The organism is Sphingobacterium sp. UBA3549 (assembly GCF_002376635.1).
GTDB lineage: Bacteria > Bacteroidota > Bacteroidia > Sphingobacteriales > Sphingobacteriaceae > Sphingobacterium.
Genome location: NZ_DFOE01000032.1, coordinates 57,672 through 115,342, shown reverse-complemented (window position 1 = coordinate 115,342; position 57,671 = coordinate 57,672). Strand labels below are relative to the sequence as shown.

The following is a 57,671-nucleotide window of genomic DNA, read 5'->3' as shown; positions in this document are numbered from 1 at the left end:
TTTAATATTCGTTGCTTGTTTTAAAATTGCCATATTACCTCCTCTCCTGGATTTCAAAAAATGATATAACGTTTCTATTTTAACTCCACCCGTTGCCAGTTGTTATTTGGATCCATTCCGATACCTTCTCTACGCGCCGATCGATGGAAATAACCATAACGTAGCGCTTTTAGTTCATTCAAATTAGCACTTGTTAACTGTTTGCCACCGTACGGATAAGCTGCGCCGTTAAAGACATAAGCACTCAATTTGGACTTTGTGCTCTGCAGTACCGCATGTCCGCTGATTGAATATTTAGCCTCCATTTTGCCACGGTCCAACGCGGCATTGTTGTCTTTACCAAACTGTCCCATAAAATGTAGCGGTATAAAGCTATATTCTTTGTGAACCATACGTTTCTCACCCCGCAATGCCCAGTACCAGCCATCGGTAATAGTCAATTCACCGGGCTTATACCAACCGTCGGCAATCAATCTATCGCGCAGTCGCTCCAATGTACCTCTTAACATGGCCGTCTCAATCTCCTGTTTGATTTCTGGCCCACTGAGGTAGCTTCCACCGATATCGGAGTGCACTCCTGGCAGATCCTTTTCAATTCCTTTCGGCGTACGCGTAAGCGAGAAGTTCTCCCGCATCTCATCGCGGGCCGTAAAATGCACCACATGTTGTGCCTTTCCGAGCGTATTGAGATTGAGTTCTGCGATATCGTTAGAAAAGCGCGGTATCGGAAGTTCAGAATAGGAAGCAACCGTATCAAAAATACCGAGGAAATTAACAATCACATGAGCAGGGTTTAAATTAATCCCTTTAAGCTTCAAGGCATAGCCAAGGTGCCCTCCTGCAGGCATTTCCTCGCGGGCAGGCATATTATCACCGTCGTAATAAGCCGTTATTCCCTCGGCCTCTACCTTTCGGCCCTTATAGGCTGCCTTGCCGATCTCGTAGACAAAATTGCGGGCTGCCGCCGCACCGCGGCTAAAGCCGTACACATTAAAAATAATCTGCCGAAGCACTTTACCCGCATTTTCTTCGAACACTCTTTTGATGATATCAGCGGACTGTTCACAACCTTTACGCACCTTAAAACGGATACCCGTAAAACCCGAACCAAACGCATAGCCCATAGTCGAATCCTTTTGGCGGTCGGTGGTTCCTATTCCCTCAATGTAGAGCCGGTTGGCATTGGTACAATTCTCCCAAAGCCGCGCTACATTAGACCAGTCATTCTGGTAGCTGGACTCATCGTCTGACTTTCCATATTTGGCGAAGGAACTATGCCCCGTCCGGCGCGCATCTGTATTGTTTTTGTTATTTTTTGTGCCGTCAAAAAATATATCAATCGTCACGCTGTATTGCTTAGGCGTATTCCTTGGCGGTGGATTATATTCCTTAAATTCAACGTTTGCCATACGATCTAATTATCGACCCGGACCAATGCCGGTTCGTAGCCTACAATTTTTATCTTTTTAGAAGATGAGCGCAAATAGGTATTCAATACATTAGCCGAAGGATCTATCTCAAACAGCAAGTCGATCTTTTCCGTTGGCTCAAATTCCTCAAATGCTTTTTTGAGGATCTCATACTTAAATTTTACGTCAGCCACTCCATACTGCTTATCCCCATCTGCCCATTTCACATACACATGCTCCGGAATGGCTTTCGGCAGATTCGTATTCGCACTGTCGGTGTTCAAAGGCATATCCCTTTCTCCATTGAAGCACTGATAAAAAAAATAATCTTTAGGGCCTAATTTAATGCCCTCTACAGCAAATTTCCATGCATATTTTTTATTATATTCCATATACAGCTGTGGCTTTGGCCAACCCTGGCCTTCCAAAGTGGCATACAGTTCATCACCATATAATTTTTGAGGTTTATAGGCTGCGTCGCGATATTCCTTCCGAAAGAAGTGTTCGAAATCCTCGTGTACAGTTTCTGGCGTTATGGTGGTGTCATGCGCCTGAAAGGTAGCTAACAGTACCTGCCGCTGCCCGTCCGCCCAAAGAGCCAGTCTCCCTTCTGGAGCAAGGCCAACAATCAAAGTCTTAAAATCATCTTTTTTTTGTGTGCGGACGTCTATCGCTCCTTCTTCCCAGATGGTGGTAAGCTGCTGTTTATCCAGCTTCCATTTTCCAGTATAGAATTTTTCCTCCTGAATAGCATACCAGGTCATCTGCAGTTCGTCCGGAAGCGCTACGGGCTCATCCGGTGATCCCATTCCCTTAGACTGTACGCTCCAGCCTTGCTGTATAATTCCATAGATCGGACCAAAACGGTAGGTATAATCTTCACTAATCAAAGCCCCATCATATATTTCCACCGGGTATTCTCTGGGCGCGACAAGAGCCCCACTCCATATGTATTTTTTTTCGCTCATTTTTGATTCCTGACAACTCGAAATAATACTCATCAGCATGAACAGAAGTAAAAAGATCTTATCTATGTCGTTCCTTTTACGCATGTGCTAAAAGAGTTTAGATTTCTCGACACTGTTTATTTCAATTGTTTTTCCGCTCTGCAAGGTCATGTTTTCCTTATTGCTAAAGATCGTCATTTCCGATGCCAGCTCGTTTGATGTTTCGGATTGTCGATTAAAATCTTTGCTGGCAATTTCTGTGCGATTGTCCGAATCTTCACTAATATCTCCGGTAGCGGTGAGCGAATAGTTATTGCCTGCAGTAGTTGCGATATCTTTAGACACAGATACGGTCTGATTGTTGCCAACAGACGTACTTTGATCTTTACCTACCTGTACATCCATATTTTCGGTGACATTAATCTGCATATTTTTACAGTTTAACGTCATATTTTCCAGTGCGGTAATGGTCACATTGCTGCCCTGGCTATCGATATGAACAATATTTCCTTTGATATCCGTTATTTTTATACCCTGTGTAGACTGACTATCGTCAAACTCAATCAGATGACCCGACCGCGTGGTAATGCTCTTAAGGTGGTTCTGAATCTGCGGGGTACTATCTGCCGTACTTTGGTTGTATAAGCTCCCCATTACAACAGGTCGCGCTACGCTGCCCTCTTCAAAAGCCACAATGACGTGATCACCAATTTCGGGGATCGAAAGGAAACCCCGATTGACACCCCGGTCGCCCGTACCTGCATTTGGGGTGATGATGCGCAACCATTCGGTTTCGTCATTATTAGCACACTGCCACTTGAAACGCACCCGTATCCTTCCCTGACCACTGGGGTCGTTGTTGTCCACGACATCTGCCATCTGCATATCTGCCTGTGGCCGGATATACTCACGCACCGGTATACGTTCTGTACTCGCTAAAATACCATTAAACCGATTGGTATAGCGGCCCACATCATCAAAGTGGTGTTCCACTTCGGTAATCAGGAATTTACCGAGGGTATCGGTTACAAAACTCAGATCCTGACGCAGGCTTGTCTCAATCTCTATCTGCGCACCAAGCCGGATAGCCGGTGAATCACTGTCGCACGACACCTGAAGCAACTGACCTACATTGGCCTCTTCCTGCTGCTGCACGATGCGCTGCAGCTCACCCTGTGTATCCACACGGATATCCAAGGGTTGACTAAACACTTTACTAAAGGTTTCGGAAGCCCGCTGCATGGCAAAAACCTGATCCGGATGACCATCCGATTTCACGTTGCTGGTACTTTCCAGCAACTGATCATGTTGAGGCAAGTAGCTAAAGCGGCGGTGGTTGACCGGACGGATCTGGATACCGTAATCGAGCCGGCTCACTTCGCGTCCATAGGTCACCTTTCCAGTGGGTAAGTCCGATGGTTTGCCAAAATGAAGGCGCTCACCATCGTAATAAAACCATTCGAGGTACTCGGCAGATAGGCGGTTGAGAAATTCAAAATCGCTTTCCCGGTATTGGATCAGGTAATCAATCGGTTCAGATCTACTGGGGTTTACATGCATATGTAGATCGTTCTGTACAACATCCTGGGTAGCCAACTTGACAATATCGCCGAGTGATTTTCCATAATAAGACCCCAGGTCTTTGCCACGATCGATCAATATGGTCGGGCTGTAGCCTTTAATTTGCAACACCCCTTGGTAACCATGGTTTTGCGTCAAGGAGACTTCGGTAATGATGCCCGAAAAATTTTGCATGTTTCCCTGCGCGTAGCCAAAAGAAATCGCCAGTGTACGCCCTACATAAGCGCGGCTATCCTGTAAATTAATCAACCCTGGAATACCGAGTTTACCGTGCTCTATTCGGAGTTCAAACTCGTGGTGGGCATTAAAACGCTGACGAATATTGAACGAAAGGAAATGCGACACTTCCTTTCCGTCAATATGCATCTCAATCAATAATTTTGGCTTATCAAAATACATAAATTAGCTGTTCATAGAGTTTACAAAAAAGACGGTCTTTCCTGCGATAGACCGTCTTTCCAAATTTCATGGTCTATTGCAGCTTTTAAGCCTTAGGCCAATCATTTTCCAGTGATGCATTTTGCATTTCCAGTACCCGTGATGACAGTACCAGGGATAGTGTCATGGGTTTATCGTTGGTGACCGAAATTCCTTCGTTGTATTGGATGATATAGGCGTCCTGAAATTTGAGTTCTTTCATAGTCGCATCTTCCTCACTCTTTTTAAACGTGATCTTGCCGTTTACAGTTTTATACTGATTGTTTACCATCGCTTCAATGACTGAGGTATCTTCGGTCGATTCGACCTCAACCGTAATTGTACCGCCATATACAGACGATGACGGACGTCCTTTAGAGTCCACATCACGGTGCAGGGAAAACCTGCACTGGATCACATCGTATTCTTTACTTCCTAATGTTAATCTTGTTTTAAATGACATAATCGTAATTTTTAATGGTTTAAAATTTAATTTTACTTACCTAAGCGTGCCTTATCAATCCACCTACGGATGTTTGTAAGGGTTACGCTTTTGGCCAGTCTTGTTCGCTTGTCGCTTCACCAATGCTGATGGAGCGCGCAGAAATCACAAATTTGTAGGTCATTGCATGCGATCCTACTATGTTGATTCCTTCCTCGTAGCGAATAATGTAACCATCTTCAAATCTGATTTCTTTCATTTTGGCATCTTCGTCCGGTTTTTTGATCAGCAATGTACCTGCAATAGGCTTGTATTGGTTGTTGACCATAGCTTCGATGACGGAAGTATCTTCTGTAGATTCTACTTCGACATTGATTGTACCACCATAAACTGAAGATGAAGGACGTCCCTTTGAATCGACGTCGCGGGTGAAGGAGTAGTCAGCATTCAGCACGTCATATTCGTTGCCTGAAAACTGAAGTCTTGCTTTGAAAGCCATAACTTTTGGTTTTAAGTTTAAAATAAATGTTGCGGTCTCTCCATGACCGTATGTCTCTAATTTACATCAAACTAAATACCAATTGAAAAAGTTTCGAATTAATAAATTGTTAAATACCGCAAAACAATCCCGTCAACAGTGTTTTAAAAGCAAAAAAAACGTATAAATACTGAAATTATTTTTTACACACAAAACAAACAAAGTGTAACAAAAGCAATACACAGTAGATAATGTACTTTGAAAACTGACACCCAAATAGATCGCTAAAAAAAAACCGCCAAAAGTTGCTATCTTTCTGGCGGCTTCTACATTCCGTGCAGCGTGGTCTTAATGCATTGAAAAGTTCTGCGTACAGCCTAATAATTCGGTTGATTGGCTTATTCTATTTATCCTCCAATTCTTTGAGGTATTCGATCATGGCATCCAAGCTCTGCAGTAGCTTTTCACCTTCAAATCCCACTTTCCGAAAGCGGATGTTCCCCTTTTTGTCCAGGATCAATGTTGTCGGAATCGATGTGATATCCAGCTTGCTACTGAGCTTTTTATCCTGATTGTAATAAAATGTAAAGTCAAATTCGGGATTGGCCTTTGCCCATTTGTACGCATCGTCCCAGCTGTTTCCACTGCCCGAATTGAGGACAACGAACTTCACCTGCGGATCATCCGCATATTTTTTGTATACCTGATGCAAATAGGGAAATGAGGCGATGCAGGGCTTGCACCAGGTTGCCCAAAAATCAATGATGACAATCTTGCCCTTCAGTTCCGTTTTGAGCAACGGTTTCTTTTCCATATCGACAATGCTGATATCCTCTGGAAATGGCGTACTGCCGATGATTTTCTGAAACTCCTTGTAATATGCTTGTTTCCATTGCTTGTCAAGCTTGCTAAAATAAGCCTGCCGTTCGGCAGCATTGTCCGTTCCGTTTTTAATGATCACTTTGTCGAGAAGCTGACGCGTCGCCGCATCAAAAGGAGCATAACGATAGGCTGCCTCCAATGCGGGTATTGCACTGTTTGGATCATTCCACTGCTGATACTGCATGGCCACTGCGCGGAGCAATGCCGCCGATTTGAGTGTAGGGATACTTTTAGTAAACCAGTCACGGGCCGCTTCGGGCTGGTTTAACTGCGCAAGGATAAGTCCCTGATTGGCCATAATTTCTGCTTTTACGGCATCAATCTTATCCGCCCTGGCCGGATCATGGGCCACCAGATAGCCCGTTTCGGGGAAATAGCGTATTAAACTTACCGGATAGGCCGCAACACTGTCGAGTAGATACAAATTGAGTTTGGCGGCATCTTGGAGCATCAGCTTATGATCCAATAGCAGTTGTACGTACTGGTTGTAAGCGCGCCATTTGTAGGGATCTTGTTCCCATCGGGTGATCAGGGGCAGGTATTTCTTGGCTTGTACGCTGTCGGCATGCTGTACATAGTAGCTAAAAAGATACTCGTACGCGCTACCATAAGCCGCCTCGTTTTCGGCCGTCTTGCGGGAAAGAAGCTGCCCGATCTTGGCAACCACTGCCGTGGAATCCTGCTCGCGAAACAATTTATTGAGCCGATAGGCTATGCCGATCTTCTTGTTGGGAAACTCGTCGATCACCACCTGGCGGATCGAATCTACTTTTTGATTTTGGCCGAGTATCAGATAACCCATGGTCACCTTGTTGAGGTTCCCTTCAAAGAGCGGATTGCTTCTAAATTTTTGTTCCACCACTGCCAAGCCTTTTTTTAACAGCTGCGCCTGTTGGTCGGCACTAGCGTTTTTCATATGTAGCACAATCAGGCGGAGCTTTGCCTCATAATTGTCGGGATATAAGCTCAGCTCCTTATTGAGGTAATATTCCTGTGTAGCAAGAATATGATCCGACGTCTTATCTTGGACCGGTACGCTATACGATTTACCCAGGTAATTACCGGAAATCAACCGACCATCCTTGTAAATATAGATCTCATATTGACTGCTATCGCTTGGCCGCTGTACAAATTTCTTTTCTTTGTCGGCGATGGTAAAACAGGAAAAGTTGGCGTAGGGCGGCAGTTTAAAGCGTACCCGCCACTTACCGCTTTCCCTTTGCATCGGCAAACGGCTCGGAAATTCATAAAAATTGGAATAGTTGAAGTCCACGAAAAATGGTCCGGCATTCTTAATTGCTGCAGATTGACTGGGGTCAAAGCTTATCGTCACCGTATCTCCAGCTGCTGCTTGCTGCGGAAGAACCGTCACCTGTGCCTGCGCGACGATGGTTGCCTGCAGTAAAATAAGCCACAAAGCATGTTTATATAGTCTAATCATTCTGTTGGAGGTTAGCATTTGTGATTAGGATAGCACTAGAGATGGGTATTTTGGTATCGCTTTCACTAAAGTCTGTTTTAATTTTTGAGAGTACAGGCAGCGCCCTGTTTGTTCGCACCAGGTCAAACCAACGGTGTCCCCATTCGCCGAGCAGTTCCAGCTGGCGCTCTTTTTCAAGTGCCAGGGCGATGCTCTCCTTGTCCATCGTTTGTGGCAATGCAGCAAGGCCGGCACGTTCGCGGATCTGGTTAAGGTCTTGCAGTGCCGCCGGCAACTTATTCTGGTTTAGCCGCGCTTCGGCACGGATCAGATACTGCTCGGCAAGGCGCAGCACGGTATTGTATTCGGTCACAGGTGCGCCTGTGCGCACCTTATACTTATACGGCATATAAAGCGTCTTATTATTGACCACATAAGGCTTTAACCACATCGCTTTACGTAAATCGTTCTCCTCATAGGCCGCTACCGTGGCATCATACACCTGATAGTAACTCCTTGCTGTAGCTACTGCCGGAACGATGCTGAAGCCTTCCCAGGTGTTGACCCCGGCAGTGGAAAGATTTACCGTCTGCAGTTGCCAGATCGCTTCTTTGCTGGTTTTCAAAAAAACGGTATTGAGATCGCGCGACAGTTCATATCGGTTATCCGCGATGACTTGGTCGGCCATCGCTTCGGCATTCGGCCAGTCTGCCTGGTAAAGGTATACCCGGGCCAACAGTGCATCCACCGCTTTTCTATTCGGTCGCGTACGCTCATTGCCCTGATAGTTATCCGAAATATCCACAGCAGCTTTCTTTAGATCGTCTACCATAAAGGCGTAAAGCGCTTCCCTGGAAGCCGGCCCCTTTTGATTGTTGGCTTCCAAATCTTTGGTATCCGTGATCAAAGGCACTTTATTGAAGAGGTTGCTCAGGTAAAAGTAATTGAACACGCGCGTAAAACGGGCCTCTGCCGATAACTGCGCTTTCACGGAGCTGCTGAGTGCCGACGCTTCGACACCTTCTATAATCTTATTGCTGTGATTGATATAGCTATAAGGTTGCGACCAAAGTCGGTCGAGATAAGACGTGGCCGGACTTAGTTTATTGTATTTGTATTCATCGTAGCTTGTAAAGGCTGAGTTATAATCGTCGGCCAGGCTGGACAGTACCATGGTCATCAGTCCACTGGCAAACTGGTTATTGTAGTTGTTCATACTGGTATAGAGTCCGCCCACGGTTGCTGTGGCCGTCTTTTCGTCACTGAAAGCCGACGCTGCCGCCACTTCCGTCTTGGGTGGGTCCACGGCCAAAAATTTATTGCAGGAGATGTTAAGCAGTGGTGTCGCAAAAAGGCTGTAGATGATATATTTGTTCATAGGATAAGTCTTTAGTTTTATGATCATTAAAAAGTGAGCTGAACCGCAAATGTATACGTGCGCATGGATGGCGTGGCGCTGTTCCGTACCGAACCAAAGGGATTGACATCCGAAACATAAGTGCGGTCAAATCCAGGTATCTCGGGATCCATACCCCTAAAGTTTGTCCAGGTAATGAGGTTCTGCGCATTAAATTGGATCAATGCCCGACTGATATGGATTCGCTGCGTCCATTTAGAAATGTCGTAACTGAGCGATACATTTTTTAAGCGGATGAAAGACGCATCGTCCCAAACCGCGGACGAATACCGGTAGTAATTGCGATAAGCGACATTGGCTTCGTTGGCACTATTTGCCGTAGCACGTGGTACATCTGTCAGGTCTCCGGGCTGCTGCCAGCGATCTAACACATATTCATCCAGATTGGCCAATCCACCAATAGTCGTGGCCTGAGGCCCATACCCAATGGACGGCCCCTCCTGTTTGACAAACTGAAAGAGGAATCCAAGGCTCACATCGCCATAAGTCAGATTATTGCCCATACCACCATAGTACCTTGGCAGAAGTGAACCCAGCGTCACATAGTCATTGAAATCGCTGATTTTGCCATCACCATCCACATCCCGAAATTGGGCGATCCCAGTTTGCGGATCGACCCCTGTAAACTCAAATCCACGGACGATACGCGTAGACTCGCCTATGACGTATCGTCGTGCATCGCTGCTGCTCTCCAAGCCGGGATATTTTAGCAGGGTATTGGAAGGGAAAGTGATATTGAAATTGGTTTTCCAGCTGAACTTTTCCTTCTGGATATTCACGCTGCTCAGCTCTAACTCAAAGCCCTTATTTTCAATCAGTGCGGGTGTATTACCAAAATAAGAATTATAGCCGGTCTGCGGTGCGAGCACGATATTGATCAGCTGATTATCCGATCTATTGTTGTAATAATTGGCCGTAAGGAATATACGATCTCTGATGAAACCCAAGTCGAGACCCAGTTCTTTCTTTTTAATTTCTTCCCATCCAAAATTGGGATTAAACACCCGGGTTGGATAAAGCCCCGTGATGCCCTGGTAGGCAAAGCCCGTTCCCCAGGTATCCAGGTACTGGTAATCGCCGATCTGGTCATTGCCCGTCACTCCCCAGCTGGCACGTAACTTTCCGAAGCTCAAGATAGACTGATCCTGGAGAAATTCTTCGCTGCTGAACACCCAGGCTGCCCCGATCGACCCAAAATTACCGTACTTATTGTTGGGCCCAAAGCGGGAAGAGCCATCCCTTCGGTAGTTGAAATTCAACAGATATTTGTCGGCATAGGCATAATTGATCCGGCCAAATGCAGACTGGTAGCGGTAATCAGCATACTGGTTGTTACGCAAGACGAGAATTCCTGCGGCAGCCCTATTGGCTAACTGAGAATCACTTGGATAACTACTACCATCTAAATAGTTACCTTCGCTGACCCGCTGCTGCCAGGTACCGCCCAACAGGAGCTTCAAATCGTGCTTACCGAAAGCTTTGCTGTAATTTAACTGTGGCTCTACGATATAGGACTGGTAATCCGAATTTCCGTAAGAAGCCATTGAACCCGTACTTGTCAGTGGATTAAATCCCGCATTGGGCAGCAGGCGTGTCTGGTCCATGCTTTTGAGGTTGTAGCCCACATTGACTTTTGCGACCAGTTCGGGTAAGATCGCATATTCGGCAGAAAAGTTGGCCAAAAGGGATTTTGATTTCGAAACACTCGAGCGTTCCATATAGGCGGCGGGATTCTGTAAACTCTGTTGGAACCAATAATAGCCGCCCTTTTCATCATATAAAGGATAGTTGGGCGCCAGGTTATAAAACTGCGCAATATCGGTCGGTACGGTATTATTACGGTCCAGGTTAAGGTTGAAACTGCTGTTGAGCTTAAATCGCTGATCTTTGGACTGCGTAGACAAGTTCAACAGCGCACCACCGCGCTGATAATTCTTATTGCCCGGCAAGGGATCCCCCTGACGATTGAAATTGGCACTGGCCAGGTATTGGGTATTTTCGTTACCTCCGGAAAATGACAGCTGATAGGTCGAGAAAGGAGAAGATGCACCATAAAACTCCTTTTGCCAGTCGCTGTAGGCGGATTGATCCCAAGTGAGCAGATCCGGTGCATTATCTGCTGTCGCTTTCCAGTTATCGTTTTTAAAGCCTTCTTTCCGGATTTCCAAATATTGCTCGGTATTGAGCATCTTCAGGTTTCGAATGGCTTTACCGGAGCCCACATTGGCATTAAAGTCTATTTTAAGACCGCTCTTATTTCCCTTTTTCGTTGTGATCAGGATCACTCCATTACCACCGCGGGAGCCATAAATGGCTGTTGCATCGGCATCCTTCAGCACATCGATGCGTTCAATATCCCTTGGATTGATCAGGCTGAGCGGACTTTGGTTGCCATTGGCCGAGGTAAACTGGTTCATGCTTTCGTCCGAAAATGGAATACCGTCGATGATGTAAAGGGGGCTACTGCCATTGCTTAAAGAATTGACACCCCGGAGTTGCACCTGAAAGGAGCTGCCCGGCAAGCCCGAATTGGAAGCGATATTGAGTCCGGAAACACGCCCCTGCAAGGCCGCCAAGGGGTCTAGTACCGGTTGTGTTTCGATCTCCCTGCTCGTGACGCTAGATACCGAACCCGTATTTTTGCGTATCGAAGACGTCCCGTAACCGATTACCACTACCTCATCCAGGTTACCGGGATCTACTTCGAGACTGATGTCGATGATACCCTTAGCCTGAACCGTGACTTCCTTGCTGCGGTAGCCCACATAACTCAAAAGTAGTATATCATCCTGCTGCAGGCCATTTAAACTAAAACGACCGTTAGCATCGGTCATCGTACTAGCTACCTTATTTTTAACGCGTACACTAACCCCTTCAAGCGCTGCACCGGATCCATTGCTGACCCGACCGGAAATGGTCATCTGGACCGCCTTTGCAGCCCCCTTCCCCTGGAGCACGATGGTATTTTTGACAATTTGGTAGCGTATGCCTTTAGCTGAGAACGCCTGCCTGAGGAGTTCAGGAATATTGGCGTTGTTTAAATTGACATCTACTGGTAGATCCGGATTGATCTCATTGGGATCATACACAAAGCGATAATCGCTGTGTTGCTCAATGGATTTGACGAGCTGTTTAAATCGGACATGGTCAATCGACTTGTCTGCCTGCTGGCTCAAGGCATAGCCATTCACATGCATCAGCATCAATAGCAGGGTTTTTACGGACTTTTTCATAAGGTATTTAGATTGAAAATTCGTTTGTTACGTTTTTGGTTAGGGAATAAGCAAGAGTTCGTTTTTTTCGATGGTATAATTTATACCGGCGAAGCGTAAAATCTTCAACACTTCTTCAAAGGATTCTTTTTTGCTGATTTTTCCACTTAGGACTTTATTTTTGTAGGCAGGCGACAGGCTATAGGTGAAATTGTACCAACGGGCGAGATCCGCTAAAATCTCAGGCAACGGTGTCTGGTCAAATTCAAAGTACCCGTCTTTCCAGTTGGCTATATCGGGCTGGCTGTTTTCCGCCAGCCGCTGGAAGGCTCCATTCAGCACATTCAGCTGGATCCGCTGTCCGGGCAGCAGAATCTCGTCCAGGCCAGCATTGCTGACCCGTATTTTCCCTTCGTCAAGCTGGGTCGTTAAAAGCGCGTTGTCCTTTGGATACAACTTCACGTTGAAAGCTGTCCCCAGTGCTTCGATACGGGTGTTCCCCACGTGCACAATAAAAGGTTTCGCTTTATTTTTGGCCACCTTAAAATAAGCCTCACCTTCCAGAAATACCGAACGTTTATGTTCATTATACCCCGGTTCAATTTTGAGCTTGCTGTCGGCATTTAACCACACCAGCGTACCATCCGGAAGTTCCATTTTAAATTCCTGTCCCTTTTTGGTTTGCAGGGCCACGTTGCTATCTTTATGCCGATCGAGCCATTCGGGGCTAAACGGCGTTTCCTTACTCAGGCTCACCACCTCATTTCCGATCAACAGATCGGCCTGAAATTGACCAATACTAAATGGCAATGGCTGCGGAGTTTGCTGCCGCGGGGAAAAGAAGTATATCGCCGCACCGGCCATCAAAAAAAACACCATACTGGCCGCTACCTTCAGATAGGCTTTTTTATGGCGTTTAGCCCGCCATTCAGGACCAAAAATATGCTGTTGGAAAAACCGGTCTTCGGCAGCCAGATCCAGTTCGGGAATGTCTTTTGCATTATTTTGCCGGCTGAGCTGATTGTACCAACTTTCGACAAGTGCAATTTCCTCAGCGCTGCACGTGCCCTGCTGGTACTTTTGCAGTACTTGTTTTGATATGCGTTGTTTCATAGGTGCTATCCTGTTTACCGTTTAGAAGACAGGATAGTGCGCGTTTAGTGGTAGAAAAAAATGAAAATAGTTCGTATTTTTTTTCTCAAAACCGTCAACGCATTGTAAATCTGCTTTTTGACTGTCTGCTCAGAGATCTCAAGTTCTGCGGCGATCTCCCGATAACTCCGCTGCTCGAATCGACTTTTTTTGAAGATCAAAGCCATTTTGCGGGGCAGCTTTTCAATCGCTTGATCAATTTGCTCCGCTAATTCTTTTTCCCGCAACAGATCGTCGGGCATCACTTCAAATGTTGGGGCTGCGTGCTCGAGGTAAGTCTCATATTTCCGACCCACATCCTGGCTGGCAATGCGGTTAATGACCAGATTACGGGCGGAGCGATAAAGATAAGCCTGATACGAGTGTACGATTTCCAGATGCGCCATGCGATCCCAGAGATTCGTAAAAATTTCCTGCACAATATCACGTGCCTCGTCCTGGTCATCCAACATTCGGAAAACATGCACATACAGCTTGCCCCAATTTTCCTCATAAAGTTGGGTAAACAATTGTCTGACATGCGTTACGTTCATCCTGATGGTTTAGCTATAGTTGATAAGTCAAAATTAGGCTTTATTTTTAGCAAAGTCAATTGATGATGGATTTCTAATAAAACCTGTAAAATAATGCAATTTCAACATTGCTTTATTGGAGCGGTGCCCGCTGCACCACCATTTATCCGTACAATCGGTCATTAAATGGGTTAGCATCTCTTGTTAATAGGCAGAGATGTTCTAAATACGTTGTCTACGTATAAGTCCCCTATCGGTAAAATAGGCAAACGAATGGATCACCACATTCCTTCCTAAGTAAGTGTCATCGAACGGACGCTGGCTTTTTTGACAGTTTAAAAATTTAGGAATTATGCTTGCAATGAATTACCGGGGGCCCTATCGCGTACGTGCCGATAAAAATGCCCCCATGCCAGAGATACTCCATCCGCAGGATGCCATCGTGCGGGTATTGCGCTCCTGTATCTGCGGGTCTGACTTGCATCTTTACCATGGTCTAGTACCAGACACCCGGGTGGGTTCTACCTTTGGACACGAGTTTATCGGTGAAGTGGTTGAGGTAGGCGCTGGAATAGAAAATTTAAAAGTTGGCGACCGGGTGATGGTGCCTTTCAATATTGCCTGTGGTAAATGTGCCTTCTGTCGGCAGGAGCTGTATGGCAACTGCCATGAATCCAATCCTGAAGCGACTGCGGTAGGCGGTATCTTTGGCTATTCCCATACTGCGGGTGGTTATGCAGGTGGGCAAGCCGAATATGTTCGGGTGCCCTACGCAGATGTTGGTCCGGTCGTCATTCCCGACTGGATGGATCCCGACGATGCGGTTTTGCTGACCGATGTTGTACCTACAGGTTATCAGGCGGCCGAAATGGCGGGAATTCAACCCGGAGATACGGTGGTGGTCTTTGGTGCCGGTCCAATTGGTATTATGGCTGCCAAGTGCTCCTGGCTGTTCGGGGCTGCCCGCGTGATTATAATCGACCATGTCGACTATCGGCTCGAATTTGCCGAACGCTACGCCCAGTGTGAGGCAGTCAATTTCCGCTCCATAGGCGATCCCGTCGTTTTTATCAAAACGGTCACCGATTCACTCGGCGCTGATGTATGCATCGATGCGGTGGGCTGTGAGGCGGCAGGTAACACCATGAATAGTCTTCTGGGAAGATACCTGATGCTACAGGGCGGATCGACCACGGCATTGCATTGGGCGATTAATAGCGTAAAAAAAGGGGGTATCGTGTCTATTGTGGGCGTCTATGGCCCTACAAATAGTTTGGTTCCTATTGGTAATGTGTTAAATAAAGGAATCACCATACGGGCTAATCAAGCTTCGGTGAAGCGGCTGCTGCCCAAACTGATCCAACATGTAAAGGATGGCGTTATCAATCCCAAAGAGCTGATTACACATCGGGTTCCGCTCGAAGAAGTCGGTGATGCATATCACCTCTTCTCTTCCAAATTGGACGATTGTATCAAAACTGTGTTAATTCCACCATCGGCTTCGATTTAAGATATTTTACTATGATAACAGATCAAACTACACCCGAAGATTTTATCAACGATAGACAATCGGAATATGGGCATATCAAGGGCTGGGCAATCGATTTTGACCCCAAAAACGACCCCACCTATCCCATCAAAAAACGAAACAACCAAGAACATCAGGGCTATTCGTGGCAGCGCCCCCCATTGCAGGAAGAAACGGTTGAGATACTGCATTCTGTTGAACGCCCCAACCTAACAGCAGTTTATGGAACGGGCAATCCACCCAAAGGACTGAGTGGCGCCATTCGACGGATTGCCTTTACGTATAGCGAATCCAGCTACGGCCGCTGGCTCCCGCTGGTACTGGCAGACCGTGTCGATATGCTGGAAGGTGTTGTTGAAGACATCGCGAAAGGCCATCTTCCCAATATCGCCAAAGAACTTGGACTAGGTGCCGAATGGAAGTATAATAAAAAAGCTTTCATAGGGAAAACTATTGTCGCTGGGCTATTGATTGGATTAGTAGCTTTTCAGCTTTGTTCGAAAAGGGAAAATAAAAGATAAACTAATTATACCAAATCCATTCTGTTGCTATTGATAAGCAACAGAATGGATCTTGGGTATCTCGAGGTCGTCTCCCCAATGACCCCGTCTAGAAAGTTGAATTTTCGCAAAAAATTCACACTTATTTTATTAAAAAGTTATATTTGTGTTATTAATTGATGAAGTTTGGCAAAAAAGCTGGGCCGGATTTCTGTTATTCACCTTAGAAAAACGTACTACACACAACATGCAGGACAACGATTACGCCATACTATCCGATGGGATCTTGGTTGATCTGATTCGCCAGGATGACGAGAAAGCTTTCTCTGTCATTTACCAGCGCTATAGTATGCCTTTGTACGTCCATGCAAACCGATTTATTCGCGATCGCGAAGAGGCAAAAGATATCCTTCAAAAAGTATTTGTCAAGATCTGGTCGATACGTAACAGGCTGCCGACAGATATCAAGCTTTCCGCTTATCTCTATCAAATCGTTAAAAATGAATTGATCAATCATATTTCGCACAGCAAAGTGGTGGATAAATACTTAGAAAGTATGTCTTCTTATGCATCCACCTACGTAGCAGATACCGATCATGTGATACGCGAGAAACAATTGCAGGACATCATTGAGCGAGAGATCCAAAATCTTCCAGAAAAAATGCGTGAAATATTTCAGTTAAGCCGTAAGCAGTACCTTAGCCACCGGGAAATTGCCGAAAAACTAGGCATCAGCGAAAAAACAGTAAAGAATCAACTATCCAATGCGCTCCATTTGTTGCGCCAAAAGTTGCCCTTGCTTCTGTTTATGCTTGCTTTTTTTCCGGACCAATCTCAGTAGTCCTATTTCTTTTAAAAAAAAATCATTTTGATCTGGGACCTGTTGCCGAGTTAACTGTTATACTCCAAAACAACAACACCATCATACGTGAGAGAACCGTTAAAAGTAGATCGTGATCTACTCAAAAGATATGCATCAGATCAATGTTCGGATAGCGAAAAAGCCTTTGTGGATGATTGGTATATCAGCCATGCAAAACAGCTTCCTGATTTTGATCTAACAGCCCAAGAATTGCAGGCGGATCTTTCCGATATCTGGAACGGCATCGACACCGACATCCATCTACAGCATCCATCCAGATCCAATTGGAAGAAATGGTTTGCAGCAGCGGCATCTATTGCTGTCATTGCCTGTTCTTCCTATTATTTCCTTAGACATAATTCCACCTCCTCATCCCAGGGTAATAGCAGTGAAATACGTAAGACAGAAGTTGTAACAAGTTCAGCCGTTAATGAAAAGGTTCTCCCCATTCCGCCAGCAAGCAGTGGTGCTTCCTTGATTTTGTCGAACGGTGAACAAATCGACCTGAATAAAATTAATGGTTCTTATAATCGAAAAGACCACGAAATTCTCATCGACTGGAGCGATAACGAACAACTTGTTTACCAGAACGATGATTCCAAAAATAACAGCCAAGCCATACTAAGCAATACACTTGTGGTACCAAAGGGCAATACTTACAAAATTCGGCTTGGGGATGGTACGCAAGTCACACTCAACGCGGATAGTAAATTAACTTTTCCGATACGGTTTACAGGTGCCAAACGCGAAGTGACCCTAGAGGGCGAAGCGTACTTCGAAGTGAGCAAACGGCAAATTAGTGCGGGCGATAAAATGATCAAGCAGGAATTTATTGTCCACGCCGGACAAAATGCCATTCAGGTTTTAGGTACAAAGTTCAATGTCAAAGCTTATCGCGAAGACAAACAGCAAAGTTTTACCCTGGAAGAAGGAGCTATTGCCTTAAACAATCCTACCAATCCAGCCCCTATCCTATTAAAACCCGGTCAAAAAATCATACAGACAGGCAACGAATTTACACTGCTAGAAGTCGACCTCACGAAAGATCTTTCTTGGAAAAACGGCGATTTTTACTTTGATTCGGCTACGTTACAAGAGATCATGGCCCAGATATCAAGATGGTACAATATCGACGTAGCGTACCTTGGCCCGATCAACAACCAACGGTATATCAGCAGTATATCGCGTAAGAAAACTTTACAGGAAGTACTTGAAATATTAGAAACTACCACCGGTATAAAATTTGAAATCCGCACGGTAGACAAAGAAAGGAGGTTGATGGTAATACCCTAACGAAAGAAAAACCACGATTTCAAAATAAATCTAGAGGCGTTGCACCGCCCCTAGAACTGATTTTTGAATTCACGCCTAGCATTATTACGAAATTATGAACTGCATGACATGTCTCCTTGTCAAGAGGGACATCCATGTCCAAAAATCAACAAACAAATGTATCAATATTTTTTTGCTAATGAAAAGTATCAGGTAAATCAACCGACCCACAGACCGCCTATCTTTTCCAACTTTATAATCAAATTGCTTATGCGATTTCAATTATTTTGCATGTTGTTTTTGGTTTTGTTTTTACAAACAGCCACGGCCCTGCATGGCCAAAACAAAATCAACCTAAATGTCAAACGTGCCAGCCTTGAGCAGATCCTGCAACAGGTACGTACACAGACTGGGTACGATTATGTGATCCGTCCCGAACACAACAAATCGTTCTCAGCACTCACAATCAACTTAAGTGACCTTGAACTTACCGAGGTGCTTGCGCTCTGCTTTCAAGGGCAGTCGCTGGGCTTTATTGTTCGAAACAATACCATTATTGTCACCGATCAGCAGCAGCAACGCACCATTAATGGAATCGTTACCGATACGCAACAAAGGCCACTTGCCGGAGCAACTGTACGGATCAAGGGCACCCCTAACCAAACGCGAACAAATGGAAAGGGAATATTTGTATTATCCAATGTTGCCAGCGATGCCATACTCGAAATTAGCTACTTGGGTTATGAAGTACGGCAGATAGACCTCAGCGGTACTCCTGCGAGCAACCTGGGACCGTTATTTGTCCTAAAACAACAGATTGCTGCGCTCGATGAAGTATCTGTTATGGCAAATACAGGGTATCAAAAGCTCGACCCCAGCAAAGCCACAGGCTCTCTGGTGGTTATAGATGACAAAAAAATACAGGAAAGTCCGGCTTTGAGCCTGATCGAACGATTGGAAGGGCAAATTCCTGGCGTTCAATTTGACACGCGCACCAATAGCATCCTCGTACGCTCGCCAAATACCTTTTCCAGTACGTCCAGTACACCGCTGATCGTTATCGACGGATTTCCGGCGATGGAACAACAATTGAGCAGCAATCCGACAGGATCAGGCAGCCGCCTTTCGGCCACCAGTACAAGTGCCGGTATACTCAACAATTTCAATCCCGACGATATCGCCAGCATCACCGTACTGAAAGATGCCGCCGCAGCCTCTATCTGGGGATCAAGAGCTGCTAATGGTGTAATTGTGATCGAAACAAAGGCGGGGAAAATGGGAAAAAATAGCATCAACTTCTCTTCCACACTCGGAACCTCTGCTCCACCAAACCTGCATAATTTACGGAACATGAATGCTGCTGAATATATCGACTTTGAAAAAGAGCTCTTTGATCATAATTTTTATTACGATCCTGCCTCTGGCTGGCGTGCACCAAATCGCTCCGACGCCATCATGACGATGTTCCGCGCCAAACGCGGCGAAATCAGCACCGACGAAGAAAGTAGCATCCTTGGTCAGCTGGGACAAATGGACAACCGTCAGCAGATCCGCGATCAGCTGTTACAGGCCGCGCAAAGCCAACAATATAACCTATCGTTTAACGGTGCTGTGCAGGGAGCGCGCTATTATGCGTCGGCCGTGTATTCAAAGGACAGACCGATCTACCGGGAGAACAATGCCAATAACATGTCCTTGACTTTCAATATCGAAAACAATTATTTTAACAACAAGCTAAAAGTATCCTTAGGACTCAACCATATCATTCAGAAAAGCAAGGTGAACAACGCTGCAATTCTTGCCATCAGCCCGGGTACTTTTGGACTCACTCCCTACAATATGTTATTGGACGACAATGGAAATAGCATCAGCCGCTATTTTGCTTTTACTCCGCAGGTTGCCCAACAGCGTTTTGAAAGCCAAGGGTACTTACCATGGTCGTATAACCACCTGGATGAACTGAACCTCAGCAGCGACAGATACGACAATAACTTGACGCGCTTCACCGGTCAATTGACTTACTATCCCTTGAGCTGGCTGAATGCATCGTTAGCAGGATCCTATCAAAAAGGCCTCCGTAATATGGAAAGCCTCCGCGATGGCGACAGCTATGAAATGCGCAACCTGATCAATAACGGTACCACACTCAGCAGCACGGGCAAACTGACCTATGGGGTTCCTTTGGGCGGCAAATACCTCACTTCTAACAGCAAAACAGACGATTACTCCCTACGCTTCCAATTGGATGGAACCAAAAAATTTAACGATATCCACCAGATAGACCTATTTGCCGGTAGCGAGATCCGCCAGAGCCAGATGATGGGCTATCTACAAACACGTTATGGTTTTGATAAAGATACCTATCAGTCTACTGTCATCAATCCGACGGTGCCTTACAAGGATATCTACGGCGCCAATAAGACATTAAATATACAGGATGCCCCCATCAATATCGACCGCATACGCTACCTGAGCTACTACGCCAACGCAGGATATACACTGCTTGAGAAGTACTTTTTAACCAGTAGCCTACGTTTTGACGATGCAACGATTATCGGTATCGACCGTTCGAAACGCGCTAAACCCTTTTGGTCTACCGGCTTGCGCTGGGACCTACACCGGGAAAACTTTATGCGTGCGCTGCCCTGGATAAATGCACTTAGCTGGCGTGGAAGCATTGGTACAGGAGGATCTGTACCGCGTGACGGTACCTCATACACCTTGTATTCAGCTTCCATAACCGATTTTTATACCCAGCTTCCAACAGGATCTATCAGCATTCCGGCCAATCAGCTGCTGGGCTGGGAAACCACACGGACGTTTAATACCGGACTGGATTTCACTGCCCTAAAAAGCCGTTTGACGGTTAACCTTGATTATTACATAAAAAGATCTTACGGTATTGTTGCTTCCGTACCATACAATGCAACCTATGGATGGTCAAGCCTGGCTTTCAACACCGCCAATATGAAAAGTCAGGGTATTGACCTGAGCATTCAGGGGCAGATCGTTCAAGGACCAAACTGGAGGTGGAATAGTGCTTTCAACCTAGCTTATAGCAACAACGAAGTGACAGACGACCGTTTTCCAAATACGTTGAAGACCCCAGGTGAGACCTCCACACCAATTGAAGGCTATCCTATTGATCAAATCTTTGCTTACCATTGGGCGGGGCTCGACAACAAAGGCCGCTCCCAAATTCGTGACGGCCAAGGCAAGGTCTTCGATTCAGAAGCCTCTACCGATGATTTTAAACCGACTGACCTACGGTATATGGGACGCATGAATGCACCTTATTTTGGTGGCTGGACAAACACCGTTTCGTACAAGAACTTTAGTTTTACAGCGCGCATGACAATGAAATTTGGTCACAAAGTGCGTTGGAAAGAAGTCAATTCCGCTCAATATCCGAGCAATACAGCAGGTTTTGATGGCTATCTGGCCAACAGCAAGGCTTTGGTAGACCGCTGGCGTAAGCCCGGAGATGAGGCCCATACCGATATACCTGGCGTCATCAATACCAACCTCAATAGCATACAACGGTTTGAATACGCCGACATCAATGTCATCGATGCCAGTCACATCCGCCTGCAGATGCTCGCCCTAAACTATAGCTTTCCGGCCAGCCTGCTAGGCAACAACAAGGCCATCAAATCGTTGAGCATAGGCGCCACGGCGACCAATCTCGGCCTTTTGTGGAAGAAGACAGACCGCGATATCGACCCCGATTATATGTTTGACGGTAGCTATGCCAGTATGCCGCCCGTCACGAGCTATGTATTTCGCATCAATATGGGATTTTAAGAATTATGAACATGAAACACAAGATTATCACCTTCGGCCTTGCCGCCATATTTGTTTCCAGCCTGGCATCCTGCCGTAAATTCGTGGAGATAGACCTGGTCGGCAAACGTGAACTTAAATACACACAGGACTATCAGAGCCTGCTCAATAACAGCACCTCGGTAGAGCGATCGTATTACTGGCCGGTCCTGGCCAGCGACGATATCTATGGATCGGATGACGCTTATTTGAATACGCTTTTTCTGACCGACGCCAATGCCTATAGCTGGAAAAGCGACATTGTCGGCGACAACAATGAAGATCCGGACTGGGCAGACCAGTACAAACAAATTTACCTGTTCAATCAAGTTGCAACAGAGATTATGGGCAGTCAGGGCGGAACGGACGCCCAAAAGAGAAATATTTTGGGCCAGGCTAAGGTACATCGCGCGCTCAATTATTTTAATCTGGTCAACAGCTACGCCAAGCAGTACGATGCTTCAACAGCCCATACTGACCTAGGCATTCCGCTATTGACAAGTCCCGATCTATACGCCAAGTTAGACCGTAAACCGGTGGAAACAGTATACACGCAGATTATTGACGATCTGACTTCGGCTATTCCAGACCTTCCCGAGCAGGCGAACTTTAATATGCTCGCATCGCGGTCGGCTGCGGAAGCTATCCTGGCACGCGTTTATCTACAGATGCGCGACTATGGCAACGCACTGTACTATGCAGAGCTTGTACTGGCCAAGCCAGCGTATAAACTGATCGATCTCAAACAGTACAAAGCTACACCAAATAGCTATCCGAATATCCTGAATGATACGGAAGAGATTTTGATAAAAAGCTTGCGTAATTCATTCCCCACCCTGTCCTTAAATCCCGAGTTACTGGCGCTGTTTGAACCTGGCGACCTTCGTGCTACCCTCTTTACGGTCGACGGTAGCGTATTTACCTGGAGCCCTTTCAAGGGCAAAGCGTATAATAAACACCGCATTATCTCGGCCAACGGCAAAGTGACCAGTGGCCCAACGCTTCCCGAGCTGATGCTTATTAAAGCAGAGGCGCTGGCCCGCGACAATGACCGTTCTGCAGAAGCGGTAGCTGTATTAAACACCCTCCGAAGCAAGCGCTTTGAAGACGGCGCATACAAGCCACTGCAGGCGATGGATCAACAGGCTCTCCTCAAGATCGTCATCAACGAGCGGCGAAAAGAACTGATGGGAAAGGGTTTGCGCTGGTTTGACCAGAAGCGCCTTGCCGCCGAACCTGGCTTTATTACTACACAGACCCGTACGTACAAAGGTGAGTCATTTACCCTGGCCCCCAACAGCAATCGGTATGTCCTGCCTATTGCATCCAAATACATTGTTTTAAATCCTGAAATCATTCAGAATCCGAGGTAACAACAACATCATATATGATCCCCACTGCTAGCGGACGTACAACGTATTTCCGCAGGCAACAGACACAGTGTGCATGGCAACATAAACACCGTGTCCGGGGATTACTCATACCAAAATCAACGATAACATGAGCACAGCAAACGACACTCCCATTGTTCAGGTGGTAGATCTTTCCCATCGATACAACGTCCAATGGGCTATCCGTGACATTAATTTTGAAGTTCAAAAAAATGGCATCTATGGCCTATTAGGAGCCAATGGAGCGGGAAAATCTACGACCATGAATATCATGTGCGGCGTAGTAAATCAGTCGCACGGTGAAGTTTTTATCCGCGGCATCAGCATGGCACAGCATCCGGTAGAAGCAAAGAAACATATTGGTTTTCTACCACAACAGCCACCGTTGCTTCCCGAGTTGACCGTAGAGGAATATCTCATCCACACGGCAAATTTACGTCTAATGGCACCCGAAAAAATACCAGCTGCCATCGAACGTGTGCTGTCTAAATGCAGCATTGCCCATTTTCGCCATCGGCTGCTCAAAAACCTGTCTGGCGGCTACCAGCAGCGGGTAGGAATAGCCCAGGCGATCATTCATGAGCCTGATTTCGTGGTGCTGGATGAACCGACCAATGGTCTTGACCCCAACCAGATCCTCGACATCCGGCACCTCATCCGAGAGATCGCAACAGAACGCACCGTTGTGCTATCCACACATATCCTGCAAGAGGTACAGGCGTTGTGCGATCATATCTGGATGATCCACGAGGGCCGCATGATATTCTCCGGTTCACTTGAAGAATTTGACAACCAAGTTGCCCCCAATAGTGTTGTTGTCAGCCTAATATCTCCGCCATCCATGGAGGAATTTCAGCAGCTCCCGGGTTTTGTTGACATGGAGCCTTTAGGCAACATTAAGTTTCGCATACGCTCCACCAACACCCAGGAACTCGTCGAAGCCTTGGTTGAAAAAAGCGTCCAGGAAAAATGGAATCTGATCGAGATCTATTCCGAAAAAAGTTCGCTCGAGACCGTATTTGCCGAAATGACTCGAAAAAGAAGAAAAGTATAATTCAATCCAACCATGAAAACAACATTAAAAATAGCAAAAACAGAACTGCAGGTACTCTTTTACTCACCTGTTGCCTGGCTTGTCCTGATGATCTTTACCTTTCAGATAGGCTACTTATTTTCTGCTTCCTATGCCGGGATGGTGCAGTTGCAGTCCATGAAAATCGACCTTATCAATACCACTGAAAGCCTATTTTCATCGGCCTGGGGTGGTATATATCCCAAAGTACAGTCTTATCTCTACCTCTACATGCCCTTATTGACTATGAGCATCATGAGTCGCGAATACAGCAGTGGTTCCATCAAATTACTGTACTCCTCACCCATTACCAACAGCCAGATTATTCTCGGCAAATATATTGCACTGCTGCTTTTTGGTCTTGTCCTCACTTTGTCGGTATCCATCCTCGTTATTTTTACCATGGGTACGGTAGTGCATGCAGACATCGGCCCAATGCTGACAGGCTTGCTTGGACTTTTTCTATTGTTGTCTGCCTATGCTGCTGTCGGTCTATTTATGTCTTCATTGACCAGCTATAATATTGTGGCTGCTATCGGAACACTCTGTGTATTTGCCATGATGAACTTTGCACGTGGCCTTTGGCAGGACATCCCCTTTGTGCGCGAAATTACCTACTGGCTGGCCATCAACGGCCGTGCCGACACTTTTATCGCAGGTTTGATCACAACAGAAGACATCCTTTACTTTATACTTGTTAACGTTCTTTTTGTCAGCTACTCTATCTTCCGCCTTCAGGCTATCCGAAAGAAACAGTCGGCCGGTAAAAACCTACTGAAATTTGGCGGCATCACCCTGGCCGTGTTCTTCATCGGATACCTGACCACACTCCCCTTTATCAAGCTATACTACGACAGCACCTACCGAAAAAGCAATACGCTACGCCCCAGTAGCCAAGCGATCATGGACAAACTAACCGGTGGATTTAAGATCACCACTTACGTCAATATGCTCGATGGCAACAGTTTTATCGGCTTACCCTCGTCGTATAAAACCGATGTGGGCTCGTTTGAGAAATACATCCGTTTCAAGCCCGAAATAGAAATGGAATACGTGTATTACTACCATCAGACTGACAATCCCATTCTCGACCGACAGTTTCCAAAGCTCAATGCCGAACAGCGACTGGACACCCTGCGGAAATTCAACAAATGGAATTTTGAGATCCTGCCCTATGAAGCCATCAAAAAACGGGTAGACCTCTCTTCGGAAAACTATCGGTTTGTCCGCGTACTGGAACGTGATAATGGGCGGAAAACCTTTTTACGTGTTTATGATGACATGCAACGCGTACCGATGGAATCAGAAATCAGCGCAGCCATCAAACGTTTGGTGATGGATGAACTACCAGTAGTCGGCTTTGTATCGGGTCATGGCGAGCGCAACAGCAACTCTACCCAAGATCGTGGTTACAAAACCATTACCCAGGAAAAGGCATTCCGTTATTCGATGATCAATCAAGGATTTGATTTTAAAGAGCTTGACCTGTCGAAGCCGGTTCCGGAAAATATCAACATCTTGATTATAGCCGAACCGCGGCAGGCCTATAACGAACAGGAGTTATCCAACCTGCATGCTTACATTGCCAGCGGCCGCAATATGATGCTTGCCGGAGAGCCGGGGCAGGAAGCTATTTTTAACCGCATCGCCGCACCATTGGGCGTTAGCTTGGAACCTGGTGTGCTGGTCAAAAAGCAAGAAGCCTTGCAACCAGACCTGCTGACACTCAAACCAACCCAGGCCGGTGAGGACTTTTCCTATTACCTCAAACCGATGGCCCGTCGCGAAGAGGTTGTCACCCTGTTAGGTACAGCCGGTATCCTGGTGTCACCGCAGTCCCCTTTCCAATCCAAGGTACTTTTTGCTTCGGATACGACCGGTACGTGGAATGAGCTTGACAACCTCAATTTCATTGATAGCAGACCCGTTCTCAATATTGCCGCAGGTGAGCGCGAAGGGAGCCGCCCCACAGTGGTGGCACTCTCCCGAAAAGTCGGTAAAAAAGAACAGAAGATACTTGTTACGGGAGACGCCGACTGGATTAGCAACAGTGAGCTTTTCATCAAAAGAAATCAGGTCAATGCATCCAACTTTTCTCTCGTCAGCGCAGCTTTCTCCTGGCTTAGTGATGGCGAAGTACCCGTGGATATGCGTCTGCCCGATTCGATTGATAAAAGCCTACGGATTGGCGAAAGCAGCTGGACCTATTTTGAATTGCTGATCAAATACCTTATACCACTGAGTATGCTGAGCGTCGGTCTTATTATCTGGATCAGAAGAAGGGGGCGTTAATTATGGGATTATTAATAGACAAACAAACCCGGGACGATCTATCGATTTTTGCAGCCAGGGGTACCGCATCCATCTTTGGCCTCTATAACAAAACGGCTACCTCCGGCGGAGCCGAACTGCTGGAAGAATGGTTTCACTATCCGCTTTCAGATGCGCAGGCCATTGGCAGACGTACGGCTACCATTCAGCATTTTATGGATCAGCCCATGCTATTTCCCTTCCAGTCCAGCTGGTTTGACCAGGCTTTATTTTATTTGGACATGGCCGATGAACGTAGCCGCCTGCGGACAGGAAGTCTGACTTTGAAAGAACGCTTTCAGCAATTTGTTGGTGGCGATACCGATTACAAAAAAGTGGTTGCCGGCATCATTGCCTGCAGTAAAATTATGCACGCCTGGAAAGCGCTTATCCATTCCAGCGCAGGCCCCGAAGGTAGCTACCAGGAAGAATTAAAGCAATGGGCGCTCAAATTTGAGAACAGTGGATTAGAGCAGATTCCTTTGCTTCAAGAAAAAGAGCCGCTCAAGCGTGAGACAGTTATCCAGTACGACAATATCCTCCGCTTTGAGGAAAAAGATCTTTTGTTAGCTATTCTACGTGATATTTATACCTTCGATGTTTACCTCAGTGTCGCCCAGGTTGCCAATGAGCAGCATTTCGTCCTTCCAACAGTCGACAGCAGTATGGATCAACGCCTCATCTACGAAGGTGTTTTTCATCCACTGGTCAGGAATGCCAAAGGCAACGACCACTACATGGATCGTTTAAACAATATCACCTTCCTGACGGGCGCCAATATGGCAGGAAAGTCGACCTTTATGAAGTCTTTGGGTATTGCACTTTACTTGGCCCATGTGGGCTTCCCGGTGCCCGCAAAGCGTTTATTATTCAGTCCCCGGGACGGGATTTTTACCTCGATCAATCTGCCCGACAATATTGCAATGGGCTATAGCCATTTTTTTGCCGAGGTCTTACGGATTAAAAAGGTGGCGCAGCAGCTTGCCGAAGGTCGCAGGCTCTTCGTCATTTTCGATGAGATGTTTCGGGGCACCAATGTTAAGGATGCTTTCGAGGGCACCGTTGAAGTGGTCTCAAGGCTATACCATCACCCCAGATGTCAGTTTGTGCTATCCACTCATATTCTTGAAGCCGGAGAGCAGCTGATGCAATCGTATCCCGATATTAAATTTGTTTTTCTACCCACAAACATGGTACAAGGCAAACCGCATTACAGCTATGCGCTGCAACAGGGAATTTCGGCAGATAGGCATGGCATGATCATCATCGAAAACGAAGGCATCATTGATTTATTAACTTCTCAAAAACACAAGGGCGCATGAGTTTCATTATTGATAAACAAACACTTCAGGATCTCAATATTTCCGGAAAATATAAACGCGATTCCATCTTTTCACTTTATAACAAGACCGAGACTTTTGGCGGCGAGTTGCTGCTCGAAAAACTTTTCCTGCAGCCTTTTACCGACCCTGCGGCCATTGATAGACAGGCAGCGCTGATTTCATTTTTCAGAAGTTCGCAGCAGACATTCCAGATCAACCCCGATGATCTCGATATTGTGCAAAATTTTACCAATAGTTATTCGGATCGGCAGTTTGCCCTGGCCCTGGTCCATGCTGGCCGCCGCAAACTGCTGGCCGCGCTGGGTTTAAAAGAAGAAAAGAAATACCTGGAATCCGGCATTCGAGCCACCCTTCGAATCATGCTGCAATTAGCCAGTTACCTATCCGAACTTCAGCAGCAAGACAAAATAGGGCTGCTTCGGGGAAGCATCTTTGATCAAGCCTGGCTGCGCGAGGAATACACCCAACTCTCGCAGTTACAGCATAAAATCGAGTCGCATGCGGACAGCATCCCGCTTGGTCTAGCGGCAAGCTGTGATTATCAATTGCGGCACAAGTGGTCAAAAGAAATTCAGCAGAGTCTCTCAGCCATCTATCACATCGATCTTTATCAGTCCATTGCTTCTGTGGCCAACGCCAGAGGGTTTGTCAGGGCAGAAGTACTTGCAGCAGAACGACAACATATTCTACTTGAAAATGTTTACCATCCTACTATTCCCAACGCCGTGGGCAATGACCTCACGTTTGATGAAGGGCAGAATCTTCTCTTTCTGACTGGGGCAAATATGGCTGGAAAATCGACCTACATGAAGAGCTTTGGCATCGCCATCTATCTTGCCCATATTGGCCTTCCGGTACCGGCCAACCGCATGTCATTTTCTGTAAAAGATGGTTTATATAGCTCCATCAACGTGTCGGACGACATCGATATGGGACACAGCCACTATTATGCGGAAGTGCTCCGCGTCAAAAAGGTGGCCGAGTATGTCAACCAAGGTAAAAATATGGTGGTTATTTTTGATGAACTCTTCAAAGGTACCAATGTCAAGGATGCCTTTGAAGCCACCCTTACCGTCACACGCGCCTTCCAGCAGCACCACAATTGCCAGTATCTGATTTCTACACACATTGTTGAAGTAGGCCAGCAGCTGCAGCAAGAAGATCGTTCGGTTCAGTTTATCTATATGCCTACCGAAATGCGCGGCCAAGTGCCCTACTACTCTTATCGCTCGGCGCAAGGAATCAGCAGTGACAAACATGGTATGGTACTGATCCAAAAAGAAAACGTACTTGAATTATTAGAACACAACAGCAAATAGTTAAACATGCGAAACACCACCCTATTTTTTACACTTCTGGCCCTATCCATTGGAGCAGCAGCACCAACATTCAGCTATGCCCAAAAAGCAAAGCCAGTAAATTCCGTCAGTTTAAATAAGCCTATACCCCTTGACCCCGCTATTAAGGTAGGAAAACTGCCCAACGGTTTTCACTATTTTATCCTGCGGAACAGCGAGCCCAAAGAACGCGTGCTTTTTTACCTGGCCAACAAGGTCGGCTCGCTACAGGAAACCGACAAACAGCAAGGACTAGCCCACTTTTTGGAACATATGAACTTCAATGGGACAACCCATTTTCCGAAGAATGACCTTGTAGACTACTTACAAAAATCAGGAATACGCTTTGGTGCTGACCTCAATGCCTATACTGGCTTCGAAGAGACCGTATATCAGTTGCCTTTACCGACCACAGATCCGGTACTTTTGCGCCAAGGTATCCTGATCATGCGCGACTGGGCGAATGGTGCTTTACTTGAAGATGACGAAATTGATCAGGAGCGCGGTGTCATTCTTGAGGAGAAACGGCAGCGCGGTGGTCTTTCGCACCGCCTACAGGAAAAAACGTTTCCTTTATTGACGAATCAATCGCGTTATGCATTCCGAATGCCAATCGGAACCGATGAAGTGCTCAACAATTTCAAGCACCAAGAGATCCGGCAGTTTCATAAAGACTGGTATCGTCCCGAACTACAAGCGCTAATCGTCGTAGGCGATATCGACGTCAATGCAATCGAAAAAGAGATTGTCGCTCAATTTTCCGGATTAAAAAATCCAAAGAACGCCCCACGATCCAAAAGCTATCCAATTGCGCTAACCGGCAAGAACCAATTTTTAGCCTTTACCGATCCCGAAGTCACACAAAGCTCCCTGCAGATTTTATATAAACAAGAAGCGCGGAAAACGAGGCAGTTAAGCGACTATAAAAACGCATTGGCTAAAGATTTCTTTATTCAGCTCTGTAATATGCGTCTTGCCGAGCAAACGCGGAAATCGGCGACCCCTTATCTGGCAGCATCGCTGAGCAACAGTGCACTTGTGGGCAATATCGAAACCAACGGCATCCAGATTACACCGAAGCCCGATAGTCTGCAATCCAGTATCAATGCCGTATATTACACACTGGCCCAGATTGCCAAACACGGTTTTACCAACGATGAACTCGATCGGTTGAAGTCCGACTACCGCAGCATGCTGATACAGAGCCTCAAAGAGTACGACAAGACAGACTCCAAATCCTTTATGGATCAGATTCTGGCCTATTACCTCAAAGGAGATCCCGCTCCTTCCTTCCAATTTCTGCAGCCTATCCTGCTCAATGCACTGGAGGAAATCCGTATGAACGATATCCTGACCTATGGTAAAGAATTCGAAGGTCATCAGAACCGCGACATGGTGTTGGTTTATAATGACGATGTTAAGGTAGTGCCCAACGAGTCTACATTGAATGACTGGATCATCAACGCATCAAAACAGGAGGTAAGCGCCTATCAAGAAGAACGACTTGCAGAACAATTATTACCCACTTTACCACAGCCTGGACAGATTGTCAGCGAACAGGATGATCAGAAAGTAGGCACGCAGACGCTTTTGCTCAGCAATGGTGCCAAGGTTATCCTCAAGCCTACCAATTTAAAAAACGATGAGATCCTATTGACCTCTTATAGTCCTGGCGGATATTCTCAGTATGCACTTGACGATTTTCAGTCTGCAACCAACGCTGTCGCTATTGTGACCAACAGCGGACTAGGTCCTTTTAATTCACTTCAGCTCTCGCGTTACCTCAACGGCAAGCATGCCACGGCCAGCCCGTTTATCAATGAAATTGGCGAAGGCATTAAAGCACAAGCTAACCGTGAAGATCTGCAGACCGCATTTGAGCTCGTATACGGTTATTTTACCGTGCCGCGTTTAGATCGGGAAATTAATAAGACCAATCTTGAGAAAACCAAGTTGTCCCTCAAAAATAGGCAGCAGCAGGCAAGTACCTTCTTCAGCGATTCTATTGCTGCAGTTTTGTACAACAACGATCCACGTAAGACTGCACCCACCATAAAAAAAATCGAGGAGATTGATTTTGACCGCTCTTTTGAAATCTATAAAGACCGATTTGCGGATGCGTCAGATTTCACCTTTGTAATCGTCGGAAATTTTGACCGTGCTTTTATAGATCCCTATATCAAGCAATATTTAGCCACTTTGCCCAACATCCAACGCAAAGAATCCTTTGTGGACAACGGTGCTTATCCGCCAAAGCTGGGTATACAACGCTCCATTCATAAGGGAAAAGAAGAGAAGTCCACCGTGGCAATGGCCTATCTGGGTACTTACGACGATTATAGCGAATACAACAATCTGTTGATGGACGCCTTATCAAGCAGCCTAACCATCAAACTGACCGAACGACTACGGGAAAAAGAAGGCGGTATTTATTCGATCAGTGTATCTCCTTCCCTTGCGAAGAATCCAAGAAAGCGGTTTGGCATGAATATATCTTTCACCACGGCCCCCGGACAAGTGGATAAACTTGTGGCCGCCGCCCTCGAAGAGATTGAACTGATCCGTAAACATGGGCCGTCGCAGGAAGATATTGATAAATACATTGCCGAAAAACTGCTGAGTAGCAGTCAACAGCTGCAATACAATGGTTTTTGGTTGTCATACCTATTGAGCAGTTCCGTTGATCAGCTGGATGCGGCACGTATTTTTAACGAAAGCGAGCAGATAAAGTCGATTACCCCCGCGAAGGTGCAGGCAATCGCGCAGAAGTACCTCGAACCAAGTCAACTGTTTCAGTTTACACTTTATCCAGAGCAATAATTCGCTGTTGTTTGTTTCATTATATCAGTCATCTTAAGGTGACGCAGAGCCGTTTGGGAAATCTCAAACGGCTTTATTATACCATGGGGGTTAACTTATCCCCTTGTTATCCGCATAAGCCATGAGCATACTACCCTACTGCTGGTACCGCCCTGAGATTTGTATTCGACCTGTCCGTTTTCGAACAAATACCGTTCGCGTCCGAACAAGCAACTGATTCACAAAGAATTTTAACAGCTCATTTACAGCGTTTTGAATTATTGGCAAATAAATTGGACGGCATAACTGCACAACGTGTTATTATGATTTTGAATTATTTTAAAATAGCTTTTCGCCACCTTTCAAAAAATAGTGGTTTTACCGCAATTAATAGTATTGGGCTTGCTTCTGGAATGACCGCCGCCATTTTGATCATGTTATGGGTGCGGAGCGAATTTAACTTTGACCGATTTTATGCCGATAACGATCGGATCTATGCAGTAGGCATGAAAGACGTGTGGGCAGGTGAAAGCGTGGAGCATTTTTATACCCCAAAACCAATGGCTCGGGCTTTAAAAACTGACTTTCCAGAAATACAGACCACTACACGCGTGGATAAGGGGACCGGATTTTTATTAACCCGTCAGGATATAAAGCTTGCAAAAGAACCCGGTGTCTTCGTAGATAGTACCTTCCTAAACATATTTGATTATAAAGTGATTGCGGGCAATCCACAGGAGGCATTAAAAAACCCCAATCAGATTGTCTTGACAAAGTCTTTGGCGGAACGATTATTTGGGCATTCAAACCCTATCAATCAGACGATCCAATTGGACAGCACCCAAGTGTCAACGGTGTCTGCAATTATCGAAGACATTCCAGATCATTCGTTTATGAAAGGAAGCACCTATCTGGTGCCTTGGACATTAATGGAAAAAATAGGTTATTCGGATGATTATTGGGGAAATAATTCTATACAGACGTACATCAAGTTACATCAAAACGTCAATATCGATCAATTCCAAAAGACTATCCAATATTATTTAAGAAAGCACACAGACACCAAAGTTGCCAATTTTATTCAACCCATTGGCGACCAGTGGCTGTATAGCAAATTTACAGCGCAAGGAAAGCCGACTTCACCACGCATTATCATGGTCCGCTCTTTCATTGCTATTGCCTGTTTGATCCTTCTTATTGCCAGCATTAATTTCATGAATCTGAGCACGGCGCAGAGCGAAAAAAGGGCGAAGGAAGTAGGTGTCCGAAAAGTTGTGGGTGCAAGTAAAAAACTGCTGATCGGACAGTTCCTTACAGAATCAATGGTGATTTCCTTTATTTCGGGCTTATTATCGCTATTGATTACGCTAATCGCACTTCCCTATTTTAATGAATTGGTTTCGAGAGAACTCGTTATTCCTTTTGACGATCTTCTTTTCTGGGCCGCTTTTGCAGGTTTTATTTTCGTTTCCGGAATTCTTTCAGGAAGCTATCCCGCATTTTATTTGTCTTCCTTCCTCCCAACAAAAGTACTCAAAGGTAAATACCTCCATATTCAACAGACATTCAACCCGCGCAAAATCCTTGTTGTTTCCCAATTCTGTATTGCAATCATACTGATCGTCACAACGTTATCAATTCAGCGCCAAATCAAACACGCTCAAAATAGGGAAACCGGATATAACAAAGAAAGGTTGGTGAGTATTGTCGATCAGGGAGACATTCGCAAAAATAGCTTACTGATAAAAAATGAATTGCTGTCATCCGGTATTGCCAAGCAGGTTTCAAGGACATCCGCACCACTGACGAAAACGATGAGTTTCAACTACATGGAATGGGATGGTAAGCCCAAAGACGACAACACTATTTTTGCCCGAATGGGAGCCGATGAAAATTTGGTCAAGACCGCCGAGCTCGAACTCGTTGCAGGGAGGGATTTTGACCTAACTCAATTTCCAACGGACTCTGGGGCAATGATTATTAACGAATCGGCTGCCAAAGTGTTTAATTTCGACGATCCGATCGGCAAAACGGTTGTTGATGGCAGAAAATGGCATATTGTAGGCGTCGTGAAAGATTTTATTCAAGAATCGCCTTTCAGCGCCATTTCTCCACTCGTCATTCAGGGTGCTTTCTCAGGCACTCAGGTCACCAACATACGCCTAAACGATCATGTAAGCACTTCCGAGGCACTTACGGCTATGGAGAAGATCTTTAAAGCTTATAATCCCGACTATCCCTTTGAATACTCTTTTGTAGACCGCAATTATGCAGAAAAATTCAAAGACTTTCAACAGTTGGGCACACTTTCGAGCCTTTTCGCACTGTTGACCATTTTTATTTCCTGTCTCGGTTTATTTGGACTTACCGCCTATATGGCAGAGAACAGAACGAAAGAGATCGGCATCCATAAAGTACTGGGGGCTTCAATTTTTAAGATCATGCGGATGCTGTCGCAGGATTTTGTACTGCTGGTTGTTCTATCCTGCTTGGTTGCCTTTCCGATCGCCTATTATATTGCCGATCACCTCCTCAGCGAATACACGTATCGCATTGCTATCACATGGGATATCTTTGTTGCTGCAGGATTGGCCGCGCTCATCATAGCATTGCTCACCATCAGTTATCACGCGATCAAAGCAGCCCTCATCAATCCGGTTGTCAGTTTGAGAGACGAGTAAAAAAAGTGATCGGGGACTGTCTTTTCGATTTTTAATTTATATTTGTGTGACGAACAATTATTAATATTTCTGCTAAAACAATGAAAAGAAGCGTGCTATTTTTATGGATACTCGTAAGTTTGCCGATTTTGAACTTTGCTCAAAACTGCAATTGTGAGTCCAATTTTTTGTGGGTAAAAAAAACGTTTGAAGAGAATGATGCTGGCTTTCAATACATCATCAGCAAAAAGGGACAGGATGCCTATGCTTTACACAATGCCCTGTATCTTGAAAAAGTTAAAAAATTGCCCAACAATCAGGAATGTGCCCGACTGCTCAATCAGTGGGTCCGTTTCTTTCGTAATGGACATATCGGCGTAAATTATGTTGGAAAAACAACGGAAGTTAATAATCAGGCTACAAAACAAACCGAGCAGCCTATTGAAAAGGTCCAAAATCCGCTGAACGCCACAAAGCCATTTTTCGAAAAAATCAATGAAAGCACTGCTTACATTCGGGTTCCAGATTTTGAAATAACCGAAAAAGATGCGATCGACAGCGTGATATTAGCCAACCGGAAGATCATCTTATCGACTGAAAATTTTATTATTGACGTTAGAAATAATCCAGGGGGAAGCGATGCGAGCTATAGCAGCTTGATTCCGTTGCTGTACACGCAACCAATAAGAACAGTAGGTGCCTTGTTTTATTCGACCGACTTAAACAATCAACGTATGCTGGAGCTGAGCCAAAACCCAGATTTTGATGAAGAATCGAAGCAGACATTCAAAAAATACTACGAGAAGTTGGCGGCACATAAAGGCGAGTATATTGATTTGTTCGATAAAAAAGTTAACATCACCAAGCAGGATACGGCCTACCCTTATCCCAAAAACATCGGGATCCTCATCAATGAAAATAACGGGAGCACAACGGAGCAATTTTTATTGTCCGCCATGCAAAGTAAAAAGGTAAAATTGTATGGTCGAACAACCAAAGGAATGCTCGATATCTCTAATGTCAATATTGTGACATCACCCTGTGGGGATATTGAACTGTACTATGGCTTATCTAAAAGTTTCCGTATTCCAGAATTCCCTGTAGACGACATTGGATTACAGCCCGACGTATTTATTGATAGGACCATCGATGCAAACGAATGGATAAATTTTGTGAGCGATCATCTTAATGGGAAATTTTAAACGGAAGAGCAATTTAAAAAAATAATGTGTATTCGACATGTTTAAGTTACGCACAGAAAACGAAATTTTTGATAGCTTGCAACGGAAAGAAAGGTCGCTTATGCGACTGGATAAGTTAGCAATTTCAGATACCATCTATCTTGACTTTTTAGCTCACTATGAAGGAATAGGGCTCACAGCTGATCTTGAAATTTTTGGTTACGAAGAAGCCCTAAAAGAAAATCGTTATTTATCAGAAATCAATTCAGATATTGCCGCAGCGCTGTGGAAAATCGGGAGAACAGGACAGGGAGACGAATGGTTTATCCATAAGGAAGATGGAAATATTCTATTTTACAATCATGATGGCGGTGAATATTCGAGCACTATATATTTTCAAGATCTGAAAATATCTTTTTTCAACTTCCTTCAAATGGCTCTTTTGTATCGCGATCTCGAAGAGCTCCTAAACCAAAACGATGATGAAATCGAGGAAAGTGCTCAGACGGATTTTGAAGAGCGAATCAATTCCATTCAACCCGGTCTTTATACGCTATACCCATTTCAGTATTTTTAAGGCGTTTTAAGCAAGCGCTGTGTAACCCTAGCAGGTCGTATGACACACTGTACCTGCGATGGTTACAGGGCCCTAAACTTCATCAAATTGCTATTTCTGTTCTGCGCGCTCGGCATGCACCCAATAGCTAAAAGCCTCATCTTCATCGTTTTTAAGGTGCAATAATGCCATATTTGACTTGGGAGTTTTCCAGATTTTGAGCACCTCATCTTTTGCCACATCGGCCTTAAAAAGTTGCTTAAACTGTTCACTCAACAGCTCTTTATCGCCTTCAAAATTCGCTTTTCCATATAATTTTGTCATATATGCAGACAGGGCATCCCTTTCTTTATTTCCCAGATTAATTATGTTTTGCGTATAATCGATCGAATCAAAAGCAACTCTCAGTCCTGAATAAAACGTATTTCCTGATTTTCTATTCAAAATGCGAAATTGATATCCTAGTGTACCATTGTTTGTATAGCCTGTATTTTGATTGATATTGTCTATTCTGTTCCAGTCCACATTCAAAAAATCTGCATTCGCATTTATCTTGATATAGGTAGAATCCCTTACAACCCTATTGTTGTCTTTATAGCCTGAAAGATAAGTTTTATAGGTACCGGGCAAATAAAAGTAGTGCCCCCATTCTGATTTCAAAGAAAACGAACCTGTGCCCTTAGTTAAAAGCTTGACTCGATTGGGATTACCCTCCACTTCCCAAAAAAGGGAATCTAGATCACTATACTTAATTGGAAGACCAATCCATTCTGTTAGCTCATCAATGCTACTGTCTTTCATGGTAAAGACCACCATATTAAATATATTGGCTGTTTTAACATCAGTTTCGAGGCGCAGCGGCATCATTGTAAACGATTCTTTGGGAATTTCTTCGTCTGTATCCAATTCGTTGTATTTATCGGAACAGCTGGCCATGAGCAGAAGGGAAAAAGCAAGTAAACTTAAATATTTGAACATCGTAAAAAATTAAAAAAAGAAATTATGTGGTTATAAACATGCAAATATACAAAATATTTAATTAATTAAATAAAAAGCACAACAATTTCCCCTTTTATTAATTATCCCTCTCTATTTAGATATAGTTCAACTGCACTTTTGATGGCACAAACATATTGGCTACACAGGCTTGTTATTTCTAACTAAAGCGCACTATCAAAGTGCACTTTAGATCATGTCAGATTATAGCCTTCATTTTCGCTGCCTATTGTTCCATCGGCCGATCAATCGGCTGGTCACAAAACTAACCAGTGTACCCACCGCAGCCGTCAATACCGTCTGCAGCACATCGCCCAACGAGAAGCTTGCCAAGCTTGCAGATATTATGTTATTTGTTTTAAAAAATTCTTTAATAATGTAGGCAAGAGAATTTTTTTATTTGAGTGTAACATCCAAATAGACAGAATGTCGGCCATAGGTTTCATAAAAAGGTTTGAAAACCACATCATCTATTTTAAATTCAAGTGTTGACGGATTACCTTTAATCCTACTGCCAATATGTTTTGCTTCCAACGTGATCTTTCTCCACTGTTTTCTGGCTTCTGGCTCTTGTGCCGCCAATAAGATCGGCCCATAGAACAGACTTGCTATATTCGGCTGGTCCATTACCGGATCTAAATGAAATTGGAATGGCATCTTTAATTCGATCGTATCGCCATCATTCCATGTTCGGCTTATCTTTAGATAAGTTCCCGGTTCTATGTACTTTACCCCAATTTTAGCGAACATCGGCATTATATTAACAAATGTCTATATGACATTAAAAATATAGTTAACTTGCTCTAGATTGCTGTGAATTACACGTATGCTGCCACAAAAAGGTTTTTCTTGCACTAAACGGTCACAGGTGTCAAAAAATTCGATAAAAAAATCGGGATGTCAACATGAGCTGAAGATTAGCATCGTTTTAGACATCCTTTGATTTAGAAATTAGAATTGTAAAACCTAAATTATTTTTGATCTGAAAATGGAGACAAACATATATCCCCTTAGAGGTGGACTTTATAAGAAAATATTTTTTTTATTTCTACTCTGTTGCTTAATTCACGTTAAAGCGCTACCTCAGGAAGTAGCAGAGGTTACGCATTGGATATCTGCCAACGATCTAAATTCGGATAGCATAAATACCTGGATCGCTTTTCGTAAAGATGTGCAGTTTAAAGATAAGCCCAGGCAAGCTTTTACAACGATTTCAGCAGATACAAAATACTGGATTTGGATAAATGGTAAACTTATAATTTTTGAAGGGGGATTAAAAAGAGGGCCTAATCCGTACGACTGCTATTGTGATAAAATTGACCTGGGGCCATACCTGTCCAAAGGAAATAACAAAATAGCAGTTTTATTATGGCATTTTGGAAAATCTGGATTTTCACATGTCAGCAGTGGAAAATCCGGACTATTTTTCCATATGCAAGCTGAAAACATGGAAGTAAAAAGTGACCAGAGCTGGCTTTCACGGATTCATCCCGCTTATCAAACTGCTGATAATCCACTTCCAAACTTTCGCCTAGCGGAATCAAACATCAGGTTTGACGCAAGAAATGATATTTCAGGCTGGCAAACTCAAACCATGGGATCATTGCAGGGTTTTTCAGCTTCCAGGATAGTTGGGAAAAAAGGTGATGCTCCCTGGAATCAATTAATCGACCGGCCTATTCCACAATGGAAAGATTATGGAGTAAAAAAGATCAGCTTCAAACGAGCGGCAGGAAGAGAAATTGATACAATAACTGCTATACTTCCTTATAACATGCAATGCACTCCGATATTGAATGTTTTTGATCGTCTAGGCGGTCATACTATTCGTATCAATACCGATCACAGTTATGCGGGAGGCACAGATAATATCAGGGCCGAATACATTACAAAAAGAGGAAAACAGACCTACGAGTCATTGGGATGGATGAATGGCGAAAAACTGATTCTCCTGGTGCCTAAAATCGTAAAAATTAAAACGCTCAACTATCGGGAAACCGGCTATGATAGTGAAAATCTGGGAAAATTCACCTGCAGCGATCCTTTTTACAACAGGTATTGGAAGAAAGCAAGCCGAACGCTATATGTCAATATGCGGGACAATTTTTTCGACTGCCCGGATCGCGAAAGAGCCCAATGGTGGGGAGATGTTGTTTTATTAATGGGTGAAGCTTTCTACACCTATTCACCTTCATCCCATGCACTTATGAGAAAAGCCATCGATGAGCTTTGCAACTGGCAGCGAGAAAGCGGTGTACTCCACTCTCCTGTTCCCGGAAACTTTAACCAAGAACTCCCCGATCAGATGCTGACAAGCATCGGTGACTATGGTTTTTGGAATTATTATATGCAAACAGGTGACTCTACTCAGATTAGGAAGGCTTATCCCGCCGTTAAGAAATACCTACAGCTTTGGAAAACTGATGAGACCGGTCTTACCGAACTTCGCCGTGGCGACTGGCTATGGGGCGACTGGGGCGAAAATAAGGATATCCGTCTGATCATGGCAGGCTGGCATTACATTGCATTGGATGGAGCCACAAAGATGGCAGAATTACTTGGGCAAAAAGAAGATGTGCAACATTACCGAAATATGATGGTCAAAGTCAAAAATGGGTATAACCGTTGCTGGAATGGCCAGGTCTATCGCCATCCCACGCATAAAGGTAATGCCGACGATCGGGTTCAGGCTTTGGCAGTAATAGCGAACATTGCTGATAGCACTAAATACGAATCGATTCTGAAATGTTTCAAATCGCAGTATTATGCCAGCCCTTATATGGAAAAGTATATCATGGAGGCACTTTTTAAAATGGGCCAAGGACATTATGCGCTGGCAAGAGCGAAAGATCGCTTCAGCGAAATGGTGAATGATCCACAACGTACAACACTGTATGAAGGCTGGGGCATCGGAGAACGCGGGTTTGGCGGCGGTACCACAAACCACGCATGGAGCGGCGGTGCACAGATTGTATTGACAGAGTCCGTTTTTGGTATTAAGCCCATACTTCCAGGATATACCACTTTTGCTGTTCAGCCTCAGCCTGCAGGTATGTCCTCCGGAGATTTAAGCGTACCGACTGTGAAGGGAAACATAAGAACTTCCTTCAAAAATAACAAGACTGGTTTTAGGCTAAAATTAAAAGTGCCTAAAGGTTCCACGGCAATTGTCACGATGCCCAAAGGATCACCGATCTTACTAAACAATAAGGCAGTGATTGAGACAGAAGGAGCCGGAAATGATACTGGATATGCTACTTTTAAATTAGCTGCCGGAGATTACGATATAAGAAGAAAACTTCCCCTATAATAAGAACAGATAAGGCGCACCTAGCTGTGCGCCCTATTGTCTATAATTATCGTTTCCGCTTGACCAATATGCAAAGCAGCCTACTCGTGGCAAAACTAACCAGTGTACCCACCGCAGCCGTCAATGCCGTCTGCAGCACATCGCCTAGCGAAATACTAGCCCAAATGGAACAGATCGTTCCACCGAGCGCTGATATGCGCATATCATTCCACCTCATCCGCCCCACTCCTTTCTTTGGGTAACATAGGCGCTTCGGCTTCCTCAAGGGTAGGCATTGGCATATCCTGAGCTGTGCCACTTGATCGATGCCGGCCGACATCCGCATCAGCAATTGACTTTTCATTAGGAGGCTTATCCTCCTCTATGACGGTTTTCACGATACCCAGTCCTAACGCAATATATTTTAAAATATTTCCAGCCTTTCCAGGCAATTTAACGGGTGCGGCAAGAACCACCTGCAGCACCTGTCCTATTTTGTTTAAGATTTTTTTCATACTTACAGCTTTTTAAAATCACCCCCTTCTTTATTCGAGCAATAATCGAGGACAAAGAATTGAAAGCATGGCATTGCGACTACCAATCCACCAATACCAACTTCGATACATCAGCAGGTAATGGAATAGAAAATATAGCGTTCTGACTGTCAAGATCTGACGGGATCTGGCGTACATATGAATCACTGTCTGAGCACAGCGAGTTTGATTTATGCCGTCATACTGCTAAGAAGACGGCGCAAAGGAATGCAGCGCAAATTCATGTCCTCCAAATTTCTACCGAATATTCAAATACACTTCATCACCTTGATCCCACAGGCTATACACCAACGCTTTAAGCTTTGCTAAAGCTTTTCCACTATAATCTCCTCGGCCTTCACCAGTTAAAGTCGTCACAGGCGCGATGCAGCCCTGCAATTCTTTCCATGCATTGTTGGCGGCATGGATCAGAATAGCTTCCCGTCCGAGCACGATTGGAATGCCAATCTGTTCCCCATGCTTGGGGTAGCGCCGCTTTTCGAGTTTGTACTGGCCTATGGGGATGCAACTGATCCGTGGAATGTTATTTCGGTCGGGCAGCTCAATCGTATGGCAGATCACCTCGCCCTGATAGGTGATGGTACCGTTGGTTCCCTGTGCGCCATATTTCCGTTGGAGCAGCAGGACATGTTTGTTTTTCATTTCGTGGAGTACCCTAGATAACGTGACCGTGAATACTTTTTACCTTTTCTGTCGCAGAACAGCAAGTAAACGTGAAAACTGTCGGCTTCGAAGCCTGCAGGGAGGAGCAAGATGACCTGCCCATCGTATCGTCTCCAGACCTTTTCGTTTATAAAAGCATATCCCTTTTCAACCTGATAAGCACAAAGGATAATCTGATCGTCCAATGGATATAGGTTATCGCTAGGAACTGTATACGTGACTATTATGCGATCTTTTTCGCGTGTTAGTATAGGCTTATTTGCTGGTGCAATGGAACCGTCGCTCAAAAGAACCAGTGCTGGGTCTACCACAGGCCCTTCGGCCTCATGCCTGATTGCGATACGCAACGTGTGACTCAAGGCCTGCCCGAATGGAAGCGACCTTTTTCGCTTGGCCTGTTCAGCAAAGCCTTTTTTGATCAATCCATTGAGCGGAGCCAAAAAGGCACACGCAATTTTAAATGTTTCCCGAACGCGCAGCTGCGCAGGAGTCGGCGCTTTTTTTACCATAATAAAAAGAGATAAAAAGGCTGAGCCAGATCGACTCAGCCCGTTAACATTAGATCAACTGTAGCTCGCCTAGATATACGCTTTTAGACACCTTCGTTTTTGAACGGTTGGACAAAAATAACCAGGTGTGTACCGAACCAGTCGTGAGATGGTCAGGCACCATAAAGGATACCACCCCCGTCTCCCGCGTACTTGGCTTGGTGGAAGAGATAAACTCATCCTTTTCGGGGTGGTAAGCCAGCACATAGACGAGATCGTCACCAAAGGTTTCGAAAACGTCGCTACCGCCCGTGGACCAGCTGTAGGTCAATTCGCCCGAATCGTAGGCAACTGCTACCGTTCCACCACCGTACAGGCCCCCGTCTGCAATGCTGATGTTGCCATAGTCGAGCGCATAGTTTGGATAAACGCCCGTAATGGCCCTGTTCAGATTAAATTGAAATGCCGCATTGATCGGTGTCAATTTTTCTGTGTTTTTAAGGCCGAAGCCAATTTTTAAAAAGAAGTTGATGGGCAGTAGGAAACGCATCAGCGTTTTGAATTTTTCCTGCTGCATCATCTGTGCTTCCGATGCGGGCTTCGTTCTTTTTTTGTAAAGCCCTTTAATGTAGTTGATACTCTTCCAGCTACTTCCGATTACTGAGCCGGCTTTACCCTTAAAGCCTCCATTTGCTCCATGTACAATAGTTCCCATGTGTTATCGTCAACCCTTTTTTCATACCGGTATTTCTGATTGACATAACAAACATAAAACACTTTAAATCAACAACAAATACCATCACAATGAATAACCGAGCGCTGACCGATAGGCTTCGTATTTTTGACTGATCATAGACTGGCTGCACAATCGGCTGCACAATCGGCTGCACACTAGAAATGTATTGTGCCGGAGGAATCCGGCAATCAAAACGAAGCGCATGGTGCGGGTAAGCAGGATAGTCTATGTCATTTTAGTACTGCATGGTAAAATGTTCTGCTGTTGTTTAGAAGAAGGATATGTTCTGATTGACAAAATTTGTTGAAATCTCCTGCTGCCGGATGATCTTTGGTAGGTACATAATAATGGGTCGCAATATCGTCTGCATTCCGCCAGAGCATGCAGTATGCCATTGGCCATTTCGTTAAGATGGGTTGCAAAATCGTAGTAAACCAGTTTGGATCGGTAATCCGTTCGAGACCCGTTTCGGTCAATGCCGCAATCTTACCTTTTTCCACTGCTAAAGCCGAAACAATTTCCATCTTCATTCCGGCTGCTGCTGGATCATTGGCACCATCAGGTCGAAAATCCCAATAATTGTCCATGCCTAGAATATCCACATATTCATCACCTGGAAATTGGGTAAGATATTCCGCCCGGGTGTAAAACTTACAGTCGGGGGAAAACGCATAGAGCAATTGGTGAACGCCCAGCTCTTCTCGCAGATAGTGAACGGTATAGCGCCATAACTGAACAAATTCTTCCTTAGTAGCATGCCCCTTTCCCCACCAAAACCAATCGCCATCAAACTCATGAAAAGGTCTGAAAATAATTGGAATAGCTTCTCCATTCGGCCCCTTACACTGCGCCAAGAAATCAGCTATCCGATCAAGATAAGATTGATAAACAGCATTCGAAGTGCCCCCGGGCAAAATTTGGCTCACGGCAAGCTGCGGATTACTTTTCCATTCGTAGGATCCACCGTTTACAGGATTTGACATGTGCCATGAAAAGGTAATAATCCCTCCTCTTCGATACATATCCTTCACCACCTTTACAAGCCTTTTGGTTTCACTTTCCCGATAGCCCTTATCCTCGTGTGTGAGTTGTTGAAAATCGAGCCCCAGCAGTGCTGGGTGACTGCCTGTTATTTCTTTTATATCACTCCGGTTGGAGTCTCCCCTCCAATATCGGCCATAACAAAGTGCATCCTGTTGGCCCAGAAGGACTTTTCCTTTTGATTGAACTGCTTTTAAGTAGTTGTACAACGCTACGGTTTCACTTGTGGCCATACGATCAATAGGTCCATTGGATTGCGCCAAAAGATTATTGAAGAGCATTGCGAACAGGATCAAGTAGAAAGTAACTTTTCTTTTCATCATATCATTCTAAAATTTTCGATCATTTCCAAACACATGCGCCCATTGTGGTAAGGGCACTTCCAGAATCCAGCTTTATCTTCTTTATCATTTACCTTTGCATTTTCAAGCCTACTCCAATAACATTCGCCCCTCTCCTTATCGATTAAATTTGACTTGATATAGGACCATATATTTTTCGCTTTTCCGGTATAGGACAAGTCATCCAATAGCCGTCCTAAATATGAAAAACCGACTACAGCTTCCGCCTGTACCCACCAGTGGCGCTCACGGTCCCAATGTCCGTTATTTCTTTCATAAGCTAAGCTATTATCTGGCAAAATACCCTCCACTGCCGCACGACCGATATGGATAACCACAGCTTTCACTTTTTGCAGTAGCTCCGGATCACCCAGCACTTCGGTGGCTTCCAACAGTAGCCATGCAGCTTCAATGTCATGGCCAAAAGACTGTGCTTCGCCTTTTACCTGCCATGTTTCATCAAAAAAGAGCTGGAGATGTCCCGTAGCTTCGCTATATATCCTTTCCAGGAATAAGGTTATCAAATCAGCCTGTGCCTTCATCAGGTCTTCATCCATCCATACACGGAGTAGGTTGGTATAAGATTCCAAAATATGCAGGTGCGTATTCATGGTCTTGGCTTCGTTTTCATCTTTCGCGCTGAGACGCATATCGGCAACGGGTTGCCAGTCTTCAGTAAAAGCCTCCCTGTACCCGCCTAATTTATCATCTTTGCAGTTTTCGATCTGATAAAATTGTTTTTTTGCATAATCCAGTGCCTCCGGACAGCCCGTTGCCCGGTAATATTCGGAAAATGCATAGATTGCAAATCCCTGGGCGTAAGTTTGTTTTTTAAGGTTTACTGGATGCCCTCGGAAATCAAGTTCCCAATACACGCCACCATACTGTTTATCCAGAAAGTAGTCCCTAAGATAGCAGTACGCTCTTTCTGCAATCTGCCGGTAGGCATCGCGCCGTAGAACACGGTAAGCAGCGGAAAATGTCCACAGGATTCTCGCATGCATCACCACTCCTTTGTTGGCATACCTATGCAATACATTGTTCCCGTCAATGCGGCCAAAAAAGCCACCATGCTCCGTGTCCACCATTTTGTCCATCCAATAGGGAAGGATATTATTTTCAATTTCTTCTTTAAAACCTCTCATTGTTTCGAACTTTTCTCTTTGGATCACGTGCGACGCTCTGCAAGCTGTGAAGCAATCTCTTGCATCCTTTTCTCTGTCAGCGGATAAAGACTGATAAACACAATTGACAATATTGTTCCTATGGCCGGAAATAGGCTCAAAAACATTTTTATTCCACTCAGCGTCTCCTCCGACTGCAGCTGGTTGGCCTGAAAGCCAAAATAGCCAAGCAACCAGCCGGTTACTGCTGTCCCCAGCGCCCAGCCCAATTTTTGGCTCATCGACGACGAACTAAAGATTAGACCTGTTGCCCTATTGCCTGTCTTCAACTCCGAATAATCCGCACAGTCGGCATACATAGACCACAGTAATGGAAACACTGTTCCAGCGCAGCTACTGATCACGATCTGCAGGCCAAAAATCCCCCAAATCTGGCTCTCATCGAACCAATAAAATACGATACTACCTCCTGTTGCCACGAGCATAGCTAACATAAATGTATTTTTCTTCCCGATTTTATTGCTCAATGGAGCCGCCAAAACTACACCTATGATATTGGCGATCTGACCCAATGCCAGGTAAAGGCCACTCAACACAAAGGGAATATTCAGCAACACAATTTTACCATAATGCGCTTCGTGGACATAATATTTGAAATAATAAAGTGCTGCCCCATCGCGAACCGAATTGAATACCAAGGTTGAAACTCCTGCTCCCAATAAAATCCACCAGGGACTGTTGTTCAATAAATCTTTGATATCCTGCTTGAGACTACTTTTCGTATCCGTTACCGGCTGAACCCGTTCACGCGTCCAAGCAAAACAGAGCAGAAATAGAACAACGGCGCAGAGCGCAATTACCGCTGCAGCCATCACCCAGCCCTGCTGCTGGGCTTCTATATGCGCGTTGTAGCCACTAAAAAAATTGACCATCGGATTGAAGAGCAATAGCGTCACGAAACTTCCGAGATAGGCAAAAGTCATTCGGAAAGTGGCCAATACACCTCTGGTTTTGGGCGATGCACTCATTACCCCTAACAAAGAAGCATAAGGCACATTGATGGCTGAATAGACCATCATCATGATCGAATATGTCACATATGCATACAGCAGCTTGCCACTTTCCGCTAGTGCTGGCGTGTAGAACGTAAACACCCCAATGACGCCAAATGGTACCGCTACATACAGCAGGTAGGGTCTGAATTTTCCCCATTTAGACTGGGTACGATCTGCCAGCACACCAATAACAGGGTCAAACAAAGAATCCCAGACACGCGTAACCAGAAACATGGTGCCCACCACTTTTGCTTCCATCCCGAAGATATCGGTATAGAAAAACATCAGGTACATGCTAAATAATTTCCAGAACATGGACGAAGCGGCATCCCCTAGCCCATAACCGATTTTTTCCTTTAATGTAATATGTTCCGTCTTACTCATTATACTCGTTTTGCGATAAATTTAAACATTTTATTGGTTTAAGTTTTTCGAAATAATCTCTACCAGCGTCTCGACAGATGTTTTTGACCGCATGCCATCCGCTGTTGTAGACACGCAATAATCCACTAGTTTTTCGATTGAAGATACGGCCACGTGCATGCGGGTATCACTAGAGGCATAATAAAGATAAACTGTTCCATCGTCATCGGCTATCCAGCCATTGCTAAAAAGTACATTTGAAACATCACCGACGCGTTCCTCGCCCATTGGTGCCATCAGATGGCCGGCAGGTTCAGCAATGAGTTTGTCCGGAGCAGCGAGATCTGTCAGATAAACATACAGGACATAGCGAAGACCAGCAGCACATGCGCGGACGCCATGCGCGAGGTGCAACCAGCCTTTCGGCGTTTTTATGGGTGCGGGCCCTTCGCCATTTTTTAACTCCTTGATGGTGTGATAATACCGATGATTTATAATTTTTTCTTCGCTTACAATCGCATTCTCCATCGTATCCACCAGTGCCCATCCGATTCCACCACCACTTCCAGTATCGATAAACCCATCCTGAGGGCGGGTATATAAGGCATATTTTCCGTCGACAAATTCGGGGTGCAGCACCACATTGCGCTGCTGGCTCTTTGCGATCAAATCGGGCAGCCTTTGCCAGTGCTTTAGATCTTTTGTCCGTACAATTCCCGCTGCCGCCACGGCCGAAGATAAATCGCCAAAAGGTGCTGCCGGATCTTTCCGTTCCGAACAGAAAATACCATAAATCCAGCCGTCTTCGTGCAGCGTCAAACGCATGTCGTAGACATTGGTATCAGGATTGTCCGTCTCGGGAAGATCGACCGGAAAATCCCAGAACTTAAAATTGTCGATTCCATTTGGGCTTTCTGCTATGGCAAAGAAAGACTTGCGGTCATTTCCTTCGACCCGTACGACCAACAGGTATTTATCGTTCCATTTGATCGCACCGGCATTAAAGGTTCCATTGATACCAAATCGTTCCATCAAAAATGGATTGCGCTGTTCGTTTAAGTCGTATCGCCAGAACAACGGTGTATGCGCCGCCGTAATGACCGGATTCTGATAGCGTTGATAAATGCCGTTGCTGTCCTTCACTGGGTAGTTTTTTCTTTCCAATAGGGCAAAGTAATCTGCTTCAACGTCTTTAAGACGTTGTTCAAATAATGTACTCATGATTCGAATTAAATATAAAGTAAGTTCTTCTGTATGTTTGATTTATCTTTCTTTTCCAACTTGGAGGGTGCGTCTAAACAGGTCCAATCCAGCCTCGTAAAATGCATTCCCGGTGCTATGTCCATGCTGCGGAAAAGCCATCCATGATTTTTCACTTTTCACCTGATTGTAAGCGGCAAAATTGATGTGTGGCGGACAAACGTTGTCCTGCACGCCAATGCCCATGACCAATGGTACACGGATTCGGCTGGCCAGATTTTTAATATCGAAATAGGAAAGCGTCTGGTACACCTTTTTCCAGCTTACCTCCGGATGTTGTGCCCGGTAATGATCCACATCCGATTTTGGCCAGGGTGCGATTTTGAAATAATCCTGAAAATCGGATAAAAAAGGAATACCAATGGCCAGTGCCTTTACACGAGTATCCAGCGATGCGGCTACGACCGACAATGCGCCTCCCTGACTTGATCCGCGCACAGCAATACGTTCCCCATCGATTTCATCCCTTGAGCTGACAAAATCCAGCGCACGCAGCACATCCATAAATGCCCCGCGATAGTAATACGTATTTTTATTGTCCATCCCGTAGGTAAACCAGGTACCGAAATGATTGGACTTCTCATTCAATGCCTGTCCGCGGATGGAAAGTACAAAATAGGCAAACCCATCCCAGCTTTGATTCGGAAAATAGGGTTTTGACCCATAGCCCATGTACTCCACAATGACGGGGTGCATTCCTGCTTTTTTAGGTTTAGCGTAGTAGCCCATGATCAGTTCATTATCCAGCGAGCGCATGGATACGTGGTACATCTCATAATCGAGCTTGGACTGCTCTGGAATCAGCATCAGTTGATAATCTGGCTGTACGCTAGCGAGCTGCGCTTTATTGGCCGTCCAGAATGTATCAAAATCTGCTGCTTCATCGTTCGGCGAAGCAATCTTTTCGGGCTCATAACCTACGTTCACCTGCTCTTCCAGCTTTTGGCCCCCATCCATCTCCACAGACACCTTGTAGCGGTAAAATCCCGGCTCGGCATTTTTTAACCCAAAGGTACCCATGGTAGCTGTCGCATGTGCGGGAATATCGATCTTCAACTCTTGCGATTTGACCGGTTTATACGCATCCGTGGTCACAACAATCCTGACGGTTGCACGCAGTGATTTTTTACCTTTGTTTTCTATGGTCGGTGCTATGGCGATACTATCCTCACCCAGAAAAATATAATCGTCATCCTGTACGTTAACTTTCAGCTTAAGTTTATCGACTGTTGAAGCGGGCTCTACCGTCATTACAGCTGCATTCAAGAAGCCGCCATTGGCGCTCCACCCATCAAAAAATTTGATGGCAATCACATTGTCACCGGTAAGATCAAGTGCTTCCAGGGGAACAAAATACCGACGCTGCTGATCAAAGTAGCCGGCAAAATTAGGCGGAAACTCCCCCGTTTTACCGACTAATATTCCATTGACATACACTTCTTCACAGGCTGCAAATTGACCGAGGTCGATTTGCACGCCTTCTGCCTCGGCAATTTTTTGCTGCATCGGCGCCGGAAAGACCAGTTGCTTGCGGTACCAGCCAAAACCCAGTTGTAACAGTTGCCCCTGCTCTTTGAGCGGTTTATCAGAAACCACGCTTGCCCAATGTTGATCCCGATAGTTTTTTGCGTTCCAGCTGCTGTCCTTGCCTTCACCTGCATGAAACTTCCAATTGGCACCAACATTATGGGCCATACTATTCTTAGCCTGCTGCTGCGCGTGACCTTTTAATGCTGCCGTACCATACAGCAGCATTAGCAGTGCAGTTTTTACAACGTTGCTCATTTATTGTTTCTTTTTAAATCTTGTCGCACCATTTTTCCCCAGGGTTTGAGCTGGCTTTCCGACCAGCCATATGCTGGCACCTGTTCATCCGCAATCATGGAGCAGCTTTCATTTTTGTCCGCGATAGACCAGGCTATCCAGCTGAGTTTATGGCGATGCATCCATTCCCTCCAGATTGCCCATTCCTCTTGGTCTATCGGTCCGTTACCGTCGGCATTCATCCCCGCACATTCCGACACAAAAATTGGAATACCTTTGGCCAGCGCATAGTCGGCACGGTCGCGAAGAAACTGCTGATGTGTACCTGCATAGAAGTGTACCGTATACATCAGGTTAGTAAATCCTTGGATGGGGTTATCGGCGACAAGATGGATATCCTGATCCCAGTTTGGGCAGCCCACCAAAATGATATTGTCTGGATCTATGGCCCGAATAACAGGTATTACTTCCTTTGCATAGGCTTGGATTTCGTCCCAGCTTGTCTCCGTGGGTTCGTTAAATATTTCATAAATGACATTTGGATAACTTCCATATTTTTGCGCTACGGTGCGAAAGAAGGCCTTGGCCTCTTGCGGATGTAGCTGATGTGCATGCCAATCAACAATGACGTATATGCCCGCGGCTATTGCTGCATCGATCACGGTATATAGATGCTTCAGCGCTGCCTCGGGATTTTGTAAGTACGCCTGATCAGGCTCTACACCAATAGCCGCGCGGACAACCTGTATATTCCAGTCTCTTTGAAGCCAGTCAATGGTCTGCGCCTGATAAAAGCGGGGCCACCAGTTGTGCCAGCCCAAGCTTACGCCATGGAGCGCCAGGGTATCGCCGTGTGCATCGAGTAGTGCTGTACCCGACACCCGGAGCTGACCGTGTTGGGCAACGACTGTTTTATCATCTGCTTGTGGACTGTTCCATGCCGATCGGCAAGCCAGTGCCAGCAACATAGTTACCAGCAGCATGGGGTAAACATATCTTTTCAACCGGCCTCCTATTTTTTAACAATACGAATATTAACGATACTAAAGTCGTCGTTAGTTTCAGCAGTTGGCTGAAAAACAAAGACAAAGTTGTTCCAGCCCATTTGCAAATACGATCCATTTGGCTGGCCATCATCTTTAAAAAATTCAATCAGCGGATGCCGTACCGTTTTCCATTTTCCATAGGTATTGAAAGAGCCGTTTGCTGCTAAATTCCACCGCATTTGGCTGCGTCCGCCATCCATAATAAAATTACCCACGCTAATTGGAGCCGTCGTTTTTGTATTGATTTCAAAATGTACTTCATAATCTTTGGGATTGGCAACTATCTGCGCATCCTGCATATCAAAACCCGACCAAAAGAATTGATTCCAGGACCATGCGCCTGAGCTTTGATGGAAACGTATAAATTTGGCAAAACCAGGTAACGGTTTGGGATCACCCGTAGCGGTGCCATCTGTTATGAAGTCCGATAAACTATTCATATCGACAATTTGAAGTCCCCTGTCGCGGTAACGAATACTTTTGGGTGTTTCCATCAAATCGCTGGACAGCGTCATCACAGCCCCTTCCGGTGCGCCTGCCGGCACAACGAAATACAGCGAATCACTGGTGGCCCTAACTGGTTTGATACTCGTGCTATTAAACATAAACTCCCCATCCGTCTCATTCAATTTGTAGAGATCCATATATTTACCCAACACAATAGTGGTATCTCCCGGGCTGGCAAATTAATTAAAAAAGCCATCAATTACGACGTTGGGAATCTTAACCTCGAAGGGGAATTCGGTTGATCCCTTTTCTGTTACTACCGTAATTTTATTCGTGACAACCGCTGGTACGGCCCGGGGTACTGCCAATGTGATGCGCGAGCGGACGGAATAGATTGTTTTTAAGTCGACTTCCACATCGTTAAAGCGGATTGATTTTACCTGCGCCAGATTATCTCCCTGCAAGACAATCATCTGGGTCAGTTCGCCAGCTGTAATGGCCGTTTGGAGATCCGCTGCCGTAGAAATCTTCTGTACCGAAGGTGCCCCGTTTGAAGTGAGCTGATTGTCGTAGTTATCGTCGTATTTCACAATATCTTTCTGACAAGAAGCTCCCGCTGTCAGCAGTGCCAACAACGATAAGCTAAAATATGTAGATTTATTTATTTTCATAATTTACTAAGACTAGTGGATTAATTCCATCCTGGGTTATTGGTTGTAATATTCGTATTGACCCCTACCGCTGTATTCGGGATCGGGTACAACAAGTGTTTATCCGTTCTGCTTTTTAGTACGCCAACTTCATCTACCCCGCCGATCCTGTTCATGACGTCGAGATAAATGCCCCATCGAATCAAGTCCCACCGGCGGTCTCCCTCGAGGGCAAGTTCCATCGCACGCTCTTCCAATACTGCCGATCGGAATGCAACCTGATTATCGATGTTGCCATCTCCGGTGAGGCGATGTGGCGTGGCATTACTACGTTCGCGCACCTGATTCAGTTTGGCCAACGCTGCGGCGCGTGCTGCACCGCTGTTTTCGACCTCATTGGCTGCCTCTGCATAGATTAGCAGGACATCGGCAAAACGTAAGAAATACCAGGCGGCATCTGTTCGTTCTATTTTATTGTCACTTACATCCGCATATTTTGTTAAATAGGCTAGGAAGTCTGCTGATTTTTCACTTCTATAATTTGCGCCATCGTTAAACGGAGCCTCTGGGGGTACAAAAGTACCGCTCGAATTGGTATATCCCTTTGCTTTACGGGTCCATTCTTCATTGTTGGGGTAATAAGAGCCCCCGCCCCAGCTGGCATCGCCGCCCTGTCTGATCCATCGATGCATCACTCCGCGCACAATCCGATAATCTTTGCTTTCAAAAAGTTTATACCAATGGTCCCGCATTCCCCACCATAGTCCGGTTTCAATGTTGCCTTTGGCATTATAAGTGCCGGTATAGCCAGCAGAGAATTGTACTCCGTAGTTTGCATTGCCAGCCACCGACTGCAGCGTCCAGATATTTTCGCTGCTGTTGCGGTTGGCTCTCAAAAACACCTGGTCATAAGGCAATAATGCATAAGCACCATACTTTCCGTTGATGACCTCAAGGGCTTTATCACGCGCTTTGGTAAAATATTCTTGTGCATTCAAACTCGCATAGCCAGCGAGCTGTTTCTTGCTCACTGTAAATGTCGCCGGGCTGGTAAATACTTTTTCAGTTCCGTTCATCGTAAAGGGAACTCCGCCCCGGACATTTACATTACCTGTCGCCAAGGCACCCGATCCCATTGTCACATACACCTTTGCCAATAACGATGCTGCAGCGCCAGCAGAGGCTCTCCCCGGCTGAAAACCGGCATCTGTATTTTTATACATCATGGTCTCGGCCTGGCTGAGCAAGTCAATGATATGTGCATACACAGTCGGTATTGGCTGACGCGGTTGATTGATATCCCCACCAGCATTGACGGTGATCGTGTGAATGGGCACTTCCCCAAATGCACGTACCAACAGAAAATAGGCATACGCTTTTAGGAAATTCAATTGTCCGATTGCATTATTTTTTACTGGCTCCGACAGTGTCTTCATCGGGGTAATATTTTCGATCGCCAGGTTAGCGCGGTGAATGAGATTATAGGGTCCTTCCCAGGTCATTTTGGTATAATCATTATTCTGGAAATTGCCCGCGCCCAAATTGCCGAACGACCAATCGGGGCCCGACATGTAGTCACAATCAAACTCGAGTGCCGGAGGGAAAACGTTCCAGCGAAACATATCATCTAAGAGTTTGCTGTAGGTACCCGCTACCCACTGATCCGCCCCTGTTTCAGAATCAGGAATACTTTCGGGTTCGATAAAATCAAATTTTTTCTCCTCAATCATTTTTGCGCAGCCCCCGATAACCGGCAATCCCAATAGGGCCAGTAGTGCATACGTTATATAGGTTTTATTTTTTTTGGTCAACATAATCATCAGCGTTTAGGAATATTAAAAATCAGCTTTTAAGCCCAGCGAAAAATTTCTACTCGTCGGATACGAATAGATATCTACCCCTTTTCGTGAAGGGTCGCCTGCGAAAGCGTTCACATCCGGATCAAACCAGCTGTATTTTGTAATCGTAAAGAGATTGGTCGCACTCGCATAGATATAAAGCGCGTTGAGACCTTTGAAAGGATTATTGAACGTGTATCCGACATTGACATTTTTGAGGCGCAGGTAAGAACCATTTTCGACGTACCTGTTGGAGGTCAACATGGTCCGTGTATAGCCCGCCACCGCCTTTGGCCAGCGCGCATCCTGTGGGTTTTCAGCTGTCCATCGGCTATCGTATAGCTTTTGGGGAATATTGCCAATATTTCCCATTTTCATATCCATCAGGTTGGCATTCAAAATATCGTTCCCTACAGATCCCTGCAGGAAGATGCCCAGCGTAAAATTCTTATACTTCAAGCTATTGGTCACACCAAAGACAAAATCGGGATTGACATTGCCAATGACCGTGCGGTCTGCAGTCGTAATTTCGCCGTCGCCATTCAGGTCGCGGTATTTGATTTCTCCAATTTTGGACGTTACCAGACCGTTACTTTCATTGGCATACACTTTTTCTGCTCGCACCTCTGCCTCATTATCATAAAATCCGTCTTCCACATAGCCAAATATTGTTCCGATCGGATAGCCATTGCGCTGCAAGAAGATGTTGTCTGCATTGTACCACAGCCTGTCTGAAAAGGCGTCTGCATTTAACCCCTGTACTTCATTGCGATTGAAGGAAATATTGGCATCAATATTCCATTTGAAGTGATCACGATTTATCGCTGCAAATTTACCTGTTATTTCGAGCCCTTTATTGGTGACATTGCCAGTTGAATTTATCCACATATTCTTAAAACCAACATCGCTGCCGATTGGAATATTCTGCAGCAGACCGTTTGTCTTTTTGTAGTAAGCATCCACTGTCAATTGAATACGGTTATTTAAAAAAGCCATGTCTACCCCAGCATTAAATTGATCCGTTACTTCCCACTTCAGGTTGGGATTGAGCGCACCGCGCCAGTCCACCTCAGCAAAACCACTGTTGAGACTTCCATTGATGGGGTAATTGGCCACTCCCAACACCGCTTTTGTTTGATACGCATTTACGCCTTGATTACCGGTCTGCCCATAGCTTACCCGCAATTTGAGGTCATTGAAAAAATTCAGGTCTTTTATAAACTGTTCGTCGGACATACGCCATGCCAATGCTCCAGAGAGAAAGTTTGAAAATTGCTGCCCTACAGTTAGACGGCTGGAGCCATCCCGTCTTATGGAAGCTGTAGCGATATACTTACCCTTATACGAATAATTTGCGCGTCCCAATAACGAAACCATTGCTGTCTGTCCACGATTACTGATGAGCGCCTCCGGATTCAATGCTGTTTGCATATTAAATTCTCCTGTAATATCGTTCGGAAAATTGGTGGCGCTCATGGATTTGCCGCCATAGTCTGCCCGTTCATAGGTAAAACCGGCGACAGCGTTTAGATTATGGTCCTGTTTGAACGTTTTATCGTAGGTTAAGATCGATTCGGCCGTCAAATTTTGATACCAGTTATCGCTCTGCCCGCCCATTCCATTGCGAGGTGTACGCCCTTCCTGGGTATTTCGGTTATAATAGGTATTGCGGTTGTTGTTGGTATAGCCAAATCCAAAATTCTGGCGAAAAGTCAAATTGGGTAAAATCTTTACACTGGCATAAGAAGAGGTGAATATCATATTTGATTTGAGCTGATCCTTTGCCGTATTGACATACACCCCAGGATTAGAGGCCAGCCAATTGAGCTGATCGGACTCGATCGTAGACATGTTGGGACCGTACGTTACCGGGAATAGCAATGCCGAACGTATAATCCCGTAATCGTAGGCATTCGATTTAGCGAAGTTATTTGTACCGTTGGTATAGTTTATATTTGATCCGAGTTCGAGCCAGCTGCGCACCTTTCGTCCCACATTTGCGCGAAACGCAATACGCTTATAGTCTGACCGTTTGATGATGCCCCGCTGATTGAGGTAGTTACCCGATATCATATGCCATCCTTTATCACTTCCACCCGAAAGGCTCAAATTATATTCTTGTTGCAAGCCATTTTGGTAGATTTCGTCCTGCCAGTCGGCACCTTCCACCATCGAGGTGTTTCCATGTTCGTCTGTGCGCAATCCCGGTGACAGAAAATCTTCAGGGGATGGATTATACGTACCGTGGTCAAAGCTGCCCTGTTGCGGATAAGACCATATTCCGGCATAGGGAAGTGTGGAATAATTCAGCCCTTCATATTTCTTACTATTGATGGCCTGTTCGTTGATGTAGTTGGCATAGGTGTAGGGATCGAGCATTTTGATCTTTTTGCCCAATTTCGAAACACTTAAATTTGACGTAAACTCGACCTTGTCGACGCCATTTTCGCCTCTTTTGGTGGTGATGATCACCACGCCGTTCGCGCCTCTAGACCCATAGATGGCGGTAGCTGAGGCATCTTTAAGCACCTCAATCGATGCGATATCATTGGGGTTAATGGCGGCTAATGCATTTGAAGTCTGCATATTATTGCTATTGGCCGAGCTAGCTGGTGTAGACCCTGTTTCAAAAGGAATGCCATCCACAATGTAAAGAGGCTGCGAACTGGTCGTAAAGGAGTTGGTCCCCCGGATGGTAATGGATACACCAGCACCTGGAGCCCCATCGTTCTGGTTGACTGTGACACCCGCCATCCGTCCCTGTAGTGCCTGATTGATACTTGGCGCCGGGTTTCCGGCCAGGATATCATCGGCTTTTACCTGGCCAACCGATCCCGACATGTCCCTCTTTTTTATCGTTCCATAGCCAATAACGACCACCTCGTCCAACACATCAGATTTGGGATTTAAGTATACCTTGATCGACTGCCGCGCGGTGACTTTTACCGTGCGTGTCTCCATACCCAGAAACGATATAAACAGATTGTCTCCTAAACTGACCTCAATTTGGTAATTGCCCTTTTCGTCTGTCAGCGCAGTTTTTCCTGCGCCGTTGCGCACCGTTGCTCCGGCTATCGGTAAATTGGTCTGTTGGTTTATTACCTGTCCCGATAGCTGCAGTTTTTGGGCAAAAGTAAGCATCGGAGTAAGGCCAGCAACCATACAGGCATAAAAGATTTTTTTGATCATTTTTGAGTTCCCTTAAAATTGGTTATTTAAATTGCTTTAACTACTTCCAAAACTAACAACAATGGGCACTCAAGGCTAATACTTTTTTATCTTCTTCTCATGCTATTTAAACCAATAACAGCATTTACAACTTTTTAAAGTAGTGTATAACCTATATTTTTTTAGCCGTATGTATACGTTCGGCTCACCAATAGAATTTAGAATTGCGGTATTTAGTCCGGAAGTCTGTAGGGGTTGCTCCTTTCTTTTTCATAAAGGTGCGGTTGAAATTGGATAGGTTGTTAAAACCCGACAATAATGCAATTTCGGCAATGCTGTGTGTTGT

44 protein-coding genes (2 of these 44 cut by a window edge) are annotated in these 57,671 nt (G+C 45.3%); 15 read left to right on the top strand and 29 right to left on the bottom strand.

What is annotated here, in order from left to right:
• The 11 genes from B2W36_RS16080 to B2W36_RS16030 all read right to left on the bottom strand — a co-directional run.
• Positions 1–33 carry the 5' end (the start) of a hypothetical protein gene (locus B2W36_RS16080; protein ID WP_293888702.1) on the bottom strand. Its footprint begins 144 nt before the window's first position, so only the first 33 of its 177 coding nucleotides appear in the window; its start codon is at positions 31–33; the stop codon falls past the left edge of the window.
• 41 nt (positions 34–74) lie between these two features.
• A complete protein-coding gene (locus B2W36_RS16075; RefSeq protein WP_293880472.1) occupies positions 75–1,409 on the bottom strand; it encodes a T6SS phospholipase effector Tle1-like catalytic domain-containing protein in 1,335 nt (444 codons plus the stop codon).
• A gap of 5 nt (positions 1,410–1,414) precedes the next feature.
• Positions 1,415–2,377 (bottom strand): DUF2931 family protein, encoded by a 963-nt coding sequence (locus tag B2W36_RS16070; RefSeq protein WP_293888700.1) that lies wholly within the window; start codon positions 2,375–2,377, stop codon positions 1,415–1,417.
• Between the two features lie 87 nt (positions 2,378–2,464).
• Positions 2,465–4,336: a type VI secretion system Vgr family protein gene (locus tag B2W36_RS16065; RefSeq protein ID WP_293888698.1), complete on the bottom strand. Its 1,872-nt coding sequence runs from the start codon at positions 4,334–4,336 to the stop codon at positions 2,465–2,467.
• An 85-nt stretch (positions 4,337–4,421) separates the two neighbouring features.
• Positions 4,422–4,817, bottom strand: a complete 396-nt coding sequence (gene tssD / locus B2W36_RS16060) for a type VI secretion system tube protein TssD (protein ID WP_209579760.1) — start codon at positions 4,815–4,817, stop codon at positions 4,422–4,424.
• A gap of 82 nt (positions 4,818–4,899) precedes the next feature.
• On the bottom strand, positions 4,900–5,295 hold the full coding sequence (gene tssD, locus B2W36_RS16055) for a type VI secretion system tube protein TssD (protein ID WP_120257239.1): 396 nt from the start codon (positions 5,293–5,295) through the stop codon (positions 4,900–4,902).
• Positions 5,296–5,677: 382 nt separating this feature from the next.
• Entirely contained in the window at positions 5,678–7,597 is a 1,920-nt protein-coding gene (locus tag B2W36_RS16050; RefSeq protein ID WP_293888696.1) for a TlpA disulfide reductase family protein, read from the bottom strand.
• A complete protein-coding gene (locus tag B2W36_RS16045; protein WP_293888694.1) occupies positions 7,590–8,954 on the bottom strand; it encodes a RagB/SusD family nutrient uptake outer membrane protein in 1,365 nt (454 codons plus the stop codon). The genes B2W36_RS16050 and B2W36_RS16045 overlap by 8 nt, the downstream gene beginning before the upstream one ends.
• Positions 8,955–8,980: 26 nt before the next feature.
• Positions 8,981–12,226: a TonB-dependent receptor gene (locus tag B2W36_RS16040; protein ID WP_293888692.1), complete on the bottom strand. Its 3,246-nt coding sequence runs from the start codon at positions 12,224–12,226 to the stop codon at positions 8,981–8,983.
• A 39-nt stretch (positions 12,227–12,265) separates the two neighbouring features.
• Positions 12,266–13,318, bottom strand: coding sequence for a FecR family protein (locus B2W36_RS16035; RefSeq protein ID WP_293888690.1), 1,053 nt, complete (start codon positions 13,316–13,318; stop codon positions 12,266–12,268).
• 44 nt (positions 13,319–13,362) lie between these two features.
• The gene (locus B2W36_RS16030; RefSeq protein ID WP_293888688.1) at positions 13,363–13,890 is read right to left on the bottom strand and encodes an RNA polymerase sigma-70 factor; all 528 of its coding nucleotides are present in this window, start codon (positions 13,888–13,890) and stop codon (positions 13,363–13,365) included.
• Positions 13,891–14,221: 331 nt separating this feature from the next.
• Here B2W36_RS16030 and B2W36_RS16025 point away from each other — a divergent pair, with 331 nt between their 5' ends.
• The 14 genes from B2W36_RS16025 (at position 14,222) to B2W36_RS15960 (ending at position 36,523) form a co-directional block, all read left to right on the top strand.
• Positions 14,222–15,379, top strand: coding sequence for a zinc-dependent alcohol dehydrogenase (locus B2W36_RS16025; RefSeq protein ID WP_293888686.1), 1,158 nt, complete (start codon positions 14,222–14,224; stop codon positions 15,377–15,379).
• A gap of 11 nt (positions 15,380–15,390) precedes the next feature.
• Positions 15,391–15,918 carry a hypothetical protein gene (locus tag B2W36_RS16020; protein ID WP_293888684.1) on the top strand — a complete coding sequence of 176 codons (528 nt, stop codon included), beginning with the start codon at positions 15,391–15,393 and terminating at the stop codon, positions 15,916–15,918.
• Positions 15,919–16,063: 145 nt separating this feature from the next.
• Complete coding sequence (locus B2W36_RS16015) at positions 16,064–16,738, top strand: RNA polymerase sigma-70 factor (RefSeq protein ID WP_293888682.1); 675 nt, start codon at positions 16,064–16,066, stop codon at positions 16,736–16,738.
• A gap of 87 nt (positions 16,739–16,825) precedes the next feature.
• On the top strand, positions 16,826–18,052 hold the full coding sequence (locus B2W36_RS16010; RefSeq protein ID WP_293888680.1) for a FecR family protein: 1,227 nt from the start codon (positions 16,826–16,828) through the stop codon (positions 18,050–18,052).
• A gap of 249 nt (positions 18,053–18,301) precedes the next feature.
• Positions 18,302–21,835 carry a SusC/RagA family TonB-linked outer membrane protein gene (locus B2W36_RS16005; RefSeq protein ID WP_293888678.1) on the top strand — a complete coding sequence of 1,178 codons (3,534 nt, stop codon included), beginning with the start codon at positions 18,302–18,304 and terminating at the stop codon, positions 21,833–21,835.
• 11 nt (positions 21,836–21,846) lie between these two features.
• The gene (locus B2W36_RS16000) at positions 21,847–23,226 is read left to right on the top strand and encodes a RagB/SusD family nutrient uptake outer membrane protein (protein ID WP_293888676.1); all 1,380 of its coding nucleotides are present in this window, start codon (positions 21,847–21,849) and stop codon (positions 23,224–23,226) included.
• A 127-nt stretch (positions 23,227–23,353) separates the two neighbouring features.
• Positions 23,354–24,298: an ABC transporter ATP-binding protein gene (locus B2W36_RS15995; RefSeq protein ID WP_209579718.1), complete on the top strand. Its 945-nt coding sequence runs from the start codon at positions 23,354–23,356 to the stop codon at positions 24,296–24,298.
• Between the two features lie 12 nt (positions 24,299–24,310).
• A complete protein-coding gene (locus tag B2W36_RS15990; protein WP_293888674.1) occupies positions 24,311–26,608 on the top strand; it encodes a Gldg family protein in 2,298 nt (765 codons plus the stop codon).
• A gap of 2 nt (positions 26,609–26,610) precedes the next feature.
• Entirely contained in the window at positions 26,611–27,948 is a 1,338-nt protein-coding gene (locus tag B2W36_RS15985) for a MutS-related protein (RefSeq protein WP_293888673.1), read from the top strand.
• Complete coding sequence (locus B2W36_RS15980) at positions 27,945–29,288, top strand: MutS-related protein (protein ID WP_293888671.1); 1,344 nt, start codon at positions 27,945–27,947, stop codon at positions 29,286–29,288. Before B2W36_RS15985 ends, B2W36_RS15980 begins: the two co-directional genes overlap by 4 nt.
• Positions 29,289–29,294: 6 nt before the next feature.
• Complete coding sequence (locus tag B2W36_RS15975; protein ID WP_293888669.1) at positions 29,295–32,126, top strand: M16 family metallopeptidase; 2,832 nt, start codon at positions 29,295–29,297, stop codon at positions 32,124–32,126.
• A 260-nt stretch (positions 32,127–32,386) separates the two neighbouring features.
• Complete coding sequence (locus B2W36_RS15970) at positions 32,387–34,786, top strand: ABC transporter permease (RefSeq protein ID WP_293888667.1); 2,400 nt, start codon at positions 32,387–32,389, stop codon at positions 34,784–34,786.
• Positions 34,787–34,866: 80 nt separating this feature from the next.
• Complete coding sequence (locus B2W36_RS15965) at positions 34,867–35,967, top strand: S41 family peptidase (RefSeq protein WP_293888665.1); 1,101 nt, start codon at positions 34,867–34,869, stop codon at positions 35,965–35,967.
• A gap of 37 nt (positions 35,968–36,004) precedes the next feature.
• Complete coding sequence (locus B2W36_RS15960) at positions 36,005–36,523, top strand: hypothetical protein (RefSeq protein WP_293888664.1); 519 nt, start codon at positions 36,005–36,007, stop codon at positions 36,521–36,523.
• Positions 36,524–36,613: 90 nt separating this feature from the next.
• Here B2W36_RS15960 and B2W36_RS15955 read toward each other — a convergent pair whose 3' ends face one another.
• Positions 36,614–37,480 (bottom strand): hypothetical protein, encoded by an 867-nt coding sequence (locus B2W36_RS15955; protein WP_293888663.1) that lies wholly within the window; start codon positions 37,478–37,480, stop codon positions 36,614–36,616.
• 414 nt (positions 37,481–37,894) lie between these two features.
• Positions 37,895–38,248 (bottom strand): beta-L-arabinofuranosidase domain-containing protein, encoded by a 354-nt coding sequence (locus B2W36_RS15950; protein WP_293888662.1) that lies wholly within the window; start codon positions 38,246–38,248, stop codon positions 37,895–37,897.
• A 238-nt stretch (positions 38,249–38,486) separates the two neighbouring features.
• On the opposite strand from B2W36_RS15950, the gene B2W36_RS15945 reads away from it, so the two are divergent.
• Entirely contained in the window at positions 38,487–40,808 is a 2,322-nt protein-coding gene (locus B2W36_RS15945; protein WP_293888661.1) for an alpha-L-rhamnosidase C-terminal domain-containing protein, read from the top strand.
• A 46-nt stretch (positions 40,809–40,854) separates the two neighbouring features.
• Here the strand turns inward: B2W36_RS15945 and B2W36_RS15940 are convergent, their stop codons facing one another.
• The 16 genes from B2W36_RS15940 to B2W36_RS15865 all read right to left on the bottom strand — a co-directional run.
• Positions 40,855–41,025, bottom strand: coding sequence for a hypothetical protein (locus B2W36_RS15940; protein ID WP_293888660.1), 171 nt, complete (start codon positions 41,023–41,025; stop codon positions 40,855–40,857).
• Positions 41,012–41,302 (bottom strand): hypothetical protein, encoded by a 291-nt coding sequence (locus tag B2W36_RS15935; protein ID WP_293888659.1) that lies wholly within the window; start codon positions 41,300–41,302, stop codon positions 41,012–41,014. Before B2W36_RS15935 ends, B2W36_RS15940 begins: the two co-directional genes overlap by 14 nt.
• Before the next feature lie 276 nt (positions 41,303–41,578).
• On the bottom strand, positions 41,579–41,983 hold the full coding sequence (locus B2W36_RS15930; protein ID WP_293880509.1) for a DUF5675 family protein: 405 nt from the start codon (positions 41,981–41,983) through the stop codon (positions 41,579–41,581).
• Entirely contained in the window at positions 41,980–42,513 is a 534-nt protein-coding gene (locus B2W36_RS15925; RefSeq protein ID WP_293888658.1) for a DUF6266 family protein, read from the bottom strand. Before B2W36_RS15925 ends, B2W36_RS15930 begins: the two co-directional genes overlap by 4 nt.
• A 49-nt stretch (positions 42,514–42,562) precedes the next feature.
• Entirely contained in the window at positions 42,563–43,207 is a 645-nt protein-coding gene (locus B2W36_RS15920) for a DUF6266 family protein (protein WP_293880513.1), read from the bottom strand.
• 251 nt (positions 43,208–43,458) lie between these two features.
• A complete protein-coding gene (locus B2W36_RS15915; RefSeq protein WP_293880515.1) occupies positions 43,459–44,592 on the bottom strand; it encodes a glycoside hydrolase family 26 protein in 1,134 nt (377 codons plus the stop codon).
• Entirely contained in the window at positions 44,589–45,755 is a 1,167-nt protein-coding gene (locus tag B2W36_RS15910; protein ID WP_293888657.1) for an AGE family epimerase/isomerase, read from the bottom strand. The genes B2W36_RS15915 and B2W36_RS15910 overlap by 4 nt, the downstream gene beginning before the upstream one ends.
• Before the next feature lie 23 nt (positions 45,756–45,778).
• Positions 45,779–47,173 carry an MFS transporter gene (locus B2W36_RS15905; protein ID WP_293888656.1) on the bottom strand — a complete coding sequence of 465 codons (1,395 nt, stop codon included), beginning with the start codon at positions 47,171–47,173 and terminating at the stop codon, positions 45,779–45,781.
• A 30-nt stretch (positions 47,174–47,203) separates the two neighbouring features.
• Positions 47,204–48,373, bottom strand: a complete 1,170-nt coding sequence (locus B2W36_RS15900) for a glycosidase (RefSeq protein ID WP_293888655.1) — start codon at positions 48,371–48,373, stop codon at positions 47,204–47,206.
• Positions 48,374–48,415: 42 nt separating this feature from the next.
• Positions 48,416–50,197, bottom strand: a complete 1,782-nt coding sequence (locus B2W36_RS15895) for an acetylxylan esterase (RefSeq protein ID WP_293888654.1) — start codon at positions 50,195–50,197, stop codon at positions 48,416–48,418.
• A complete protein-coding gene (locus tag B2W36_RS15890) occupies positions 50,194–51,180 on the bottom strand; it encodes a glycoside hydrolase family 5 protein (RefSeq protein WP_293888653.1) in 987 nt (328 codons plus the stop codon). Before B2W36_RS15890 ends, B2W36_RS15895 begins: the two co-directional genes overlap by 4 nt.
• Before the next feature lie 8 nt (positions 51,181–51,188).
• The gene (locus tag B2W36_RS15885) at positions 51,189–51,866 is read right to left on the bottom strand and encodes a glycan-binding surface protein (protein WP_293888652.1); all 678 of its coding nucleotides are present in this window, start codon (positions 51,864–51,866) and stop codon (positions 51,189–51,191) included.
• Positions 51,867–51,908: 42 nt separating this feature from the next.
• Entirely contained in the window at positions 51,909–52,340 is a 432-nt protein-coding gene (locus B2W36_RS15880) for a hypothetical protein (protein WP_293888651.1), read from the bottom strand.
• 20 nt (positions 52,341–52,360) lie between these two features.
• A complete protein-coding gene (locus B2W36_RS15875; protein WP_293888650.1) occupies positions 52,361–54,133 on the bottom strand; it encodes a RagB/SusD family nutrient uptake outer membrane protein in 1,773 nt (590 codons plus the stop codon).
• Between the two features lie 21 nt (positions 54,134–54,154).
• Positions 54,155–57,346, bottom strand: coding sequence for a SusC/RagA family TonB-linked outer membrane protein (locus tag B2W36_RS15870; RefSeq protein ID WP_293888649.1), 3,192 nt, complete (start codon positions 57,344–57,346; stop codon positions 54,155–54,157).
• A gap of 184 nt (positions 57,347–57,530) precedes the next feature.
• Positions 57,531–57,671, bottom strand: partial view of a helix-turn-helix domain-containing protein gene (locus B2W36_RS15865; RefSeq protein ID WP_293888647.1) — the final stretch only. The gene runs 732 nt beyond the window's last position; the window shows 141 of its 873 coding nt (coding positions 733–873); its start codon lies beyond the right edge, outside the window — the gene reads right to left on this strand; its stop codon occupies positions 57,531–57,533.

Excerpts from the sequence above, each read along its gene's own strand:
- B2W36_RS16075 (WP_293880472.1), bottom strand. The coding sequence starts at position 1,409 with ATGGCAAACGTTGAATTTAAGGAATATAATCCACCGCCAAGGAATACG.
- B2W36_RS16070 (WP_293888700.1), bottom strand. The coding sequence starts at position 2,377 with ATGAGCGAAAAAAAATACATATGGAGTGGGGCTCTTGTCGCGCCCAGA.
- B2W36_RS16065 (WP_293888698.1), bottom strand. The coding sequence starts at position 4,336 with ATGTATTTTGATAAGCCAAAATTATTGATTGAGATGCATATTGACGGA.
- tssD (WP_209579760.1), bottom strand. The coding sequence starts at position 4,817 with ATGTCATTTAAAACAAGATTAACATTAGGAAGTAAAGAATACGATGTG.
- tssD (WP_120257239.1), bottom strand. The coding sequence starts at position 5,295 with ATGGCTTTCAAAGCAAGACTTCAGTTTTCAGGCAACGAATATGACGTG.
- B2W36_RS16050 (WP_293888696.1), bottom strand. The coding sequence starts at position 7,597 with ATGATTAGACTATATAAACATGCTTTGTGGCTTATTTTACTGCAGGCA.
- B2W36_RS16045 (WP_293888694.1), bottom strand. The coding sequence starts at position 8,954 with ATGAACAAATATATCATCTACAGCCTTTTTGCGACACCACTGCTTAAC.
- B2W36_RS16040 (WP_293888692.1), bottom strand. The coding sequence starts at position 12,226 with ATGAAAAAGTCCGTAAAAACCCTGCTATTGATGCTGATGCATGTGAAT.
- B2W36_RS16035 (WP_293888690.1), bottom strand. The coding sequence starts at position 13,318 with ATGAAACAACGCATATCAAAACAAGTACTGCAAAAGTACCAGCAGGGC.
- B2W36_RS16030 (WP_293888688.1), bottom strand. The coding sequence starts at position 13,890 with ATGAACGTAACGCATGTCAGACAATTGTTTACCCAACTTTATGAGGAA.
- B2W36_RS16025 (WP_293888686.1), top strand. The coding sequence starts at position 14,222 with ATGCTTGCAATGAATTACCGGGGGCCCTATCGCGTACGTGCCGATAAA.
- B2W36_RS16020 (WP_293888684.1), top strand. The coding sequence starts at position 15,391 with ATGATAACAGATCAAACTACACCCGAAGATTTTATCAACGATAGACAA.
- B2W36_RS16005 (WP_293888678.1), top strand. The coding sequence starts at position 18,302 with ATGCGATTTCAATTATTTTGCATGTTGTTTTTGGTTTTGTTTTTACAA.
- B2W36_RS16000 (WP_293888676.1), top strand. The coding sequence starts at position 21,847 with ATGAAACACAAGATTATCACCTTCGGCCTTGCCGCCATATTTGTTTCC.
- B2W36_RS15995 (WP_209579718.1), top strand. The coding sequence starts at position 23,354 with ATGAGCACAGCAAACGACACTCCCATTGTTCAGGTGGTAGATCTTTCC.
- B2W36_RS15990 (WP_293888674.1), top strand. The coding sequence starts at position 24,311 with ATGAAAACAACATTAAAAATAGCAAAAACAGAACTGCAGGTACTCTTT.
- B2W36_RS15985 (WP_293888673.1), top strand. The coding sequence starts at position 26,611 with ATGGGATTATTAATAGACAAACAAACCCGGGACGATCTATCGATTTTT.
- B2W36_RS15980 (WP_293888671.1), top strand. The coding sequence starts at position 27,945 with ATGAGTTTCATTATTGATAAACAAACACTTCAGGATCTCAATATTTCC.
- B2W36_RS15975 (WP_293888669.1), top strand. The coding sequence starts at position 29,295 with ATGCGAAACACCACCCTATTTTTTACACTTCTGGCCCTATCCATTGGA.
- B2W36_RS15965 (WP_293888665.1), top strand. The coding sequence starts at position 34,867 with ATGAAAAGAAGCGTGCTATTTTTATGGATACTCGTAAGTTTGCCGATT.
- B2W36_RS15960 (WP_293888664.1), top strand. The coding sequence starts at position 36,005 with ATGTTTAAGTTACGCACAGAAAACGAAATTTTTGATAGCTTGCAACGG.
- B2W36_RS15955 (WP_293888663.1), bottom strand. The coding sequence starts at position 37,480 with ATGTTCAAATATTTAAGTTTACTTGCTTTTTCCCTTCTGCTCATGGCC.
- B2W36_RS15950 (WP_293888662.1), bottom strand. The coding sequence starts at position 38,248 with ATGTTCGCTAAAATTGGGGTAAAGTACATAGAACCGGGAACTTATCTA.
- B2W36_RS15945 (WP_293888661.1), top strand. The coding sequence starts at position 38,487 with ATGGAGACAAACATATATCCCCTTAGAGGTGGACTTTATAAGAAAATA.
- B2W36_RS15940 (WP_293888660.1), bottom strand. The coding sequence starts at position 41,025 with ATGAGGTGGAATGATATGCGCATATCAGCGCTCGGTGGAACGATCTGT.
- B2W36_RS15935 (WP_293888659.1), bottom strand. The coding sequence starts at position 41,302 with ATGAAAAAAATCTTAAACAAAATAGGACAGGTGCTGCAGGTGGTTCTT.
- B2W36_RS15930 (WP_293880509.1), bottom strand. The coding sequence starts at position 41,983 with ATGAAAAACAAACATGTCCTGCTGCTCCAACGGAAATATGGCGCACAG.
- B2W36_RS15925 (WP_293888658.1), bottom strand. The coding sequence starts at position 42,513 with ATGGTAAAAAAAGCGCCGACTCCTGCGCAGCTGCGCGTTCGGGAAACA.
- B2W36_RS15920 (WP_293880513.1), bottom strand. The coding sequence starts at position 43,207 with ATGGGAACTATTGTACATGGAGCAAATGGAGGCTTTAAGGGTAAAGCC.
- B2W36_RS15915 (WP_293880515.1), bottom strand. The coding sequence starts at position 44,592 with ATGATGAAAAGAAAAGTTACTTTCTACTTGATCCTGTTCGCAATGCTC.
- B2W36_RS15910 (WP_293888657.1), bottom strand. The coding sequence starts at position 45,755 with ATGAGAGGTTTTAAAGAAGAAATTGAAAATAATATCCTTCCCTATTGG.
- B2W36_RS15905 (WP_293888656.1), bottom strand. The coding sequence starts at position 47,173 with ATGAGTAAGACGGAACATATTACATTAAAGGAAAAAATCGGTTATGGG.
- B2W36_RS15900 (WP_293888655.1), bottom strand. The coding sequence starts at position 48,373 with ATGAGTACATTATTTGAACAACGTCTTAAAGACGTTGAAGCAGATTAC.
- B2W36_RS15895 (WP_293888654.1), bottom strand. The coding sequence starts at position 50,197 with ATGAGCAACGTTGTAAAAACTGCACTGCTAATGCTGCTGTATGGTACG.
- B2W36_RS15885 (WP_293888652.1), bottom strand. The coding sequence starts at position 51,866 with ATGGATCTCTACAAATTGAATGAGACGGATGGGGAGTTTATGTTTAAT.
- B2W36_RS15880 (WP_293888651.1), bottom strand. The coding sequence starts at position 52,340 with ATGAAAATAAATAAATCTACATATTTTAGCTTATCGTTGTTGGCACTG.
- B2W36_RS15875 (WP_293888650.1), bottom strand. The coding sequence starts at position 54,133 with ATGTTGACCAAAAAAAATAAAACCTATATAACGTATGCACTACTGGCC.
- B2W36_RS15870 (WP_293888649.1), bottom strand. The coding sequence starts at position 57,346 with ATGATCAAAAAAATCTTTTATGCCTGTATGGTTGCTGGCCTTACTCCG.